This window comes from Mycobacterium attenuatum (genome assembly GCF_900566085.1).
GTDB classification, from domain to species: Bacteria; Actinomycetota; Actinomycetes; order Mycobacteriales; family Mycobacteriaceae; genus Mycobacterium; species Mycobacterium attenuatum.
In genome coordinates this window covers 1-57671 of record NZ_UPHT01000030.1, presented here as the reverse complement: position 1 = coordinate 57671, position 57671 = coordinate 1, and the positions used below count along the sequence as shown (strand labels likewise).

General features: G+C 66.2%; 45 protein-coding genes, 3 tRNA genes and 4 pseudogenes (1 of these 52 running past the window's edge). 20 read left to right on the top strand and 32 right to left on the bottom strand.

The genetic code is table 11. The features are described 5' to 3' along the window. Window positions 1-272 carry part of the coding region annotated (locus tag EET13_RS04790) for a transposase (protein ID WP_136623107.1) on the bottom strand (this coding region is incomplete at its 3' end). Its footprint begins 16 nt before the window's first position, so 272 of the 288 annotated nt are shown. Between the two features lie 158 nt (window positions 273-430). Between EET13_RS04790 and EET13_RS04785 the strand changes: the two genes are divergently transcribed. Together EET13_RS04785 and EET13_RS04780 are read left to right on the top strand one after the other, a co-directional pair. Then, the gene (locus EET13_RS04785; RefSeq protein ID WP_122441217.1) at window positions 431-808 is read left to right on the top strand and encodes a DUF3060 domain-containing protein; all 378 of its coding nucleotides are present in this window, start codon (window positions 431-433) and stop codon (window positions 806-808) included. Window positions 809-823: 15 nt separating this feature from the next. After that, window positions 824-1306: a DUF3060 domain-containing protein gene (locus tag EET13_RS04780; protein WP_122441216.1), complete on the top strand. Its 483-nt coding sequence runs from the start codon at window positions 824-826 to the stop codon at window positions 1304-1306. A 19-nt stretch (window positions 1307-1325) separates the two neighbouring features. Here EET13_RS04780 and EET13_RS04775 read toward each other — a convergent pair whose 3' ends face one another. The 11 genes and pseudogenes from EET13_RS04775 to EET13_RS04725 form a co-directional block, all read right to left on the bottom strand. Next, the gene (locus EET13_RS04775; protein WP_122441215.1) at window positions 1326-2090 is read right to left on the bottom strand and encodes a crotonase/enoyl-CoA hydratase family protein; all 765 of its coding nucleotides are present in this window, start codon (window positions 2088-2090) and stop codon (window positions 1326-1328) included. Beyond that, window positions 2087-2809, bottom strand: a complete 723-nt coding sequence (locus tag EET13_RS04770) for a PaaX family transcriptional regulator C-terminal domain-containing protein (protein ID WP_122441221.1) — start codon at window positions 2807-2809, stop codon at window positions 2087-2089. The genes EET13_RS04775 and EET13_RS04770 overlap by 4 nt, the downstream gene beginning before the upstream one ends. A 16-nt stretch (window positions 2810-2825) precedes the next feature. Further along, window positions 2826-3764: a crotonase/enoyl-CoA hydratase family protein gene (locus tag EET13_RS04765; protein WP_122441214.1), complete on the bottom strand. Its 939-nt coding sequence runs from the start codon at window positions 3762-3764 to the stop codon at window positions 2826-2828. After that, on the bottom strand, window positions 3761-5389 hold the full coding sequence (locus EET13_RS04760) for an acyl-CoA dehydrogenase family protein (RefSeq protein ID WP_122441213.1): 1629 nt from the start codon (window positions 5387-5389) through the stop codon (window positions 3761-3763). The genes EET13_RS04765 and EET13_RS04760 overlap by 4 nt, the downstream gene beginning before the upstream one ends. Window positions 5390-5443: 54 nt before the next feature. Beyond that, the gene (locus EET13_RS04755) at window positions 5444-6289 is read right to left on the bottom strand and encodes an extracellular catalytic domain type 1 short-chain-length polyhydroxyalkanoate depolymerase (protein ID WP_122441212.1); all 846 of its coding nucleotides are present in this window, start codon (window positions 6287-6289) and stop codon (window positions 5444-5446) included. Window positions 6290-6344: 55 nt separating this feature from the next. Continuing rightward, window positions 6345-7100, bottom strand: coding sequence for a deoxyribonuclease IV (locus EET13_RS04750; protein WP_122441211.1), 756 nt, complete (start codon window positions 7098-7100; stop codon window positions 6345-6347). A gap of 280 nt (window positions 7101-7380) precedes the next feature. Continuing rightward, window positions 7381-8058 (bottom strand): annotated as a pseudogene (locus EET13_RS04745) (type IV toxin-antitoxin system AbiEi family antitoxin domain-containing protein); the annotation flags it as partial. A 120-nt stretch (window positions 8059-8178) separates the two neighbouring features. After that, window positions 8179-12129 carry a DNA-directed RNA polymerase subunit beta' gene (locus tag EET13_RS04740; protein WP_122441210.1) on the bottom strand — a complete coding sequence of 1317 codons (3951 nt, stop codon included), beginning with the start codon at window positions 12127-12129 and terminating at the stop codon, window positions 8179-8181. A 44-nt stretch (window positions 12130-12173) separates the two neighbouring features. Continuing rightward, complete coding sequence (gene rpoB, locus EET13_RS04735) at window positions 12174-15698, bottom strand: DNA-directed RNA polymerase subunit beta (RefSeq protein ID WP_122441220.1); 3525 nt, start codon at window positions 15696-15698, stop codon at window positions 12174-12176. A gap of 506 nt (window positions 15699-16204) precedes the next feature. Then, window positions 16205-17215, bottom strand: a complete 1011-nt coding sequence (locus EET13_RS04730; protein WP_122441209.1) for an ABC transporter ATP-binding protein — start codon at window positions 17213-17215, stop codon at window positions 16205-16207. A 150-nt stretch (window positions 17216-17365) separates the two neighbouring features. After that, window positions 17366-18883, bottom strand: coding sequence for a carotenoid oxygenase family protein (locus EET13_RS04725; protein WP_122441208.1), 1518 nt, complete (start codon window positions 18881-18883; stop codon window positions 17366-17368). Between the two features lie 63 nt (window positions 18884-18946). On the opposite strand from EET13_RS04725, the gene EET13_RS04720 reads away from it, so the two are divergent. Then, the gene (locus tag EET13_RS04720) at window positions 18947-19651 is read left to right on the top strand and encodes a TetR/AcrR family transcriptional regulator (RefSeq protein ID WP_122441207.1); all 705 of its coding nucleotides are present in this window, start codon (window positions 18947-18949) and stop codon (window positions 19649-19651) included. A gap of 47 nt (window positions 19652-19698) precedes the next feature. On the opposite strand, the gene rplL is transcribed toward EET13_RS04720, so the two are convergent. The 5 genes from rplL to EET13_RS04690 all read right to left on the bottom strand — a co-directional run bounded on the left by rplL (window position 19699) and on the right by EET13_RS04690 (window position 26782). Continuing rightward, the gene (gene rplL / locus EET13_RS04715; RefSeq protein ID WP_122441206.1) at window positions 19699-20091 is read right to left on the bottom strand and encodes a 50S ribosomal protein L7/L12; all 393 of its coding nucleotides are present in this window, start codon (window positions 20089-20091) and stop codon (window positions 19699-19701) included. Window positions 20092-20118: 27 nt separating this feature from the next. Continuing rightward, window positions 20119-20697, bottom strand: coding sequence for a 50S ribosomal protein L10 (gene rplJ / locus EET13_RS04710; protein WP_122441205.1), 579 nt, complete (start codon window positions 20695-20697; stop codon window positions 20119-20121). A gap of 402 nt (window positions 20698-21099) precedes the next feature. Beyond that, window positions 21100-22008: an ROK family protein gene (locus EET13_RS04700; RefSeq protein ID WP_122441203.1), complete on the bottom strand. Its 909-nt coding sequence runs from the start codon at window positions 22006-22008 to the stop codon at window positions 21100-21102. Further along, a complete protein-coding gene (locus EET13_RS04695) occupies window positions 22008-22625 on the bottom strand; it encodes a DUF7158 domain-containing protein (protein ID WP_122441219.1) in 618 nt (205 codons plus the stop codon). Before EET13_RS04695 ends, EET13_RS04700 begins: the two co-directional genes overlap by 1 nt. Further along, window positions 22622-26782: a glycoside hydrolase family 38 N-terminal domain-containing protein gene (locus EET13_RS04690; RefSeq protein WP_122441202.1), complete on the bottom strand. Its 4161-nt coding sequence runs from the start codon at window positions 26780-26782 to the stop codon at window positions 22622-22624. Before EET13_RS04690 ends, EET13_RS04695 begins: the two co-directional genes overlap by 4 nt. 91 nt (window positions 26783-26873) lie before the next feature. On the opposite strand from EET13_RS04690, the gene EET13_RS04685 reads away from it, so the two are divergent. From EET13_RS04685 to EET13_RS04645, 9 genes and pseudogenes are all read left to right on the top strand, one after another. Beyond that, window positions 26874-27446, top strand: coding sequence for a DinB family protein (locus EET13_RS04685; RefSeq protein ID WP_122441201.1), 573 nt, complete (start codon window positions 26874-26876; stop codon window positions 27444-27446). 138 nt (window positions 27447-27584) lie between these two features. Next, window positions 27585-28937, top strand: a complete 1353-nt coding sequence (locus EET13_RS04680; protein WP_122441200.1) for an ABC1 kinase family protein — start codon at window positions 27585-27587, stop codon at window positions 28935-28937. A 14-nt stretch (window positions 28938-28951) separates the two neighbouring features. Beyond that, window positions 28952-29860 carry an alpha/beta hydrolase gene (locus EET13_RS04675; RefSeq protein ID WP_280177660.1) on the top strand — a complete coding sequence of 303 codons (909 nt, stop codon included), beginning with the start codon at window positions 28952-28954 and terminating at the stop codon, window positions 29858-29860. A gap of 66 nt (window positions 29861-29926) precedes the next feature. Continuing rightward, window positions 29927-30787, top strand: coding sequence for a mycolic acid methyltransferase MmaA1 (gene mmaA1, locus EET13_RS04670; protein WP_122441198.1), 861 nt, complete (start codon window positions 29927-29929; stop codon window positions 30785-30787). Window positions 30788-30941: 154 nt separating this feature from the next. Continuing rightward, entirely contained in the window at window positions 30942-31805 is an 864-nt protein-coding gene (gene mmaA2 / locus EET13_RS04665) for a cyclopropane mycolic acid synthase MmaA2 (RefSeq protein ID WP_122441197.1), read from the top strand. Window positions 31806-31942: 137 nt separating this feature from the next. Then, window positions 31943-32824 (top strand): methoxy mycolic acid synthase MmaA3, encoded by an 882-nt coding sequence (gene mmaA3 / locus EET13_RS04660; RefSeq protein WP_122441196.1) that lies wholly within the window; start codon window positions 31943-31945, stop codon window positions 32822-32824. A gap of 144 nt (window positions 32825-32968) precedes the next feature. After that, window positions 32969-33868, top strand: a complete 900-nt coding sequence (gene mmaA4 / locus EET13_RS04655) for a hydroxymycolate synthase MmaA4 (protein ID WP_122441195.1) — start codon at window positions 32969-32971, stop codon at window positions 33866-33868. Window positions 33869-33955: 87 nt separating this feature from the next. Next, a pseudogene (locus EET13_RS04650) lies at window positions 33956-34652 on the top strand (YciI family protein). Window positions 34653-34662: 10 nt separating this feature from the next. Next, window positions 34663-35925, top strand: a pseudogene (locus tag EET13_RS04645) (RNA polymerase sigma factor). Between the two features lie 29 nt (window positions 35926-35954). Here the strand turns inward: EET13_RS04645 and rplA are convergent. From rplA to EET13_RS04585, 12 genes are all read right to left on the bottom strand, one after another. After that, window positions 35955-36662, bottom strand: a complete 708-nt coding sequence (gene rplA, locus EET13_RS04640; protein ID WP_122441194.1) for a 50S ribosomal protein L1 — start codon at window positions 36660-36662, stop codon at window positions 35955-35957. A gap of 100 nt (window positions 36663-36762) precedes the next feature. Beyond that, entirely contained in the window at window positions 36763-37194 is a 432-nt protein-coding gene (rplK, locus tag EET13_RS04635) for a 50S ribosomal protein L11 (RefSeq protein ID WP_023370812.1), read from the bottom strand. A gap of 71 nt (window positions 37195-37265) precedes the next feature. Continuing rightward, window positions 37266-37982 (bottom strand): transcription termination/antitermination protein NusG, encoded by a 717-nt coding sequence (gene nusG, locus EET13_RS04630; protein ID WP_168990677.1) that lies wholly within the window; start codon window positions 37980-37982, stop codon window positions 37266-37268. Between the two features lie 31 nt (window positions 37983-38013). Continuing rightward, the gene (gene secE / locus EET13_RS04625) at window positions 38014-38520 is read right to left on the bottom strand and encodes a preprotein translocase subunit SecE (protein WP_122441193.1); all 507 of its coding nucleotides are present in this window, start codon (window positions 38518-38520) and stop codon (window positions 38014-38016) included. Between the two features lie 93 nt (window positions 38521-38613). Next, window positions 38614-38686: transfer RNA gene (locus EET13_RS04620), tRNA-Trp, on the bottom strand. 212 nt (window positions 38687-38898) lie between these two features. Further along, the gene (gene hadC, locus EET13_RS04615) at window positions 38899-39399 is read right to left on the bottom strand and encodes a (3R)-hydroxyacyl-ACP dehydratase subunit HadC (protein WP_122441192.1); all 501 of its coding nucleotides are present in this window, start codon (window positions 39397-39399) and stop codon (window positions 38899-38901) included. A gap of 15 nt (window positions 39400-39414) precedes the next feature. Further along, window positions 39415-39843 (bottom strand): (3R)-hydroxyacyl-ACP dehydratase subunit HadB, encoded by a 429-nt coding sequence (hadB, locus tag EET13_RS04610; protein WP_122441191.1) that lies wholly within the window; start codon window positions 39841-39843, stop codon window positions 39415-39417. Further along, on the bottom strand, window positions 39830-40309 hold the full coding sequence (gene hadA, locus EET13_RS04605) for a (3R)-hydroxyacyl-ACP dehydratase subunit HadA (RefSeq protein WP_122441190.1): 480 nt from the start codon (window positions 40307-40309) through the stop codon (window positions 39830-39832). The genes hadB and hadA overlap by 14 nt, the downstream gene beginning before the upstream one ends. A 41-nt stretch (window positions 40310-40350) precedes the next feature. After that, entirely contained in the window at window positions 40351-40518 is a 168-nt protein-coding gene (gene rpmG, locus EET13_RS04600; protein ID WP_085179251.1) for a 50S ribosomal protein L33, read from the bottom strand. Between the two features lie 47 nt (window positions 40519-40565). Continuing rightward, a tRNA-Met gene (locus EET13_RS04595) sits at window positions 40566-40639 on the bottom strand. Between the two features lie 47 nt (window positions 40640-40686). Next, window positions 40687-40759 (bottom strand) — tRNA-Thr (locus EET13_RS04590). 154 nt (window positions 40760-40913) lie between these two features. Beyond that, a complete protein-coding gene (locus tag EET13_RS04585; protein WP_122441189.1) occupies window positions 40914-41123 on the bottom strand; it encodes a type II toxin-antitoxin system VapB family antitoxin in 210 nt (69 codons plus the stop codon). A gap of 184 nt (window positions 41124-41307) precedes the next feature. On the opposite strand from EET13_RS04585, the gene EET13_RS04580 reads away from it, so the two are divergent. The 5 genes from EET13_RS04580 to EET13_RS04560 all read left to right on the top strand — a co-directional run bounded on the left by EET13_RS04580 (window position 41308) and on the right by EET13_RS04560 (window position 46768). Next, window positions 41308-42024 carry an MBL fold metallo-hydrolase gene (locus EET13_RS04580; RefSeq protein WP_122441188.1) on the top strand — a complete coding sequence of 239 codons (717 nt, stop codon included), beginning with the start codon at window positions 41308-41310 and terminating at the stop codon, window positions 42022-42024. Window positions 42025-42139: 115 nt separating this feature from the next. Beyond that, a complete protein-coding gene (locus EET13_RS04575; protein WP_122441187.1) occupies window positions 42140-42985 on the top strand; it encodes a hypothetical protein in 846 nt (281 codons plus the stop codon). A gap of 79 nt (window positions 42986-43064) precedes the next feature. Next, window positions 43065-43760, top strand: coding sequence for a crotonase/enoyl-CoA hydratase family protein (locus EET13_RS04570; RefSeq protein WP_122441186.1), 696 nt, complete (start codon window positions 43065-43067; stop codon window positions 43758-43760). A gap of 81 nt (window positions 43761-43841) precedes the next feature. Further along, the gene (locus tag EET13_RS04565; protein ID WP_122441185.1) at window positions 43842-46292 is read left to right on the top strand and encodes a molybdopterin oxidoreductase family protein; all 2451 of its coding nucleotides are present in this window, start codon (window positions 43842-43844) and stop codon (window positions 46290-46292) included. After that, window positions 46289-46768, top strand: coding sequence for a hypothetical protein (locus EET13_RS04560; RefSeq protein ID WP_122441184.1), 480 nt, complete (start codon window positions 46289-46291; stop codon window positions 46766-46768). The genes EET13_RS04565 and EET13_RS04560 overlap by 4 nt, the downstream gene beginning before the upstream one ends. Here EET13_RS04560 and EET13_RS31180 read toward each other — a convergent pair. Both EET13_RS31180 and cynS read right to left on the bottom strand, forming a co-directional pair. Continuing rightward, window positions 46760-47316 (bottom strand): annotated as a pseudogene (locus EET13_RS31180) (patatin-like phospholipase family protein); the annotation flags it as partial. The gene EET13_RS04560 and the pseudogene EET13_RS31180 sit on opposite strands and share 9 nt — an antisense overlap. Beyond that, complete coding sequence (gene cynS / locus EET13_RS04550) at window positions 47306-47764, bottom strand: cyanase (RefSeq protein ID WP_122441183.1); 459 nt, start codon at window positions 47762-47764, stop codon at window positions 47306-47308. The pseudogene EET13_RS31180 and the gene cynS, both read right to left, overlap by 11 nt. Before the next feature lie 147 nt (window positions 47765-47911). Between cynS and recC the strand changes: the two genes are divergently transcribed. Genes recC through recD form a run of 3 tightly spaced genes read left to right on the top strand, consistent with a single transcriptional unit; the run spans window position 47912 to window position 56192 of the window. Next, on the top strand, window positions 47912-51199 hold the full coding sequence (recC, locus tag EET13_RS04545) for an exodeoxyribonuclease V subunit gamma (RefSeq protein ID WP_122441182.1): 3288 nt from the start codon (window positions 47912-47914) through the stop codon (window positions 51197-51199). Beyond that, a complete protein-coding gene (gene recB, locus EET13_RS04540; protein ID WP_122441181.1) occupies window positions 51199-54477 on the top strand; it encodes an exodeoxyribonuclease V subunit beta in 3279 nt (1092 codons plus the stop codon). Before recC ends, recB begins: the two co-directional genes overlap by 1 nt. Next, a complete protein-coding gene (recD, locus tag EET13_RS04535; RefSeq protein WP_122441180.1) occupies window positions 54474-56192 on the top strand; it encodes an exodeoxyribonuclease V subunit alpha in 1719 nt (572 codons plus the stop codon). Before recB ends, recD begins: the two co-directional genes overlap by 4 nt. A gap of 125 nt (window positions 56193-56317) precedes the next feature. Here the strand turns inward: recD and EET13_RS04530 are convergent, their stop codons facing one another. Beyond that, window positions 56318-57565 (bottom strand): HNH endonuclease signature motif containing protein, encoded by a 1248-nt coding sequence (locus EET13_RS04530; RefSeq protein WP_280177861.1) that lies wholly within the window; start codon window positions 57563-57565, stop codon window positions 56318-56320. Between the last annotated feature and the right edge of the window lie 106 nt (window positions 57566-57671).

Genomic DNA, 57671 nt, shown 5'->3' with positions numbered 1-57671 from the left:
AACCTCCGCCAGGTGATCGAGTCCGACACCTCACGACACAGAGACTCATCGCCCAGCCGATAGCGGAACTTCAAAAACATCAGCCGCAGATAGGTCTTCATCGGTGTCGACGGCCCACCGATCCGCGGGTCGAAGAACGCTACGAACGGCGCGAAGAACGCCGCATCCTCCAACAGCGCGTCCACCCGCGCCATCTCCTCGGGCAACCGCCGCACCTGCTCGGGCAGGATCGACTCCCACAACGACGGCTGATCACCTACAGTACGAAACATGATGGCCTCAATCCCTTCCGCAACAAGGGCATTGGGGCCAACTTTCCTGTTCAGCAGCGCTAACCGCGGATCGACCCGCCGACTTTTTCAGGTCGAAGTAGGCTAGGTGCACACCTCGATCGCGCGCCGATCACGGACCCAACGGAGGGGGGCCTGCAGTGAGATGGGCAACCGTCGCCGCGCCACTTGCCAGCTGTGTCCTCACCATCGCCGTCACGCCGAGCGCACTACCGCCGGCAGCACACGCGAAAAACGGTGACACACACATCACCGGCGAGGGCCTCGAGCAGACCCTCGACTGCAACGATTCCACCCTGTTCGTCAACGGCACCGCCAACATCATCACCGCCAAGGGAACGTGCTGGGCGGTGACGGTGATGGGCTCATCCAATACCGTGGTTGCCGACACGGTGATCAACGACATCACCGTCTACGGTTGGGATCAGACAGTGTTCTTCAAGAACGGTGATCCGTTCATCTGGGATCGCGGCCGTGAACTCGGTATGGTCAACCGGCTCCAGCGAGTGGGCCCCTAAGGAATCGAGGAGCCGATGCGCGCCCATGTCCCTGCCGTCCGGCTGTCCGCGATCGCTCTGACACTGGCACTCGGCGCGACGGCTGTCGGACTGGTCGGCTGCAGTTCAACGGCCAATCCCCCGCCGACCACCAACAGCTCCGGAAAGCCCACAACCGCGACGAGCAGCGGAACGGCGGCGCCGTCCACGTCGAGCGGGCCCCCGACGACCGCGTCGATCGAGATCGGCAACATGCTGAACTACGGATCGATCGGGACGACCGCCACCCTCGACTGCGGCGACGGGAAGTCGCTGAATGTCGCCGGCTCGGAAAACACCCTGACGGTCAACGGCACTTGCTCGACGGTGACCATCGGCGGCACCAACAACAAGATCACCTTCGACAAAATCGATCAGCACCTGAGCGTGCTGGGGCTCAACAACACCATCACCTACAAGCACGGTGACCCGAAGGTCGACAACATCGGTTCGGGTAACACCATCAACAAAGGCGGCTGACTCGCCGGGGGCCGTCACGTCATGCCGGGGCACCGTGGCGACCGGCGCCCGCGGTAAAGCGTGCAGCCCCCGTCGACGCCTCGGCCGCCACCCGGGAGATGCTGGCGAATTCCAGATCGAGCGCCGCTGATTCGGGCAGACCCCATTGGTGCAGCGCCGACAACCGATCCGATCGCAGGCATTGCTGCGGCAAGGCGGCCAACTCGGCCGCCAACGCCTCGGCGGCCTGCCTGGCCTGCCCCTTGGGCACCACGCGATTGGCCAGTCCCATCGCCAGAGCCTCATCTGCCCGCACGGGCCGTCCGGTAAGGATCATGTCCATGGCCCGGCTGTGTCCGATCAGCCGCGGCAACCGCACTGTGCCGCCGTCGATCAACGGTACTCCCCAACGGCGGCAGAACACCCCGAACACGGCATCCTCCTCGGCCACCCGTAGGTCGCACCACAACGCCAATTCCAGACCACCGGCTACGGCATGGCCGCTGACAGCGGCAATCACCGGCTTGGACAACACCATTCGTGACGGACCCATCGGACCCGGGCCCGTGCGGTGCACGGCATTGGCCTCCGAGGTGCCGAATGCCTTCAAATCGGCCCCGGCGCAAAAGGTTCCGCCGTTGCCGCACAGGACCGCCACCGCAGCGGTGTCGTCGCGGTCGAATTGCTCGAATGCCGAATAGAGCGCGGCGGCCGTCGGGCCGTTGACCGCATTGCGCGCCGCCGGCCGGTTGATGATCACCGTGGTCACCGGGCCGGTTCGCTCCACTTGCACCACGTCGCTCATGTCGCCTCCAGAAGTTGAGTCGGGTCAAGCCTTTTCGCCAGCTCGGTGGCAAAATCATGGTATGCCGCGCGCAGCCGGACACCCGGCCACTGCGCAGGCAGCAATTCGGCGGGCAGCATCGGGTCAGTGAGCAGATGACGGACCATCGCGGCGGCCACCACGAAGCGACCGGGAATGTCTGCGGCCTGCGCGATCTCGGCCAGCAACTGCTCGCCGGCGTCCGCCCAGTCGGCGAGGTCCCATAGCCGCGCCGCCAGCTCAGCGGGTGCATCGTCGTGCGCGCTGAGCACCCGGACCTGGCTGGTGATACCAGGGGGAAGTTCGAGGTCGAGGTTGTCGGGCCGCAGCCACACCCCTTCGCGTAGTTCACCGAACCGCTTGTCCTGCAAGGCGGTTCGCAACGCAGCGCGGGTGCGAGCGTCATTGCCGACGCTGGTGATCACCACCAGGCGCCAGGAGCCGTTCCAGTCGCGGACCCGCGGGCGCATAGCCTCGTCCTGGCGCCGCTGGCGGGCCAGCAACCGATCCGAAAGCCGGTAACCGTCGGCGGATCTGATCAGGTCGCCGGTGCTGACCATGCGGGTCAGCGCCACCCGCAAGGTGGCCTCCTTGATACCGAAATCGGCTGTCAGCCTGACAAGTTTGCCGGCACTGGCCCACGCGGGGTGCGCACCGAGCAGCAAGCTGAGCACCACTGAGCGAGCTGTCATGCGCGCCAGCGATTTCGGCATCGAGCTACACTCCGGACGCTTTCCGGCCGTAGTCGCCAAACGGCTCGTCGCGGTGCTTGACCGCATCCCGGAAGCCATGCTCCACCGCGTCGGCAACAAAGGCGTGCCCTTCCGGCGTGTGCCGGGCGATCCCGTCGAACACCGTGCTGACCATCCTGCTGGTGGCCACGCCCTGTTGCAGCAGAGCCGAATTAAGTGCCAGCTTGATCATGACCAGCTGATTGACCGGCAGTGCGGCGATCCGCTGCACCAGTCGCTCCGTCCGTTCGTCGACGTCCTTCGGATCCGGCGCCTCGACCGCGAGACCCCATTCGGCCGCTTGGGCACCGGTGATGCAATCGCCGGTAAACAGCAGGCGCTTGGCGCGCTGGTCGCCGAGCCGATGTGCCCACAAGCCGGCTGCGGGCACACCCCAGACCCGCGTCGGCGGGTACCCGATCTTGGCGTCGGCCGCGGCGATCACCTGGTCGGCATGCAACGCGATGTCGGTGCCGCCGGCCACGCAGTAGCCGTGGATCTTGACCACCGTCGGCTTGTCGGCATGCATCAGGCTGGAGAACCCGCGCACGAACCGGCTCATCATCTGATAGTCGATCATCGGGTCCCACGGCTGATTGGGCAGGTGGTTGACGGCCTGGGTCTTACCGTCGAGCACGGTGCCCTGGTAGGCGCCGGTGCCGCCGGCCGAGCCGGTGCCGTCCGCGTAGGCCGACAGGTCAAAGCCCGCGCAGAAACCCGACCCTCGGCCCGACACCAGAATGACGTGCACATTGGGATCGAGATCGGCGCGCTCCACCAACGCCGCCAGCTCCAGCGGAGTGTCAGCGACGATTGCGTTGCCCTTTTCTGGTCGATTGAAGGTGATCCGGGCAACCCGGTCAGTGACCTCGTAGGTCATGGTTTTCAGGTTGTCGAACTCGACCGGCCTGATCACGTGGATCATCCCTTGACTAAAGCACGCTCCAGTACGGGTGCTAGATCCAGCCCGGTCGGCATGGTGCCGAACGCCCCGCCCCACTGACCGCCGAGGCGGGTGGCCAAGAACGCCTCGGCAACGGCCGGATGCCCGTGGCGCACCAGCAGCGAGCCTTGCAGCGCCAGGCAGATGTCCTCGGCTATCTTGCGGGCGCGGTATTGGATGGTGTCCAGGTCGCCCAGCTGTTCCCGCAGCCACTCGACATGGCCGTCCAAGCGGGCATCCTGGCCCGCGCTGGCAGCCAGGTCGTCGAACAGCACCTCGACACATTCGGGCCGAGTTGCCATGGCCCGCAACGTGTCCAGGGCACTGACATTGCCCGAGCCCTCCCAGATGCCCATCAGCGGCGCCTCCCGGTACAGCCGGGGCATGCCTGAATCCTCGACATAGCCGTTGCCGCCCAAGCATTCCAGCGCTTCGGCGGCGTGCGGAGTGGACCGCTTGCACACCCAGTACTTGCTGGCGGCCAGGCCGATACGGCGCAGCAGCGCTTCTTTCTGGTCGCCGCGGGCCGCGTTGTCGGTGGCACCGGCCATCCGCATCGCGACAATGGTCGCGGCCTCGGCCTCGACGGCCAGATCGGCCAGCACGTTACGCATCAGCGGCTGGTCGATCAGGTAGGCGCCGAATGCCTTTCGGTGCTGAGCGTGGTGGATGGCCCGGGTCAGGCCGGTGCGCATGCTGGTAGCACTGCCCAGGGTGCAGTCCAGGCGGGTCAGGTTGACCATTTCGATGATGGTCGGGACACCCCGGCCCTCCTCGCCGACCAGCCACGCGATGGCACCGTCGTATTCGACTTCGCTGGAGGCGTTGGCGTGGTTTCCGAGCTTGTCCTTGAGTCGCTGCAGGAACATCCGGTTGCGGGTGCCGTCGGGAAGGATCCGCGGCAGCAGGAAACACGACAATCCGCCCGGCGCCTGCGCAAGGACCAGGAAGATGTCGCACATCGGCGCCGAGGTGAACCACTTGTGGCCGGTCAGCCGATAAGTGCCGTCAGCGTTGGGGCTGGCCTGCGTGGTGCCGGCGCGCACATCGGAACCGCCCTGCTTCTCGGTCATCGACATGCCGGCGGTGATACCGGCTTTCGCGGTGGCCAGCTTGAGCTCCGGGTCGTACTCGCGGCTGGTCAGCAGTGGCTCGTAGACGGCGGCCAGCTCGGGGTTGTGGCGCAGCGCCGGTACCACGGCATAGGTCATCGAGATAGGGCAGATATGGCCGGGTTCGACGGTCCACACCGATGTCTTGGCGGCCCGCACGACGTGGGCTCCCGGCCGGTCGTCGGCCCACGGCGCGGCGTGCAGTCCGTGCACGATCGCGGTGCGCATCAGTTCGTGATAGGCCGGGTCGTACTCCACCTCGTCGATACGGTGACCCACCCGGTCATGGGTGTGCAGCAGCGGCCGGTTGCGGTCCGCCAGTTCGCCCCAGCGCTGCGCCTCGCGGCTGCCTGATAGCGCGCCGAGTTCGTTGATTTCGTCCAGGCCCCAATGTCCGCCCTCGCGGATCACCGCCTCGAGGAGCATCGGAGAAGTCGCGGGATTGTGGTTCTCCAGCGGCGGGACCTGATTGGCGACGACGTGGGTGTCTGGCATGCCTCCAATATTACATTTTTCCCACAACCGTACAAGCGATGTAACAAGCCGGCTTCAGCGGGGATGGGCGGCGAAGAACTCCCAGAGTATTTCGGTGGCCTCCGGCGGCCATTGATGGCCGCCGTCGGCAACGCTTACCAGCACTACGCCGCGGTTGTCGACACATCCGGCGGCCGACCTGGTGATCCGACCACTGGTCGTGGTGACGGGGGCCGTGCATTGATCGACGTTGCGCCAGAACGCATTCAATTCCTCGACCGGCGGCCCGTCAATATGGGCAAAGCCCGCGCCGGGCCCGCCGAAATAACGGACCAGCGGATCTCCGGTGCCATGAATATGCATGACCGACACCAGATGCGGGGACGGGCACGGGTCGAGCTGCGTTCCCGAAACGGGGCCGATCGCGGCGAAGATCCCGGTGTTGCAGGCCAGGGTGTAGGACATGATGGCCCCGTTGCTCATCCCGGTGGCAAAGATCCTGGCCGGGTCGACGGACAGGTTTGCGCTGATGTCGGCAACCGCGGCGCTGACGAATGCGACATCGTCGACACCCTCGCGTGCGGACCGGCCGCAGCAGCCGCCGCCGTTGGCGTTCCAGGCCCTGTTGAGACCGTCGGGGTAGGCAACGACGAATCTCTCCGAATCTGCCAATTCGTCCCAGTCGTAAGATCTTTCGGCCTGGCGGGCACTGCCGAACCCGCCGTGGAGCATGACGACCAGCGGGGCGGCTCGCGGCAGGTCTGCGGGCTTGTAGAGCCGGTAGGAGCGCCGGACGCCGCCACCGTCAATGGTGTGGATGCTGGTGCCGTTTCCAAACCCGGTGGGTGGCGGCGCCTGGCCGGGTGCGCAGCCAGCCAGCAGCCCAACGACGCCCAGCAGCGTGACGAATCGGCGAACCATAAGTTCACGGTAGGCCCGCGAGGGTGCGTAAACGAGCCTTAAATGAACCGTGAAATCAGTCGTGGACTTTTTCCCGCAGAAACGCGATGTCGTCCTTGCGGCCCTCGTCGGCGGTTTCGCAGATCACCGGCGCGCCGGCGGCTCGGACCACCGCGACGAGGTAGTCGGGATCGATCTGACCCGTGCCGATGTTGGCGTGCCGGTCAGCGCCCGAGCCGGCGGCGTCCCTCGAGTCGTTGCAGTGCACCAGGTCGATGCGGCCGGTCAGGGCCTTGATGCGGTCGACGGCGTCGATGAGTGCTTCACCCGCGGCCCACGCATGGCAGGTGTCGAGGCAGAAGCCGATTCCCTTGTCGCCGATGTGATCCCATAACCTGCCGATGGTGTCGAAGTGGCGGGCCATCGCATGGTCGCCGCCCGCGGTGTTTTCCAGGTACACCGGCACGTCTGTTTCGAGGTAGTCCAGCGCCTTGACCCAGCGGTCGAAGCCGGCCTGCATGTCGTTGTCGTCGGCATGGCCGCCATGCACGATCACCGCCGTCGCGTTGATGGCCGCGGCCGCGTCGCAGGTGTCCTGCAGGATCTTGCGCGACGGGATGCGGATGCGGTTGTTCGCCGATGCCACATTGATGAGGTACGGCGCATGGACGTAAAGCGGGATGGTCGACGCTTGCAGTGTCGCGGCGTCATCGCGCGGCTTGGGCTTCTTCCAGCTCTGCGGGTTGCCGAGGAAGAACTGCACCACGTCGGCGCCATCCGCCTGCGCGGAGGCCAGGGGATCGTCGTTGCGCACGTGCGAACCGATGAGCACGACGGCCAGTCTAGTGGGTCGCCTTAGCCTGGCGAGCAGACGCAGAAGCTCCCGACACGCCGTGCGTGGGGACACCTTTGCGACTGCTCGCCGGACTGCGCAGGTGGTATTCGATGCGGTCCGCGAGGCCCACCGGGTCGCCGCGAATGTCGTCGACCGTCATGGGGATGCTGGTCCAGCCGCATTCCTGCAGACGGGCGGTTTTCAGCCGGTCGTGGACGAGAGCCTCGCGGCTCACGTGCCACTGGATGCTGTCGTACTCGGCCGTGACCATCGCGTCCGGCCATGCGAAGTCGACGCGCCAAACTCTGCCGTAACGGTCCACAACGGCATACTGCAGCTGCGGCAACGGTAATCGGTTGTCGATGAACACAAGTCGCGCCTCGCTCTCCATCGGTGACTCGGCACGACCGTCGGCGTAGTCGATCAATTCGCGGACGCCGACAATGCCGCGGCGGCCTCGCTGCTCGCGGATCGCCGCATCCAATTCGCCTCTGGCGCATGCACCAACCCGCAACGCAGCATCGAGGGTGGCCAATGCACGCGGCCGAGGCAATGTCCGCGAGACTTTCGATCACTGTCCACGCCGGCGCTGTCGCAAGCCGGCCCGCTACCCGTCGCAGCGGTGCACCGATTCGCTGATGCACCATCAGACCCGCCGACGGCCGCATCCGTACTCCCGGATCAAGGATGTGCAGCCGCGATGTGTTCTCGGTATCGAAGCCATACAGCGCCGCCGCGGTTCCCATGCAGGCGACTATCGGCTTGCCGGCGAAAGGTCCAGGGCGGCCAGCTTTCCCAATGCGTCGGGTTCACTGCTCGCATAGACACCATGGCACACCCGAATCAGCATGCCCGCCTTCACTAATCCGGCCAGGCGTTTGCGGCTGATGACGACCTGCAGCTGTTGCGTGGTAGCCAAACCGCCATTAGCTGCGATGAACTCGTCGACGAGCATGCGCTGATGCTGTCTCGGGTGGGCCGGGAGCGAAAGTCAGCGCTGTGCATCGTCGCCGCGAGCAGCCACAAAGCCCCCGACACGCCGAGCGTGCGGGGGCTTTGGTGGCTGCTCGCGGAATTACCGGTAGTCGCTGTAGCCGTAGTCGTCCAGCGGAACCGCAGCACCGGTGGCCTGGCCGAAGTCCGGGCTGTAGTACTGATCCTCGTAGGACGGAATCGTGTACGCCGCTGCGCGGGCTTCCTCGGTCGGCTGCACCGCGATGTTGCGGTAGCGGTTGATGCCGGTACCGGCCGGGATCAGCTTGCCGATGATCACGTTTTCCTTCAGACCGTTGAGCTTGTCGCTGCGGCAGTTGATCGCCGCATCGGTCAGCACTCGCGTGGTCTCCTGGAACGACGCCGCCGAGAGCCACGAGTCGGTGGCCAGCGACGCCTTCGTGATTCCCATCAGCACCGGACGGCCCGCGGCGGGCTCGCCGCCCTCGGCCACCACCCGGCGGTTCTCCGCCTCGAACTCCGCGCGATCGATCAGCGAGCCGGGCAAGAACTCCGTCGAGCCCGAGTCGATGATGGTGACCCGGCGCAGCATCTGGCGAACGATCACCTCGATGTGCTTGTCATGGATCGACACGCCCTGAGCCCGGTAGACCTCCTGTACCTCACGGACCAAGTGGATCTGCACCTCGCGGGGACCCTGCACCCGCAACACCTCGTGCGGATCGGCCGAGCCTTCCATCAGCTGCTGGCCCACCTCCACGTGGTCGCCGTCGGAGAGCACCCGCTCGGAGCCGTCCTCGTGCTTGAACACCCGCAGCCGTTGCCGCTTGGAGAGCTTGTCGTACACGACCTCCTCGCTGCCGTCGTCGGGCACGATGGTGATCTTGTAGAAGCGTTCACCGTCCTCGAGGCGCACCCGCCCGGTGACGTCGGCAATCGGCGCCTTACCCCGGGGCACCCGGGCCTCGAACAGCTCCTGGACCCGCGGCAGACCGCCGGTGATGTCCTCACCGACACCACCCTGGTGGAAGGTACGCATGGTCAGCTGGGTGCCGGGCTCGCCGATGGACTGGGCGGCCACGATGCCGACCGCTTCACCGATGTCGACCAGCTTGCCGGTGGCCATCGAGCGCCCATAGCACGTCGCGCACACGCCGGTGCCCGTGGTGCAGGTCAGCACCGAGCGCACCTTCACCTGCGTGATCCCCGCGGCCAGCAATGCATCGATCTCCGGGTCACCGAGGTCCTCGCCGCGCGCGACGACGACGTTGCCCGCCTCGTCGACCGCGTCGATACCCAAAGTCCGTGCATACGCCGAGGTTTCGATGTACGGGTCACGGATCAGAGCCCCGTCGGGCTGACGCTCGGCCAGTTCCACGACGATGCCGCGCTCGGTCTGGCAGTCATGCTCACGGACGATGACGTCCTGGCTCACGTCCACCAGACGACGGGTCAGGTAGCCCGAGTCAGCAGTACGTAACGCAGTGTCGGCCAAGCCTTTTCGTGCGCCGTGGGTGTTGATGAAGTACTCCAGCACGGTCAGGCCCTCACGGAACGACGACTTGACTGGACGCGGGATGAACTCACCCTTGGGGTTGGTCACCAGACCCTTCATGCCGGCCAGCGTCCTGGTCTGGGTGAAGTTACCCGTGGCACCCGAGTCGACGATGGTGATGATCGGGTTGTCGCTGGGGTAGTGCTCCCGCAGCGCCTGGCCCACCTCGTCGGTGGCTTCCTTCCAGATCTCCACCAAGGCCTCGTTGCGCTCGTCGTGGTTCAAAGCACCACGCTGGAACTGCTTTTCGACCTTGTCAGCGCGCTCCTCGTAGCGGTCGAGGATCTCCTTCTTACGCGGCGGTACCAGTACGTCGGCCATCGAGACCGTGACGCCGCTTCGGGTCGCCCAGTAGAACCCGGCGTCCTTGAGCTTGTCGACGGTCTGCGCGACGACGATCATCGGATAGCGCTCGGCCAGGTCGTTGATGATCGAAGCCTGGACCTTCTTGTGCATCTGCTTGTTGACGAAGGGATAGCCCGGCGGCAGTAGCTCGTTGAACAGCACGCGGCCCAACGTGGTCTCGGCGATCCAGGGTTGGCCCGGATGCCAGCCGTCGGCGCCGAACAGCTCGGTCTCGATCTCGGCGGGCGGCCGCAACTGCGTCAGCCGCACCTTGATCTTGGCGCGCACCGAAAGCACACCGCGGTCCGACGCCATGATGGCCTCCGCCGGCGACGAGTACACACCGGACTCCGGGCTGTCCCCGGCGGCCGGCTGGTATTCACCCAAGGCGGCGTCGACCTCGGTGGTCAGGTAGTACAACCCGGTCACCATGTCCAGTCGGGGCATGGCCAGCGGGCGGCCAGAAGCGGGCGACAGGATGTTGTTGGACGACAGCATCAGGACGCGGGCCTCGGCCTGCGCCTCGGCGGACAGCGGCAGATGCACAGCCATCTGGTCGCCGTCGAAGTCGGCGTTGAACGCCTCACACACCAGCGGGTGCAGCTGAATTGCCTTGCCTTCGATCAGCATCGGCTCGAAGGCCTGGATGCCGAGCCGGTGCAGGGTGGGCGCACGGTTCAGCAAGACCGGGTGCTCGGCGATGACCTCTTCGAGGACGTCCCACACCTGCGGACGCTGACGTTCCACCATCCGCTTGGCGCTCTTGATGTTCTGCGCGTGGTTCAGGTCGACCAGCCGCTTCATCACAAAAGGCTTGAACAGCTCCAGCGCCATCAGCTTGGGCAGACCGCACTGATGCAGCTTGAGCTGCGGGCCGACCACGATGACGCTGCGGCCCGAGTAGTCGACACGCTTGCCGAGCAGGTTCTGGCGGAATCGGCCCTGCTTGCCCTTGAGCAGATCGGACAGCGACTTCAACGGCCGGTTGCCCGGGCCGGTAACCGGACGACCGCGGCGGCCGTTGTCGAACAGCGCGTCCACCGACTCCTGCAGCATCCGCTTCTCGTTGTTGACGATGATCTCGGGTGCGCCGAGGTCGATCAGCCTCTTGAGCCGGTTGTTGCGGTTGATCACCCGGCGGTACAGGTCGTTCAGGTCCGACGTGGCGAAGCGGCCACCGTCGAGCTGCACCATCGGACGCAGCTCCGGCGGGATGACCGGGACGGCGTCGAGCACCATGCCCATCGGCGAGTTGCCCGACTGCTGGAAGGCCGCGACCACCTTCAGCCGCTTGAGGGCGCGAAGCTTCTTCTGCCCCTTGCCATTACGGATCACCTCACGCAGGTTCTCGGCCTCGGCGTCGATGTCGAAGTTCTCGATGAGCTTCTGGATGGACTCCGCTCCCATGGCGCCGGTGAAGTATTCGCCGTAGCGGTCCTGCAGCTCGCGGTAGAGGTTCTCGTCGACGATCAGCTGCTTGGGCGCCAGCTTGGTGAAGGTGTTCCAAATGTCTTCCAGCCGGTCCAGCTCACGCTGTGCCCGGTCGCGCAGCTGACGCATTTCGCGCTCGCCGCCGTCGCGCACCTTGCGCCGCGCATCGGCCTTGGCGCCCTCGGCCTCCAGCTGGGCCAGGTCAGCCTCCAGCTTTTGGGCACGCGCTTCCAGGTCCGCGTCCCGCTGATCCTCAACGGCCTTGCGCTCCACCATCATTTCGGCCTCGAGTGTGGACAGCTCGTTATGCCGCATCTCCTCGTCGACGGCGGTGATCACGTACGCCGCGAAGTAGATGATCTTCTCGAGGTCCTTGGGCGCCAGGTCCAGCAGGTAACCCAGCCGCGACGGCACACCCTTGAAGTACCAGATGTGGGTGACGGGTGCGGCCAACTCGATGTGGCCCATCCGCTCCCGACGCACCTTGGCGCGCGTCACCTCAACACCGCAGCGCTCGCAGATGATGCCCTTGAAGCGCACCCGCTTGTACTTGCCGCAGTAGCACTCCCAGTCGCGAGTCGGTCCGAAGATCTTCTCGCAGAACAGGCCGTCCTTCTCCGGCTTGAGCGTGCGGTAGTTGATGGTCTCGGGCTTCTTGACTTCGCCGTAGGACCACTGCCGGATGTCCTCAGCGGTGGCCAGGCCAATGCGGAGTTCATCGAAGAAGTTGACGTCTAGCACGTAACTCCCTTTCCCCTTGCGGGTTTAGTTACTTCCAAGAAGGTTCAGGCCAAATCCTCGACAGATGCGGATTCATTGCGGGACAAATTGATTCCCAGATTTGCCGCTGCCCGTTCCAGGTCCTCGTCCTCGCCCTCGCGCAGCTCGATGGCCGCACCGTCGGAGGACAGCACCTCGACGTTGAGGCACAGCGACTGCAGCTCCTTGAGTAGCACCTTGAACGACTCGGGGATGCCCGGCTCCGGGATGTTCTCGCCCTTGACGATCGCCTCGTAGACCTTGACCCGGCCGACGGTGTCGTCGGACTTGATGGTCAACAGCTCCTGCAGCGTGTACGCCGCGCCGTAGGCCTGCATGGCCCAGCACTCCATCTCACCGAACCGCTGCCCACCGAACTGCGCCTTTCCGCCCAGCGGCTGCTGGGTGATCATCGAGTACGGGCCGGTGGAGCGGGCGTGGATCTTGTCGTCCACCAGGTGGTGCAGCTTCATGATGTACATGAAGCCAACGGTTACCGGGTACGGGAACGGCTCGCCGCTGCGGCCGTCGAAAAGGACCGCCTTGCCGTCGCCGTCGACCAGCACGTCGCCGTCGCGGTTGGGCAGTGTCGAGGACAACAGGCCCTGCAGCTCGGCTTCCTGGGCGCCGTCGAACACCGGAGTCGACACGATCTGGTTCGGCTCGGCGCTGCGCAACGCTTCGGGCAGGTTGGCCGCCCACTCGGGTGAACCCTCGATCTGCCACCCGCTGTGCGCGCACCACCCCAGGTGGGTTTCCAGGATCTGGCCGATGTTCATCCGTCGCGGCACACCGTGGGTGTTCAAGATGATGTCCACCGGGGTGCCGTCCGGAAGGAACGGCATGTCCTCGACGGGCAGAATCTTACCGATGACGCCCTTGTTGCCGTGCCGTCCGGCCAGCTTGTCGCCGTCGGAGATTTTGCGCTTCTGGGCCACGTAGACGCGGACCAGCTCGTTGACGCCGGCGGGCAGCTCGTCGTCGTCCTCGCGGGAGAACACCCGGATGCCGATCACCTTGCCGGACTCGCCGTGCGGCACCTTCAGGGAGGTGTCGCGGACCTCGCGCGCCTTCTCGCCGAAGATCGCCCGCAGCAGCCGCTCCTCCGGCGTCAGCTCGGTCTCACCCTTCGGGGTCACCTTGCCGACCAGAATGTCGCCATCGCGGACCTCGGCGCCGATGCGCACGATGCCGCGCTCGTCGAGGTCCGCAAGCACCTCGTCAGAGACGTTGGGGATGTCTCGGGTGATCTCCTCGGCGCCGAGCTTGGTGTCGCGGGCGTCGATCTCGTGCTCCTCGATGTGGATCGAGGTGAGGATGTCCTCCTCGACCAGCCGGTTGGACAGGATGATCGCGTCCTCGTAGTTGTGGCCCTCCCACGGCATGATCGCCACCAGCAGGTTCTTGCCCAGCGCCATCTCGCCGTTCTGGGTACACGGACCGTCGGCAATCACCTGACCGGCCTCAACGCGGTCGCCCGCGTCGACTATCGGGGACTGGTTGGCGCAGGTGCCGTGGTTGGAGCGGGCGAACTTGCGCATGCGGTAGGTGTGCCGGGTGCCGTCGTCGGCCATCACGGTGATGTAGTCGGCAGACACCTCCTCGATCACCCCGGACTTGTCAGCGACGACGACATCGCCGGCGTCGATGGCCGCCCGCAGCTCCATGCCGGTGCCGACCAGCGGTGCCTCACTGCGCACCAGCGGCACCGCCTGACGCTGCATGTTGGCGCCCATCAGTGCCCGGTTGGCGTCGTCGTGCTCGAGGAACGGGATCATCGCGGTGGCCACCGACACCATCTGGCGCGGCGAGACGTCCATGTAGTCCACTTCGGAGGAGGCGACGTATTCGACCTCGCCGGCCTTGCGGCGGACCAGCACGCGCGGCTCGACAAATCGGCCGTCAGTGTCGATCGGCGAGTTGGCCTGCGCCACGACGTGGCGGTCCTCCTCGTCGGCCGTCAGGTAGTGGATCTCATCCGTAACAACTCCGCTGACGACACGTCTATACGGCGTCTCGATAAAGCCGAACGGGTTGACCCGCGCGTACACCGACAGCGATCCGATCAGGCCGATGTTCGGACCTTCCGGGGTTTCGATCGGACACATGCGGCCGTAGTGCGACGGGTGCACGTCGCGGACTTCCAGGCCGGCGCGCTCCCGGGACAGACCGCCGGGGCCCAACGCCGACAGGCGGCGCTTGTGGGTGAGGCCCGACAGCGGGTTGTTCTGGTCCATGAACTGCGACAGCTGGCTGGTGCCGAAGAACTCCTTGATCGCGGCGACCACCGGGCGGATATTGATCAGCGTCTGCGGCGTGATGGCTTCGACGTCCTGAGTGGTCATCCGCTCGCGGACCACCCGCTCCATCCGCGACATGCCGACCCGGATCTGGTTCTGGATCAGTTCGCCCACCGTGCGCAGCCGCCGGTTGCCGAAGTGGTCGATGTCGTCGGTTTCCACCGGGACCTCGATGCCGCCCGGGACAGTCATAACAGCGGGCTGGCCATCCGTACGGGCGTGGTGTAGGCGCACCAGGTACTCGATGGTGGCGACGACGTCTTCTTCGGTCAGCGTGGTGGTGGTGATCGGATGATCGGTGTTGAGGCCGAGCTTCTTGTTGACCTTGTAGCGGCCCACGCGGGCCAGGTCGTAGCGCTTCTCCTTGAAGAACAGGTTCTCCAGCAGGGTCTGCGCGGACTCCTTGGTCGGCGGCTCGCCCGGACGCAGCTTGCGGTAGATGTCCAACAGCGCTTCGTCGGTGCCGGCGGTGTTGTCCTTTTCCAGCGTCGACATCATGATCTCGGAGAACCCGAACCGCTCGGTGATCCGCTCGCTGGTCCAGCCAAGGGCCTTGAGCAGCACGGTGACCGGCTGGCGGCGCTTGCGGTCGATGCGCACGCCGACGGTGTCGCGCTTGTCGACGTCGAACTCCAGCCAGGCGCCCCGGCTGGGGATCACCTTGACGCTGTGCAGCGTCTTGTCGGTGGACTTGTCGATGGTCTCGTCGAAGTAGACACCAGGCGACCGGACGAGCTGGCTGACCACCACGCGTTCGGTCCCGTTGATGATGAACGTGCCCTTCTCGGTCATCATCGGGAAGTCACCCATGAACACCGTCTGGCTCTTGATCTCACCGGTGTTGTTGTTGATGAACTCGGCCGTCACGAACAGCGGGGCCGCGTACGTCATGTCCTTGTCTTTGCACTCGTCGACCGGCGCCTTGACCTCGTCGAAGCGCGGGTCGGAGAAGGACAGCGACATCGACCCGGAGAAGTCCTCGATCGGCGAGAGCTCGTCGAGCACCTCTTCCAGGCCGCCGATCGGGTTCGCATCACCCCGCGCGGCGGCGGAGTCGCGCCAACGCTGGGAGCCGATCAGCCACTCGAATGAGTCGGTCTGCACGTCCAGCAGCCCCGGAACCTCCAGCGGTTCGCGAAGCTTGGCGAAGGAAACCCGATTAGGCGCTCCCGGCACGGAGCTGTTTGAAGAACTTTGCGGGCGACTCTGAGTGGGGCTAGCGTCTGTGTTGCTTTGGCGGAAATCAGCCAAGATGCGTCCTTCCAGCACCTCGTGCGACTACCAGCCGGCGGTTCGCCGGACCTGTTCGCCGCAGATAATTGTGTCGGTTCGGCCGGCGAACGAACTGTCCGGATCTCACGCACGCAACCGAACAACTGAGCCAGGAACGGGGCTCAGGCAAGACCACAATGTCAAGTGGCGGGTGAGGTGGGCAGGAGGTAGCCAGCGCAACGTCCTACACTAGCGCAGGACAGCGCATTCCTCAAATACCCAGCACGACGTGTCCCCGGGAAGCGGCGCTGGCTGGCTTTTCGGCTTGCCCTGGTACAGGTACAACACATGCTGCCCAACAGATTGACCCGTTTACGCCGCGCCGTCAAGGGGGACCGACGGCGAGTTACCGCAAGTTAGCGTGAAATCTTTCCCACCGGCCGGCGGCGACGGCGGTGACCGTTAGCCGAGTCATTGGCATCAGATTGCGTGGTCAGCCGCCATCGCCTGCAAGATGCGGCGGTGGTCCGGCGACGGCGGGGCGCCTAGCCGCCGAACTCGCTCGCGTGGTACTTATGCGTGCCCTCGAGATCATCGAGGATCGCCTGCTGAGCCTTCTTCGGCAAAGTGTGCAGCATCGCGCGCACCCGCGCCTGGCGCCGGGCGACCGCTTTGCGTTCCGGCATCCCCGGGGTCGCGGCGATCTGCGGCGGTACGCCCTCAATCTCCTCGACACCGCCGGCGTGGTGACCCGCGTCCAGTAATGCCTGCTCTTCGGCCATGGTGGCCTCGTCCTTCTCCTCGGACATGCCGATCGGCCCGATACGCCGGCCGTTGAGGAACTGCCGCACCACCGGTTCGTCGCTGGTCAACAGCACTTCGCGAGGGCCGAACATGACCAGATGCTTGCGGAACAACATGCCCATGTTGTCCGGCACCGTGCGAGCGATGTTGATGTTGTGGGTCACGATGAGGATGGTGGCGTCGATCTGGGCATTGATGTCCATGATCAGCTGGCTCAGGTAGGCGGTACGGACCGGGTCCAGACCGGAGTCGGGCTCGTCGCAGAGAATGATCTGCGGATCCAGAACCAGCGCACGGGCCAGGCCGGCGCGCTTGCGCATACCGCCGGAAATCTCGCCGGGGAATTTCTTCTCGTCGCCACTCAAGCCGACCAGCGCCAGCTTCTCCATGACGATGTCACGGACCTCGCTTTCCTTCTTCTTGGTGTGCTCGCGCAGCGGGAAAGCGGTGTTGTCGTAGAGGTTCATCGACCCGAACAGCGCGCCGTCCTGAAACAGGACGCCGAACAACGTCCGGATCTCGTAGAGCTCCTTGGCCGAGCACTCGATGATGTCGGTGCCGTCGATGAGGATGGAACCGCGTTCGGGACGCAACAGTCCGATGAGCGACTTCAGGAACACCGACTTGCCGGTACCCGAGGGGCCCAGCAACACGCTGACCTCCCCGGCGGGGATCGTGAGCGTGACGTCCTCCCAGATCCTCGAGGAACCGAAGGACTTCGTGAGTCCGTTGACCTCGATAGCGACGCCCATGGGAAATCCTTCCAACGCTCGACATTTTCAAGATGCCCGCCACCTGCAATTTTATGTGGCTTGAGTCACTGTAGCGCACGGCTGGGCCACGACATCAGGGTTGGATACATAACAATCCCCGCCGAGGCCGGCGGCCGGCGCCGGGGTGCCTCAAGGCGTCGCCGGCGCCCAGTTGCCGTGGAAGCCCATCGGTACCCGCTGCGGCAGATGAACGGTGGCCATCAACTCGCACGTCTGGGCGTCCAGCAACAATAGCTGGCCCTCGTCGCGGTCGCGGTGATAGCCGTAGCCCATCAGGATGCCGTCGTCTTCGGCGCTGTCCCCGGAAGCAGCCGGCGGGTTCGGAACGAAACACATCTCGCCGATCAACAGGGCGGAATCCAGCGGCGCGACACGGCGGGATCCGGTTTGATAGTCGTGCTTGTACAGCGAGGTTGACATCTCCGTCGTTCCACCGGTGACGTAACCGCCGTCCACGCCGAGGGTGTAGCCGAAGCGATGCCGAGCACCCAGCAAGGTCTCGTTGATCCGCGGAAACTCCTGCGGCCGGTCGTCTCGGCATTCGGTGGCGACGGCGCCGGTGGCCAGGTTGACCGTCCAGCGGTCCAGCGCTGGACGGGTGTCGCCCGGGCCGCGCCGGTCGCGATCGAACATCCGTGAGTACCGCACCACATCGAGCACCAGCACCTCAGATCCGTTTCGGGTTTCGGTGTAGGCGTTGAGCGGGTGATAGACGTAGCAGGGTTCGATGTCGAACCACCGCACGTCCCGATTGGCTCCGTTACGCGGCATGACGCCGAGACGGGCCGGATAGTCCGGGTTCCAGGCGTACGGCATGCGGTCCGACGGTTTGGGGTTGCGGTTCATCATCACAGCCATCGGTCCGGGCACCCGGACATGACCGATCAGGGCCTGCATCACCAGCTGAACCGGCAAGCTCAGCCAGCGCGGCATTTTGGCGGGCAGCACCTGCGACGAGTCGAAGGTCACCGGCAGGTCGTAAATCACCACGTAGTCGTCGGTCAGCGAGAAGTCGTGCATCATCGGCGACCCGGTCACGTCGATGTCAACGGTGCGACGCGCCCGCCCTCGGGTATCGATCACCGAGTACTGCACCGTCCCACCGCGGGCAAACGAATAGGACACGGCGTGCAGTTCGCCGGTTCGGGGGTCGCGGTGGGGATGGGCCGTGTAGCCGCCGTGCAGGGTGCCGTCGAAGTCACATGTTCCGACGGTGTCGAGGTCCTCCGTGAGCTCGTAGTTGGCGACACCGCCTTCGACCAGCGCCAACGTGCGCCCGGCGTGGGTCAGCACGCTGGTGTTGGCACCCAGCGACAGCATGCCCGCCCGCGGGTCAAGCCGCGTTGGCGCCGGCTCGCCGAGGGCCGCGCAGACCGGCAGGCTGCGTACCCAGCGGTTGCGATACCAGCGGGCTTGCCCGTCGCACAGCGCGACGCCGTGGACCATTCCGTCCCCACTGAACCAGTGGTAAACCGCGGGATCCACCTCGGCGACGGGATTGGGGCCGTTACGCAGATAGCGTCCGGCCAGATGCTCCGGAATATGCCCGGTGACCTTCAGGTCGGCAGCGGTCACCTCGGTATGCACTGGCGCCATGAAGCCCTCGAGGTACGGGTTTCGCGATTCGGCGGTTCGCATCGTAGTCATTGACCGAGCTCCTATAACATTGTTATTTCAGCGTTATTCGGACGGTACGCCGCGGATGAGAAGATGGCAAGGATGGTTGAGCAGGTCCCGGGCAGCATGCGCAGTGTTCGTGACGAAATGGTGCGTGCCGCCGTTGACCTGCTCGACGAGCACGGACCCGATGCCCTGCAAACCCGCCGGGTGGCCGGAGCCGCCGGAACCTCCACCATGTCGGTCTACACCCACTTCGGCGGAATGCGGGAACTTATCGCCGCGGTCGCCGAAGAGGGATTACGGCAGTTCGACGCCGCGCTCACGGTGGCCCCGACGGCCGACCCCGTTGCCGATCTGTTGGTTGTCGGAGCGGCGTATCGGCGCTATGCCATCGAGCGGCCGCACATGTATCGGCTGATGTTCGGCAGCACCAGCGCACACGGCATCAAGGCACCGGCTCGCGACGTCCTGATGCTGACGGTCGTCGAAATCGAGCGGCACCACCCGAGCTTCGCGCACGTGGTGCGCGCGGTGCACCGCTCGATGCTGGCGGGCCGAATCACCGTCGGCTCGGCGGCCGGCGGGGGCGACGTATCGGACCAGGCGGTGGTTTGCACTGCCGCACAATTCTGGGCGTCGATCCATGGGTTCGTGATGCTGGAACTGGCGGGATTTTTCGGCGAAGAGGGCACGGCGATGGAGCCGGTACTGAGCGCGATGACCACGAATTTGCTTGTTGCCCTTGGTGATTCACCCGAACGGGTGCGGCAGTCACAGCGGTCGGCGCGCGGCTGAGCACGCAAAAGCCCCCGGGTGCTTCCCGGGGGCTATCGCGCGTGAACTTACTTGACGGTGACGGTGGCGCCGGCCGCCTCCAGCTTGGCCTTCGCGTCGTCGGCGGCCTCCTTGGCAACCTTTTCGAGCAGCGGCTTGGGCGCGCTGTCGACCAGGTCTTTGGCCTCCTTGAGGCCCAGGCCGGAGACGATCTCGCGGACAACCTTGATGACGCCGATCTTCTTCTCGCCGGCGGCCTCGAGGATCACGTCGAACTCGGACTGCTCCTCGGCGGCCTCGGCCGGTGCGCCACCGGCGGCGGGACCGGCCGCGGCGATGGCGACCGGTGCGGCCGCGGTGACCTCGAAGGTCTCCTCGAACTTCTTGACGAAGTCGGAGAGCTCCAACAGGGTCATTTCCTTGAATGCGTCAAGCAGTTCGTCTGTCGAGAGCTTGGCCATGGTGTGGGTCCTTCCTGGTTTTCGGGTTTATTCGGCTGATGTCGGTTCTGGAGCCGGGGTTTCAGGGGCGGCTGCAGCTGCGGCAGGTTCTGCCGCGGCCCGCTTTTCCTGCAAGGCTGCCGCCAGTCGGGCTACCTGCGAGGCGGGGGCGTTGAACAGCCCGGCAGCCTTGGCGAGATTGCCCTTCATCGCGCCGGCCAGCTTGGCCAGCAGCACCTCACGCGACTCCAGGTCGGCAATCCGCTCCACCTCGGCAACGGTCAACGGATGGCCGTCCATGTAGCCGCCCTTGATGACCAGCGCCTTGTGCTCCTTGGCGAAGGTCTTGAGGGCCTTGGCCGCGTCGACCGGCTCTCCGGTGACGAAAGCGATCGCCGTCGGGCCCACGAACAGCTCGTCGAGGCCTTCGATACCGGCCTCGGTGGCCGCCCGCTTGATGAGGGTGTTCTTGGCCACGGAGTAGGTCGCCGACCCGCCCAGCGATCGGCGCAGTTGGGCCAGGTTAGCCACCGTCAAGCCGCGGTATTCGGTGATAACGGTCGCGCTCGAGGTCTTGAAGCGCTCTGCGATGTCTGCAACGGCGGTGGCCTTGTCAGCCCTGGCCATGCATTACCTCCTACAAGTGTGCGACGTGACGTCTGCGGCCACCTCGAAATGCGGGCACCAGCCAGGAATGACGAACGCCCCGGCGCAGGAAGCGGCACGGGGCGTAACCGATGCACCAACGCTGCCGCCGGTGCTGATGATGCCTCGTCCTCCTGCGTGGGCCGCCGGGATGTTCCCGGACCTTAAACCGATTGCTCGGTGGCCGACGGTCTTCGGTGGATCGGCAACCACAATAGCGTCACCTGCTGGATGGGCCAAACCGCGTGCGCCGTGGGTACCCGGCGGCATCGAGTGGGCTTCCACGGCTTCGGATGTGCGTGCAGGCGCCGACACGGCCCGTGGATTCAGGACGTCGCCGCCCACGTCGCATGGGGCAGAAGGGCCGGACCGTCGCGGCGCCGGCTAGCCGAGCCCCACCAGCCGCGCCGCGCCGACCAGCCCGGCCGTGCCGCCGAGCTGCGCCGGCGCTACCCGCAACCCGGCCAGAAAATCCAGCCGCGCATAATCGCTCAGCGCCGCCCGCAACGGGTCGAACAGCAGGCGCCCGGATTTGGCCACTCCCCCACCGATGACCACGAGGTCCAGATCGCACACCGCCCCGACGGAAGCGATCATCGCGGCCAGCGCGGTGGCGCCCCGGCGAAACGCGGCCAGCGCCACCGTATCGCCGGCCGCTGCTGCCCCGGCAAGCTCCTTTGCTCCGGCGCCCCGCGGCGCGCACCAGCCGTTGTCACGCGCCCAGCGCACCATCGACGGGCCGGAGGCGATGCTCTCCACGCAACCGCGGCCACCGCAGGCGCACTGCGCACCATCCTCGTCGACCACGACGTGACCGACGTGACCGGCGTTTCCGGTGCGGCCGGGATAGGGAGCGCCGTCGAGCACCAACCCCCCGCCGACACCGGTAGACACCACCATTCCGAGCAGGAAGCGGGCGCCCCGTCCCGCGCCAAGCCAGTGCTCGCCGAGCGCCATACACACGCCGTCGCCGCCGAGCTCCACCGGCACGCCGGGCACCACCGCCGAAACCCGGTCGCGCACCGGAAACCCCCGCCACGACGCGATGTTGATCGGGCTGACGGTTCCACGATGCCGATCTATCGGACCGGCCGACGCGATGCCCACGCCACCAACAGCGCCACCCGCCGCGTGCAGTGCGTCGGCGATCATCGCGGCAACCACGTCCCACACCGCCTCAGCTCCTTCGGCGGCCGGAGTACGACGTTTGGCCGTGTGCACCAAGTCGCCGCTGGGGTCGGCCAGGCCGGCGGCGATCTTGGTGCCACCGATGTCAAGGCAGAGGGTATGCATCAGTGCCGGTGGGTGTTGTCGGGTTGTCGGGGGTCGCCGGGATGCTCATAGCCGGGAGCCAACCGCACCAGCGCGGCCCGGCGCGCGTCCAGCCACATGCGGAAAGCTCGCCGTCGCGCGGCGCCCAGCAGATGCCGCGCGATCACCGGCCGCACCTGCTCGAGCGGCGGGCCGGCTACCGCGGGAGCACACCAGCCGTTGACCTCGGGGCGCGGCTGGGCGAACCGCAGCGGATTGCGGGCGTGGTAGTCGGCCACCTGGTCGTCGGTGATGACGACCGCGGCGGTGACGTCAGCGAACAGTGCCCGCGCTCGCGGATCGGCCAGCACCGCCGCGGCGACGCTGCCGATCTCCAGCTGGGCCGCCACATCCGGCAGAAGTTCGGCCTCGGGCGGGGCAGCTGCCGCAGTGAGTCCGCGTGCGGCCGCCTCGGCGGCGATCACCCGCTCGGTGACGATCAGCTGAGTCAGCCAGCGCCGCAGCTGGCGTCCCTCGCTGGTGCCGGTGAGCGGCAGCGCGCCCGCACCTGGACCGTTGCGTAGCCATGCTTCCCGCGCGTCGACATCGCCGGCGTGGACGGGGACTCCGGCGACGCTCGCGACCGGGTCGGCGCTCACGTCACCGCCACCTTCACCGCCGGGGAGTAGAGCAGCCCGCCGGCGCAGCCGACCCGCACCAGCGCCCACCACCGGCCGGGCTCCAGCCACGGCGGGGGGGCCACGTCGAACACCAGCTCGGCCGCCCCGCCGGCGGGCAAGACGGCGCCCTGTACGGCCGGCCCGAGCCACTCCCACGTGCCCCACGGGCTGATCAGGTGGGCCTCGACGGCCAGTTCGGCCCCGGCACGGCTACCGACCGTGACGGCCAGGCGAGCCGAGTCGCCGGCGGCCACTTCGATGTCGGCGGGTCCGTCAAAGAAGTAAACAAGTTCGTCGAGCTGTGTCCCGACCGCCAGCACGCACACATCCTCAACCACCTGTCGCCAGGCGGCCGGCAGTTCACCGCCGGTGATGGCCAGCTGCGCCCGCACCGGATACAGCCCGGACGGGGCGCCGGCCGGGATTTCCACAACGACATCGGTTTCCAGATGCTCACCGGCTCCCAGGGTGAACGGCAGCCGGGCCGGTGTCACCGGCCAACCGCCCGGTGACACCACGTCCACCACGCCACCCACCACGGAGTCGGTGCAGTCGCTGGCGGCGGTGAGGCGCAACACCACCCGGTCACCGGGTTCGGCCGTCACGTGCCGGGGATGTAGGTAGGCGGCGGCCGGCAGTCCGCCCAGGGGGGCCGGGCCACGGTTGTGCAGCCAGTAGCGTGCGAACAGTGGCTGAGCCGTCTCGGCGTGCGGCGCTAACTCGGTATCGCGCGCCGGCCCGCTCATATCGAGTCGGGCCACTACGGTCGCGACCTGGTAGCCATGCAGCTCGATTGATCGCTTGCGCTGTCGTGGGGATTCCAGCAGGTCGGCGAACTCGAGTCCGCCTACCTTGCCGAGCTGTGAGCCGATCCTTACGCGGGTCGCGGCCCCGAAGGTCTCCACCAGCCGCATCACCACCACCGCGGGATCGACGGGCCGGGCGCTGCCCTCCGCCAGCGGGTTGCCCGCCGCTTTGAGCGCCCCGAGGTGCACCGAGTCGGCGGGCTCCACGTGCAGCAGCGAGCCCAGTCCCGGCAGCCCGGCCGCAGATATGTGCTGGGCGACCGCGATCAGCGGATGCGCGAACTGCGCGCTGTGTGTAGGGATTTTGGCAGCCCGCCAGTCTCCGTCGGCGCCGACCAGCGCGTAGTCGAAATCGTGCGTCCAGTGCTGAAGCTGGAAGTTGGAGCCGTCGGGCGCGGTGCGCCGCGGTTCGTCGATCCAGACGCCGGAGGGCCAGCCGGTACAGGAGCGCAGCAGCGCGGTGTGCAAGGTGCCCTCGGAGTCCACGGCGAAGCTGGGCATACCGCGGTTGAGCAGCGCGACCGTGCGCGCCTCGAAGGGACCGATGTTCGGCGGAGCCTGCTGGCTGACCGCGATCTCGGCGTCGGCGAGGTCGGCGACCACCGACGCGATCGCGCCGGCCAGGCTGTCGTCGTCGCGGCCGTCGATCACCAACACTGGCAGCGCGCGCGGCGCCCGCAGGTCGGCGCCGGGCACCCAAACCTCCGCCAGTGGCGTCATGGCCGGCACCCACACCCTGGCCTGACCCTTATCCGTCAGCTGGCGTTCGAGTTCGGCGGTGTACACCGGGTCGGCCTCGGCCAGCACCGCCTTGGTGAACACGTTGCGATCGGGCCCGCCCAGCGCGATGCGGGTGTCCGGCAGGTTGGAGTCCACGTCGAGGTTGCCGTAACGCGGTTTGTCCGCGCCGCTGCACGTGGCCGTGACGCCGGCCCGAACCAACGCGACCATGAGCTCGCGCGCCATCGGGCCGGACATCGTTTCGCAGGGCGACACCACCTCGGCGACCGAAACCGCCCGGACGGCGTCACTGCCGACGCGTACCCGCGCCGCCGACGACAAGCCGAACCAGCCGTAGGCCGGGTTGTCCAGCGTCCACAGGTGCTCGGCGGTATCAACCGACCGGGCGCCGTCATGCAGCAGCGCGAAACCGCGCCCGACGACGGCATCCCCTACCTCGCTGACGGGCATGGCGCCCGGGACCGGACACGGCCAGCGCAGCCGCAGCAGGCGGTCTTCGCCGGTGAATCCGTCGACCCGGGTGCGGCAGTCCACGCGGGCCACGCCGTTCCACAGAGTCACGGTTTGGGTGTAGCGCAAGACCGTGCCGATCCGGCCGCGCACCACCAGCCGCTGGCCCAGCGGGCAGCGGTAGGCCTGCACCCGAGCCCGCGATTCCGACGAACAGACCACCGGGCCCTTGGGTAGCAGATGCCACGGGCCCTCGCCCTGGGTGGGATGCGAGGGGTATTCCTCGTAGACGGCGAGCTCGTTGCCTACCCGACCGTCGGCGATCAGCTGACGACCGTCCTGTACCAGCGACACCACCCCACCGCCGCGTGCGGGGTCGACGCTCAAGCGGTAATGCTCGTTGGCGATCGCTGCACCGGGCGCGGGTTGCCAGCCTGTGGCTGGGTCAGCCGGGATCAGCCGGTAGGACCGCCAGCCCAGCGACGCGACGTCTCGCGCCAGCCAGGTCACCGACTGCCCGTCGTGCTCGACAAGCGCGGGGACCCGCGAGCCGTCGCGGTCACAGACCTGCACCCCCGCGCCCAGCGGCGCCACGAGCCGGACCGTGACGACATCGGTGCGCCGCTGGGTCAGCGGGTTCCATACGATCACCGAACCCTCCGGGGCATCGACGGCCTCCGACAGCAATGCCAGGGAGTTGTCGCGGGCGGTGCGGCCGATTTCCCAGGCGTCACGCCAGCCGGTCAGCAGATCGAGGTAAACCTGGTCGGATTCGGACCCGGTGATCGCGTCGTGGTGTGCGCCGTAGGCCAGCTGCACCCACGCCTTGGCCAGCGCCGCCTGCGGATACCGGGCGCCGGCCAGCAACCCGGCGAACACCGCAAACCGCTCGGCGTCCAGCACCGTGTTTTCGGCGGCCCGGTTAGCTTGTTTGGTGTCGATGTACGACACGTCCTTGCCGGTGTAGATCGGATTCATGTCGCGCGTCTGCGGCGAGGGAACCGCGCCGCGCTCGGCCAATTCGGCGCGCACCGCCGCGAAGAATTCCCGCGGCAGTCCGCACACGAAACGCGGCCACGTGTAGCGCGCAGCCCAGTCACGGTGGATTTCGGTCACCCACTTGTTCGGCGGGGTGTAGTCGGTGCCGACCGGCAGCAGCACGTTGCGGGTCAGCGCAACCCTCTTGAGCTCGTCGAAAAGGGCATAAGTGGCCTCTTCGGCCTCGGCCAGAAAGACCGCGGAGTCCATCCACCAGCCCGCCGAATAATGCGCCGGCATGTAATGGGTGAGCAATCCGCGGCCCGACGGCGAGATCCACTCGAACTCACTGGAAAACTGCATACGGTCGACCCCGCCCTGGGCCGGGCCCCACTGATGGTGTGGCCCGCGAGCCCACGAACTCGACGTCAGGCCGGCGTCGGCGGCCATCCCGGGGAATTGCGGGTCGTGGCCGAACACGTCGAGCTGCCACGCGGTGGCCGGATCGGCGCCTAGTACATGCCGCTGAAAGCCCATGCCGTGCACCAGGTTTCGGATCGTCGTCTCCGGGCTGGTGAGGTTGGTGTTGGGCTCGTTGTAGGTTCCACCCATCACCTCGACGCGGCCCTCGGCAAGAAACCGGCGCAGGTCGGCGCGGTCCTCGGGGTGGGTGTCCCAGTACGGCTTGAGGTAGTCGACTTCGGCGAGCACGAACTTGTAGTCGGGGTCGCGGCGCGCCAGCTCCAGATGGGCGCGCACCAGTTCGAAGCCGTTGGCCTGCCTGGCCCGCCCCGGCGGATCCTCACGCCACTGGCTGGTGTAGCCGGCCTGGGTGTTCCACCACACCGGGTCGTAATGAAAGTGGCTGACCATATACATCGTCCAGCCGGGCTCGGCCACCGTGAACTCGAAGGCCAGATTCGATGCCTCGGCATGCACTCGTGCGCGCCGCTGCTGACCCGCGACGGGTTGGTCGACGGCAACCGGGACCTCGACCATGATGTCGCCGCTGACGGCGACCGCCTCCCCGCGCAAACCGTCGCCGTCGATGCGGATCGGCGTGGTTTCGGTGCATTCGGCGACGACGACGCGGGCCAGCTGCACCGGCGCGGTCGGCGCGCCGACGAACAGCTCGGTCGACTCCGCCGAGACCACCCGCATGACCGCACCTTACGACGCAGCCGAGACCCCCGTGACGCCTCTGTGCGGATTCGGCTTTTAGGATTCGGCCGTGCCCGCCCTTGCCTCACCAGTGGCCGACGAGCGCAGCGCGCTGCGCGAGTTCCTGGCCTTTCACCAGAGCGCATACCTCGCGGTGTCCTACGGCCTCACCGATGACCAGGCCCGCTCGACGCCGTCGGTCAGCACCTTGTCGATCGGCGGACTGATCAAACACGTCACTGGTATGCAGCGCAGCTGGATGGCGCGGGTGGCCGCCGCGCCCGAAACTCCGCCCAAAGATCCTCGTCCGTTCGAGGAGATCGCCAAGGAGATCGCCGACGGCCACGTGATGCGCCCCGACGAGACGCTGGAGGGGTTGCTGCGCGCCTTGGCAGCGCAGAACGCGGAGTCGCTGCGGCTGGTGGAGACCTCGGACCTCGGCGCACCGGTGCCGGTCCCCCACGACGTCCCCTGGTTTCCCAAGGACCAGCGGGCCTGGTCGGTGCGCTGGGTGATCCTGCATGTGATCAACGAACTGGCCCGGCATGCCGGGCACGCCGACATCATTCGGGAAAGCATCGACGGGGCCACCATGTACGAACTGATCGCTGCCGCGGAGAACTGGGAGCCCCGCCTGTGGGTCAGGCCGTGGCAACCCGCGTAGTGGCCCGTCAGCCCGCACTTTGGACACCCGGCGTGAGGCCGCTGCGAAACTGCGGCCTCAGGCTCGAGCGGTGGCCACAGCAACGGTGAAAACCTGCGCGATTCGGTACCGACCTGCGCGATTTGGCACACTGCACAAATGAGTTCTTCCACCAAACACCGCGACGTGGCCAAGCTTGACCGGGTGCCGTTGCCGGTCGAAGCGGCCCGGGTCGCCGCCACTGGTTGGCAGGTCACCCGCGCCGCTGCGCGGGTGCTCAGCAGGCTGCCGGCGCAAGGGCCGTGGCAGCAGAAGATCATCAAGGAAATCCCTCAGACCTTTGCCGATCTGGGACCTACGTACGTGAAATTCGGGCAAATCATCGCCTCCAGCCCCGGGGCGTTCGGCGAATCATTGTCGCGGGAATTCCGCAGCCTGCTGGACCAGGTGCCGCCGGCCGACACCGACGAGGTACACCGGCTTTTCATCGAGGAACTCGGCGACGAGCCGGCCAAGCTGTTCGCCACCTTCGAAGAAGAGCCGTTCGCCTCCGCGTCGATCGCCCAGGTGCACTACGCGACCCTGAAGAGCGGCGAGGACGTCGTGGTCAAGATCCAACGTCCGGGCATCCGCCGCCGGGTGGCCGCCGACCTGCAGATCCTGAAGCGCTTCGCACAGGCGGTGGAGCTGGCCAAGCTGGGCCGGCGGCTCTCGGCACAAGACGTGGTTGCCGACTTCTCCGACAACCTGGCCGAAGAGCTGGATTTCCGGCTCGAGGCACAGTCGATGGAGGCGTGGGTGTCGCACCTGCACGCCTCCCCGCTGGGCCGCAACATCCGGGTGCCGCAGGTGCACTGGGACTTCACCAGCGAGCGGGTGTTGACGATGGAGAAGGTGCAGGGCATCCGCATCGACAACGTCGCCGCCATCCGCAAGGCCGGGTTTGACGGCACGGAGCTGGTCAAGGCGCTGCTGTTCAGCGTGTTTGAAGGTGGGCTGCGTCACGGGCTGTTCCACGGGGACCTGCACGCGGGCAACCTGTACGTCGACCACCAGGGCCGCATCGTGTTCTTTGACTTCGGGATCATGGGCCGCATCGATCCGCGTACTCGCTGGCTGCTGCGGGAGCTGGTGTACGCCCTGCTGGTCAAGAAGGACCATGCCGCGGCCGGCAAGATCGTCGTGTTGATGGGCGCCGTCGGGACCGTGAAGCCGGAGGCTCAGGCCGCCAAAGACCTGGAAAAGTTCGCCACCCCGCTTACCATGCAATCGCTGGGCGAAATGTCGTATGCCGACATCGGCCGGCAGCTGTCGGCTCTGGCCGACGCCTACGACGTCAAGCTGCCGCGCGAGTTGGTGCTGATCGGCAAGCAGTTCCTGTACGTCGAGCGGTACATGAAGCTGCTGGCGCCGAAGTGGCAGATGATGTCCGACCCGCAGCTCACCGGGTACTTCGCCAACTTCATGGTGGAAGTCAGCCGCGAGCATCAGCCGGATGTAGAGGTCCAGTGAGGTCTAGCGGAGGTCTGGTGGAGGTCCGCAGCGGCACCGCGGTCGCGGGGCAGATGAAGCTGTACTACGAGGACATGGGTGACCCCGACGACCCACCCGTGCTGCTGATCATGGGTCTGGGTGCCCAACTGCTGCTGTGGCGGACCGCCTTCTGCGAAAAGCTGGTCGCCCAGGGGTTGCGCGTCATCCGTTACGACAACCGCGACGTCGGCCTGTCCAGCAGGACCGAGCACGCCGACCCCGCCCAGTCGATGCCCGCGCGGCTGCTGCGCTTCTGGTTCGGCCTGCCCAGCCAGGCCGCATACACCCTGGAGGACATGGCCGACGATGCGGCCGCTCTGCTGGATCACCTGGGCATCGAAACCGCTCACATCGTCGGCGCGTCGATGGGTGGCATGATCGCTCAGATCTTCGCGGCTCGGTTCCCGCAGCGGACCAAGGCCCTGGCGATCATCTTCTCCAGCAACAACCGAGCGTGCCTGCGGCCGCCGGCAATACGGGCCTTGCGGGCCATGCTCAGCGGCCCGCCGCCGGGTTCGCCGCGCGACATGGTGGTCGACAATGTCGTGCGGGTCACCGGGATCACCGGCAGTCGCCGTTACCGCCTGCCCGAGGAACGGATCCGCGCCGACGCGGCCGAGAACTACGACCGCAGCTTCGACCCGTTGGGCGTGAGCCGGCAGTTCAACGCGGTCCTGGGCAGTGGCAGCCTGCGCCACTACAACCGTCGCATCGCGGCGCCGACCGTGGTGATCCACGGCCGGAAGGACATAATGGTGCGGCCTTCTAATGGCCGCGCGGTCGCCCGCGCGATCGATGACGCTCGACTGGTGTTGTTCGACGGAATGGGCCATGATCTGCCCGAGCCGCTCTGGGATGGGCTGATCAGTGTGCTGATCAGCAACTTTGCCAGGGCCGGCTAAGGCTTGAACGAAGGTTGTAACGAGTTGTAGCGGGGGTTGTAGGGTTGCACAAGGAGGTTGTCTCAATTGGCCGAGTTGACACCGTATTACGAAGACTCGCAAGCGGCGTACGACATTTCGGACGACTTTTTCGGGCTTTTCCTTGACCCGACGTGGGTCTACACGTGTGCGTACTTCGAGCGCGACGACATGACGCTCGAAGAGGCGCAGCTGGCCAAGCTCGACCTGGCATTGGACAAGCTCAACCTCGAGCCCGGCATGACACTGCTCGACGTCGGGTGCGGCTGGGGCGGCGCGCTGGTGCGGGCCGTCGAGAAGTATGACGTCAACGTCATCGGCCTGACCCTGAGCAAGAACCACTGTCAACGCAGCCGGGACCGGCTGGCCGCCATTTCCACCCAGCGCCGCGCCGAAGCACGCCTGCAGGGCTGGGAAGAGTTCGACGAGAAGGTGGACCGGATCGTCTCCTTCGAGGCGTTCGACGCCTTTCACAAGGAGCGCTACGGCGCCTTCTTCCAACGCGCATACGAGCTCCTGCCCCGCGACGGACGGATGTTGCTGCACAGTCTGTTCACCTATGACCGCAGGTGGCTGCACGAGCAGGGCATCGCGCTCACGATGAGCGACATCCGATTTCTGAAGTTCCTGCGCGAGTCGATCTTCCCGGGCGGCGAACTGCCCTCCGAACCCGACATTGTCGACAACGCGAAGGCCACGGGTTTCTCCGTCGAAGAGATCCAGTTGATGCAACAGCATTACGCCCGGACCTTGGACATGTGGGCCGCCAACTTGGCGGGCGCGCGCGAGCGTGCCATCGAGATCCAGTCCGAAGCGGTCTACGACAACTTCATGCACTACCTGACGGGCTGCGCCGAGCGGTTTCGCCGCGGGCTGATCAACGTGGCCCAATTCACCTTGGTGAAATAGTTCGCACCAGCCCTGAACTGGGCAGATTCGGTCGTGATTTAGTGCTGCGGTGCTGCATCGGATAACATTCCCCGAGCACTTGGGGGAGCGTTTCGGTGCGTCTTGGGGCGAGCACCGTAGGGCCGATCCTGGCCCGGAAAGGCATTCATAGGTCATGGCTGAACAACTGACGCCGCATTTCGACGACGTGCAGGCGCACTACGATTTGTCCGACGACTTCTTCCGGCTTTTCCTGGACCCGACCCAGACCTACAGCTGCGCATACTTCGAGCGCGACGACATGACGCTGGAAGAGGCCCAGCTCGCCAAGATCGACCTGGCGCTGGGCAAGCTGGGCCTGCAGCCGGGCATGACGCTGCTCGACATCGGCTGCGGTTGGGGCGCCACCATGCGCCGCGCCATCGAAAAGTATGACGTGAACGTCATCGGCCTGACCTTGTCGAAAAACCAGGCCACCCACGTCCAGAAGACCTTCGACGAGCTCGACACCCCGCGCAGCCGGACGGTGTTGCTCAAGGGCTGGGAGCAGTTCGACCAGCCCGTCGACCGCATCGTGTCCATCGGCGCCTTCGAGCACTTCGGCCACGACCGCTACGACGACTTCTTCGCTATGGCACACCGGGTCCTGCCCGCCGACGGAGTGATGCTGCTGCACACCATCACCGGCTTGACCGGACCGCAGATCGTCGAGCGCGGCATGCCGATGACCTTTGAGATGGCCCGTTTCATCAAATTCATCGTCACCGAGATCTTCCCGGGCGGCAGGTTGCCGTCAATCGAGAAAGTCGAGGAGCACGCCGGCAAGGGCGGATTCACGCTGACTCGACGGCAGTCACTGCAGCCGCACTACGCGCGGACCCTGGACCTTTGGGCGGAGGCGCTGGAGGCGCACCAGGACGAGGCCATCGCCGTCCAGTCCGAAGAGGTCTACGAGCGCTACATGAAGTACCTGACCGGCTGCGCCAACGCGTTCCGCATCGGCTACATCGACGTCAACCAGTTCACCCTGGAGAAGTAGTGACTGCGACCATCGCAGGTCCCGGTCTGGAAAAACCGGCCTCTCAGCGACTTTCAATGCGATGGTTGCGCCCTACCCGGTGTAGGGTGCCGTGGATGATCACCCTGTGAAGGTGCTCATCTGTTCTTGGAGGACATATGGCTGGTAAGACAGCAGGTGACGCGAGCACCCGATCTAACCTGGACGACGTCCAGGCGCATTACGACATATCCAACGAGTTTTTCGCCCTGTTCGTCGATCCCACCCGCACTTACAGCTGCGCGTACTTCGAACGCGACGACATGACCCTGCACGAAGCGCAGCTCGCCAAGATCGACCTGACGCTGGACAAGCTGGGACTGCAGCCGGGGATGACGCTGCTCGACATCGGTTGCGGCTGGGGCTCGGTGCTCAAGCGCGCGGTCGAGAAGTACGACGTCAACGTCGTAGGGCTGACCCTGTCGAAGAACCAGCACGCCTACTGCCAACAGGTGCTCGACGAGGTCGACAGCAGCCGCTCGCGTCGAGTGCTGCTGCAGGACTGGGCCGAGTTCACCGAACCAGTGGACCGCATCGTCGTCATCGAAGCGCTGGAGCACTTCGGCTTCCACCGCTATGACGACTTCTTCAAATTCGCCTACCACGCCATGCCCGGCGACGGCGTGATGCTGTTGCACTCGATCACCGGGCTGCACGTCAAGCAGGTCATGGAACGCGGCATACCGTTGACCATGGAGATGGCCAAGTTCATCAGGTTCATCGTGACCGACATCTTCCCGGGCGGCCGGCTGCCGCTGATCGAGACCGTCGAGGAACACGCGGCCAAAGTCGGTTTCACGGTGACCCGTCGTCAGTCACTGCAGCTGGACTTTGCCCGGACGTTGGATTTTTGGGCGGAGGCGTTGGAGGCGCGAAAAGACGAGGCGATCGCGATCCAGTCCGAGGAGGTCTACGACCGATACATGAAGTACCTGACCGGCTGCGCCAAGGCGTTCCGGATGGGTTACATCGACTGCAATCAGTTCACACTGGCCAAGTAGACTCTTGTGCCACAGACGGGCTATGGATGCACAAGGCTCGCGTCTCTTTAGGTAACGCCTCGAGGATTCGTAGGGCGGCGGCACAGGTCACACCGAGGCTTCACGTGCGTTCGGACGAACACTATTCAGGAGAACAGGACGACAATGGCTGAAAAGGCGCCGACACAGACGAAGACCCGGACGCGCTCGGAAGACATCCAGGCGCACTACGACGTCTCCGACGACTTCTTCGCCCTGTTCCAAGACCCGACCCGGACCTATAGTTGCGCCTACTTCGAGCGCGACGACATGACGCTCGAAGAAGCCCAGTACGCCAAGATCGATCTCAATCTGGACAAGCTGGACCTCAGGCCGGGTATGACGCTGCTCGACATCGGCTGCGGCTGGGGTACCACGATGCGGCGCGCCGTGGAGCGCTTCGACGTCAACGTCATCGGCCTGACCCTGTCCAAGAACCAGCACGCCCGCTGTGAGCAGGTACTGGCCGCCCTGGACACCAACCGCTCACGTCAGGTGCGGCTACAAGGCTGGGAAGACTTCACCGAGCCCGTCGACCGCATCGTCTCCATCGAGGCCTTCGAGCACTTCGGACACGAGAATTACGATGACTTTTTCAAACGGTGTTTCGATATCATGCCCGACGACGGGCGGATGACCGTGCAGAGCAGCGTCGGCTATCACCCGTTCGACATGGCCGCCCGCGGCAAGAAGCTGAGCTTCGAGACAGCGCGCTTCATCAAGTTCATCATCACCGAGATCTTTCCCGGCGGTCGGCTGCCGTCGACCGGGATGATGGTCGAACACGGCGAGAAGGCGGGTTTCACCGTCCCCGAACCCCTTTCGCTGCGCCCGCACTACATCAAGACGTTGCGGATCTGGGGAGACACGCTGGAGTCGAATCGGGAGAAGGCCATCGAGGTCACCTCCGAAGAGGTGTACAACCGGTACATGAAGTACCTGCGCGGTTGCGAGCACTACTTCACCGACGAGATGCTCGACTGCAGCCTGGTCACCTACCTCAAGCCGGGCGCCGTCGCCGCCTAGTTGGTGTCGGATTGGGGCTGCACGGTTCGTCTAACAGGTAGAGAGTGGAGCACAGGGCTTCGCTCACTGCCGGATGAGGTGACCACGATGCAGTACTTCGCCCTCTTGATCAACCAAGAGCGCGACCGCACGCCCGACGAGCGAGCCGCCGAAATGACGGCCTATGAGGCCTTTCACGCCGAGGTGGCTTCGGCGATCCGCGGCGGCGACGCGCTGCTCCCGGCGGCGACCGCCGTGCGCATCGCCGGCGGGCCCGACGCGCCGGTTGCCACCGACGGCCCATTCGCCGAGAACCCGGAAGTGGCTGGGCGGCTACTATGTGTTCGAAGCCGAAAACCTTGATGAAGCACTGGGTTTCGCGCGCGGCATTCCCGCCGCCAAGCACGGCGCGGTGGAGGTCTGGCCGATGTTTGGGACCTTCGAACCGACCCGGCGGGCAGGCTGCCAGTGGCTGGCACTGCTGCTAGAACCGCCTTCGGACGCGGTCGCGCCAGCCACCCCCGAGTGACAGGCGTTGGCCGCACCGCATCAGGAGTTCATGGCCGCGGCCGGCGATCACATCACCGGCGGCGCCGCCCTGCATGAACCGTCGACCGCGACGACGGTTCGAATGCGTGACGGCGAGGTCGTCATCACCGACGGACCCTATGCCGAGGCTAGCGAAGTGGCCAACGGCTTCTACGTGCTCAGCGCAGCCGACCACGACGAGGCCGTCAAGCTCGCGTCGATGATCCCCGCTTCCGCCGTGCAGCTACGTCAGCAGGCCCGCGTATCCGGGCTCTAGCGATCTACCGATGGTCAACCTGGACGGCGTCTTACGTCGTGAATGGGGTCCGGCCGTCGCCGCGATCGCCTGGTGGTCGGGCGACCTCAGCATTGCCGAAGACGCCGCCCAGGAGGCCTGCGCGGAAGCGCTGCGCGCCTGGCCGCATGATGGGCTACCCGATCGTCCCGGGGCGTGGCTGATAACAGTCGCCCGTAACCGGGCGACTGTTATCAGCTGCGGCGCGAATCTGCGCGTCTTGGAAAGGAATTGGCGGCCGTGATCGACGAGATTCGGGCGCGTACCGAACACAGCGAACCACATCCGGTCCGCGACGACGAGTTGCGGATGATGTTCACCTGCGCCCACCCGGCATCGGACCGGCAGTCGCAGCTGGCGCTCACACTGCGGTTGGTGTCCGGGCTGACCGTCGCCGAGATCGCCCGCGCGCTACTGCAGACCGAAACCGCGGTCGGTCAGCGAATCACCCGCGCCAAGAACAAGATTCGCCGGGCCAATATTCCGCTGCGGGTGCCGCCCGCAAAGCTGCTGCCCGAGCGGACTCCGCATGTGCTCGCCTGCATCTACTCGTGTTCACCGAGGGCTATTGGTCCACGGCAGGTCCGTCGGCGATCCGTGACGAATTGTGCGACGAGGGAATCCGGTTGACCGAGGAGCTGTGCGCGCTGATGCCCAACGAACTGGACGCACCTGCGCTGGCAGCCCTTGTGCTGCTGCATGATTCACGACGAGCGACCCGGATGGACGAATCCGGGGCGCTGGTGCCGCTGGAGGAGCAGGACCGTCAGCGCTGGGACCGCGGTCGCATCGCCCGCGGACTTGACCGGCTTCGACAGGCCCGTGGATCGACCGGACCGTACCTGCCGCAGGCGGTCATCGCCGCATTGCACGCAACGGCACCGTCGTGGGAGCAGACGGACTGGACGACCATCTGCGCGGCCTATGACCGGCTGGTGCAGCTGACCAACTCACCGGTGATACTGGCAACCCCGCGCTGGCGGTTGGTTTCCGCGACGGGCCCGGTGCCGGTTTGGCGGCGCTGGAGCAGGTGGCCCACGATCCGCGTCTGGCCCGTTCGAACCTGGTCGCCTCGGTGCGTGCCGATCTGCTGCGCCGCGCCGGACGCCGAACCGAAGCCGTCGACTGGTACCGAAAGGCGTTGGACGCCAACGGTTCCGAGCCGGGCCGGGCATTTCTGCGGCGCCGCATCGCCGAATGCGGCGGCCGTTCCTGCCGAGCAGACGCAAAAGCACCCGACACGCCGGAGAAATAGGGCCTTTTGCGTCTGCTCGTGCAGGAAAATCAGGCCTCCGCGAAGTTGCGGGTGATGGACGGGTCGACCGGAATGCCGGGGCCCGTCGTCGTCGACACAGTGATCTTCTTCAGGTAGCGGCCCTTCGATGCCGACGGCTTGAGTCGCAGCACCTCGTCGAGGGCGGCGCCGTAGTTCTCGGCCAGCAGCTTCTCGTCGAACGACGCCTTGCCGATGACGAAGTGCAGGTTGGCCTGCTTGTCCACCCGGAAATTGATCTTGCCGCCCTTGATGTCGGCGACGGCCTTGGCGACATCGGGAGTGACGGTGCCGGTCTTGGGGTTGGGCATCAGCCCGCGCGGACCGAGCACCCGAGCGATGCGGCCGACCTTGGCCATCTGGTCAGGCGTCGCAATCGCGGCATCGAAGTCCAAAAAGCCGCCCTGGATCTTCTCGATCAAGTCGTCACTGCCGACGATATCGGCTCCCGCGGCGACGGCAGCATCGGCCTTGTCCCCTACCGCGAACACGGCGACCCGGGCGGTCTTGCCGGTGCCGTGCGGCAGGTTGACGGTGCCGCGGACCATCTGGTCGGCCTTGCGCGGGTCGACCCCGAGGCGGATCGCCACCTCGACGGTCGCATCCTGTTTAGTCGACGACGTCTCTTTGGCCAGCTTGGCCGCCTCCAGCGGCGTGTAAAGCTTGCTGCGATCCAGCTTCTCGGCGGCGGCGCGGTATGCCTTGCTGGTCTTGCTCATATTCGATATCCAATCTGGTGTTGGGTCGTGGTTTCCAAAACGGGCCGAAGCGAGCCCTCCCACGCGGGTTTGATCCCGGCTTATGCAGATCTATGCCGAACTACTCAACGGTGATGCCCATCGACCGGGCGGTGCCGGCGATGATCTTGGCCGCAGCGTCGATGTCGTTGGCGTTGAGATCGGTCTTCTTGGTCTCGGCGATCTCGCGGACCTGGTCCCAGCTGACCTTGGCAACCTTGGTCTTGTGCGGCTCGGCTGAACCCTTGGCCACGCCTGCGGCCTTGAGCAGCAGCTTGGCGGCGGGTGGGGTCTTCAGCGCAAAGGTGAAGCTGCGGTCCTCGTAGACCGTGATCTCCACGGGGATGACCTGACCGCGCTGGCTCTCCGTTGCCGCGTTGTACGCCTTGCAGAACTCCATGATGTTGACGCCGTGCTGACCGAGCGCGGGACCAACCGGCGGCGCAGGGTTGGCCTGTCCCGCCACGATTTGCAGCTTGATCAGCCCGGCGACCTTCTTCTTCTTCGGGGGCATGACGACTCGATTGTTCCTTCCTGGTTAATGCGCTGAGCTTGACTGCCCGGCTCTCGGCCGGGGTGGGCCGGCTAGATCTTGGAAACCTGGCTGAACGTCAGTTCCACCGGTGTCTCCCGGCCGAAGATCGAGACCAGCACCTTGAGCTTCTGCTGTTCGGCATTGACCTCGCTGATCGTGGCCGGCAACGTGGCGAACGGCCCGTCCATGACGGTGACCGACTCGCCCACCTCGTAGTCCACCTCGACAATCGGGCGTTCCAGCCCGCCGGCTTCGGCGACGGCGGCGGCGCTGGCCGCACCCTTGGCGGCCTTCTTCGCCGCTCCCCGCGGCAGCAGAAACTTCACCACATCGTCGAGCGACAGCGCCGATGGGCGCGAGGTGGCCCCGACGAACCCGGTGACGCCGGGCGTGTTGCGCACCGCTGCCCAGGAGTCGTCGGTCAGGTCCATACGCACCAGGATGTAGCCGGGCAGCACCTTGCGGTTGACCTGCTTGCGCTGGCCGTTTTTGATCTCGGTGACCTCTTCGGTAGGCACCTCCACTTGGAAGATGTAGTCGCCGACATCCAGGTTCTGCACCCGGGTTTCCAGGTTGGCTTTGACCTTGTTCTCATAACCCGCGTAGGAGTGGATGACGTACCAGTCGCCAGGTTTGCTGCGCAGTTCCGCCTTGAGCGCAGCAGCCGGGTCGACCTCTTCAGCGGGGGCTGCTTCCTCCTGGGCGATGGTGGCCTCTTGCAGGTCCACCGCCTCACCCGCGGACGTGTCACCGTCGAAGGTAGTCACGGTTTTCGGTCCTCTCTATCACTGTCACGCCTCAGCCGAACACCAGCATCACGAGTTTGCCCAGGCCGAAATCAGCGCCGAAAACGAGCGCCACCATGAAGGCAAGAAATACCAGCACCACTGACGTGTAGGTGATCATCTGCTTCCGGTTCGGCCAGATCACCTTCCGAATCTCGGCCACAACCTGCTTCAAGTAGTTGTAGACGAAGATGACCGGGTTGGTCGTGCGTATGCCCGGCTTGCCGGCCTTCGCGGGCTTCTTGGCCTTACCAGACTTCTCGGCCGACTTCTTGGCCGACTTGGACGTGTCTTTCTTGACTGAGCCCTTCTTCGAGACTTCCGTCTCGGTCGAGGACGCATGGTCGGCGGCGTCTTCGTCGGCCTCTACCGCACGCTGCCGAGACCGCTTGCCGGTGGGTCGCTGCGGCCGCGCCGCGGATTTCGTCACCACGGCCGTGCGACTACCGCTAGCGCGGCTGTCCTCGGTTGCGCCGCCGTCGCTTGCGGCGCCGTCGGCGGCGTCGCGCTCGTCGCTCACCGCGTGCTCCTTTGTTCGCTAACTATCCCGCCAGCCGTACCGCTCTGTCTGGGAATCCTCCCAGTGTCCAGCATGGCATGTCTTCGTCTTCAGCAGGGGCGACAGGACTTGAACCTGCAACCTGCGGTTTTGGAGACCGCTGCTCTGCCAGTTGAGCTACGCCCCTTCGCGGTTGGCAGGCCAACCTCCTCATGCCGGGGCTTTACATGACACGCGCGCACCCCGGTCGGTGGTCACGAACCGAAGTGAGACAATTCGTCCGTCTCGCTCCCGTCGCCGGCTTCGCTCGACCGACTCACGGAAAAATGCGCTAATGTTGGGAAAACCCCGGGGTCCGAGTGTACTAGAGTCTAACCGGGCGCCGGTGCCAGATACTAATTACCCGGTCCTGACGACCTGCCCTGACTCCTTATCCCATTTGAGTTTGGCGGAGCCGTCGCCCTGCTGGCCCATCAACGTGGTGTAGGCCTCCAGCACCAGCTCGCCGTTGTCGTTGTGGCAGGTGTTCTTCGTGACGACGATGTCGGCGCCGAAACGCTCGTCCACGGAGTGGATGTCCATGCGGGCCCACAGCTTATCCCCGGCGAGCACGGGTTTGTAGAACACGAACCGCTGGTCGACCTGGACGATCTGCATGGTCTCCATGCCGATGTCGACGCTTCGGAAAAAGTCCAGCTGGACCAGCTTGGCCAGGATTGACACGAACGTGATTGGAGCCACGATCGCGTCGTAGCCCAGTTCGGCTGCCGCGTCCTCTTCGAAATAGGCCGGGTGGTCGCACTTGATGGCTTGGGCAAACTGGCGGAGTTGCTCGCGGCCCACGATGAAGTAGTCGGGATACCGCCAGATCATCCCGCGAATGTCGGTCTTGAGCGCCATGGGCTATGCGGGTTCCTAAGCCAGCTTCGCCGACGCGACGGCCCGACCGAAGATCTTCTTGCCGCCGGTGGTGGCAGTCAGCGCGATCGTGACCGACTTGCTGTCCGGATCTACCGACTTCACCCGGCCGCTGAACACGAGCTCAGCACCCTTGCCGTCGTTGGGCACCGGTACCACCGCAGTGAACCGCACGTTGTACTCGGTGATCGCACCCGGATCCCCGACCCACGACGTGACGTAACCACCGCCAATGCCCATGGTCAGCATGCCGTGGGCGATCGCGGTGTCCAGCCCGACGACCTTGGCGATCTCGTCGTCCCAGTGAATAGGGTTCAAGTCACCCGACACGCCGGCGTAGTTCACCAGATCCTGGCGGGTCAGCGGATAGGTCCGCTCGGGAAGCTGGTCTCCGACCTTGACCGAACTGAACTCACGCAGCGCCATCTGAAAATCCCACTTCCCCGTCCTCGCCGGCACGACCCGCAAGGGTCGTGTAGGTCTCCTGCACAATGTCACCGTCTTCGTTGGTGATGATGTTCTTGGTCACGATGATCTGGGTGCCGTGCGCCTCACGCATCGAATCCACATACACGTCGCAGTAGAGCTTGTCACCGGCAACGATCGGCTTGGCGAACTTCAGCACCTGGTCGACCTGGACAACCTGCGCGTCCTGGACGGCGATGTTCGCGTGTTTGAAAAACGCCGACTGCGCCTTGTAGCCGAACACACAGATGAACGTCAACGGGGCCAACAACCCGTCATAGCCGAGTTCCGCGGAGGCCTTCTCGTCGAAAAAGAAGGCGTCGTCGTTTTGCACGGCCTGCGCGTGTTCGCGGATTTTCTCGCGCTCCACCTCGTAATGGTCGGGGTAGCGATAATGCATCCCGACAATGTCGGTTGTCAGTGGCACGGCTATCGAATCTACCGAATCAGTTTGCGTCCCGTATGTGGTCACCGCGTCTCGCGGTGCGCTTGGTGCTTGCCGCAGTTCGGGCAGAACTTCTTGAGCTCCAGGCGGTCGGGGTCGTTGCGGCGATTCTTCTTGGTGATGTAGTTGCGGTGCTTGCACACCTCGCATGCCAAAGTGACCTTCGGCCGCACGTCGGTACTGGAAGCCATGGCGGTTCTCTCTCGAATCTGATGTCAAACGTCTCGATGTTGTGTTGTAGCGATGGCCGGACTCGAACCGGCGACCTAACGATTATGAGTCGTTCGCTCTAACCGACTGAGCTACATCGCCTCTGGGCGGCCCTTGGTCGGGGCTGCCCGCCTGCTCGGCGTCCGCCGAGCCCCCTAACGGAATCGAACCGTTGACCTTTTCCTTACCATGGAAACGCTCTACCGACTGAGCTAAGGGGGCCGCTCACCCGTAACGGCCAGTCGTGCCCCGGGCAAAAAGAGGGTACAGCCTGGCGCACGGCGTCACCAAACCACGGGTCCGACGTGCCGCGCAACTAGCGGGCTGAAGCGGTGCGGTGAAGTGGTGAAGACGGGAGCCATGACGGCAGTGCGGATCAGCCGCCGCGGTTGCCCCGATGTGGGTCCAGCACACTGAGATCGCTGAACTCGTCGTATTCCTCCTCGCCAGCCTCCCCACTACCGGCCTCGGCGAGAAGGGTCCGCAGGGCGAGATGGACCGCTTCGCGCGCATCGGCCAGACCGTACCGACGGATCGCTTCCTGGACTAGATCGTCGTCGATCTCGATCTCGACCTTCTTCCGCATGCGCCAACAATACCCACCGGTTTGGCCGCCGTAATCACCTCAGGTCCGCATTTCGTATCCAGGTCATGGGGCGGCCGGCGTTGGGCTGATCGCGGCCTGATCAGCACCTGATCGGGTGGCACGCACCGACTGAGCGTCCGAGGATCCGATTGGACCGAGCTTGGATCAGTCATAGTCTGGTGGCGTGTCAGATTCGGATCGGCTGTACTTCCGGCAACTGCTCTCCGGTCGCGATTTCGCCGCCGGCGACATGATCGCCGCGCAAATGCGCAACTTCGCCTACCTGATCGGCGACCGCCAGACCGGCGACTGCGTGGTGGTGGACCCCGCGTACGCCGCCGGCGACCTCGTCGAGACGCTGGAAGCCGACGACATGCACCTGTCGGGGGTGTTGGTGACGCACCACCACCCGGACCATGTCGGCGGCTCGATGATGGGCTTCGAGCTCAAGGGGTTGGCCGAATTGCTGGAGCGGGCCAGCGTGCCGGTGCACGTGAACACCCATGAGGCATTGTGGGTTTCCCGGGTGACCGGAATTCCGATGAGTGACCTGACCACCCACGAACACCGCGACAAGGTCGCCGTCGGAGACATCGAGATCGAGTTGCTGCACACTCCGGGCCATACCCCGGGCAGTCAATGTTTCCTGCTCGATGGCCGGCTGGTGGCCGGTGACACGCTGTTCCTGGAGGGCTGCGGGCGCACCGACTTTCCCGGTGGGGATTCCGATGAGATCTACCGCAGCCTGCAACAGCTCGCCGCGCTTCCCGGCGATCCGACGGTATTTCCGGGGCACTGGTATTCGGCCGCACGCAGTGCCTCGCTCTCGGAGGTCAAGCGGTCGAACTATGTCTATCGCGCCGCCGACCTCGGTCAGTGGCGCATGTTGATGGGCGGCTGAGCAGCGGCGGACCCGGGTTGATCCCCGCCGGGTGCCCGCCGCCGCGATGCCAGGACCAAACCGAGGATCATGCTTACGCAATTTCGCTGCCGGATCGATGTGATGGTATAAGCGGATGGTGGATTCCATGGGGTGGGTCCAGAGCAGCTGGCATGGGGTCACCGACGTCGAGTCCGGCACCTGGTTCGCGGTGGCCGCGTGGGCCGCGCTGGCGCTCGGCGTTATCGCGCTGATCGTGATGAACTATCAGATTCGGCGAAATCGTGAACTGACGTTCGAGCAAACACGACCATATGTGTCGATGCTGATGGAGCCCCACGTTGCGGACTGGCACGTGATTGAACTCGTGGTCCGGAACTTCGGTCGCACCGCGGCCTACAACGTTCGGTTTTCGTTTCCCAATCCGCCGACCGTGGCCGAATATGAAAACGCCTCGGACGGTTACGCCGATGTCGTCGAATTGCAGCTGCCCCGGGAATTGCCGACGCTGGCGCCCGGTCAGGAATGGCGGATGGTGTGGGATTCGGCGCTCGACCGCGCCGAAATCGGCCATGGCGTCGAATCCCGTTTCGAGGGCATCGTGACCTACTACGACCGCCCCGAGCAGCCGCACGGGTGGCGGTTCTGGCGGCGCGGGCGGCGTCCTCTGGAGACGCAGGTGGTGCTGGACTGGGACGCTCTGCCGCCAGTTCAGCGGATCGAGCTGATGACGACCCACGATTTGGCGAAACGGGAAAAGCAGAAGCTGGAACTGTTACGCAGCCTGCTGACGTATTTCCACTATGCCAGCAAGGAAACGCGCCCCGACGTGTTTCGCAGCGAGATCGACCGGATCAACCGCGCCGTCCAGGAAACCCAGGACCGATGGCGAACCCGCCAACTCGACGAGCCCACCGACGTCAGCCTGCGCTGGGGTGACGCGGAAAGCGAGTTGGGCAAGCATCGCAGTCAGCGGGTCTGAGGGCGCGCTTGCGGACCGGGCAAGCGGCGCACGGCCATGGCGATCTGATTCAATCGACTTCCCTACCAAAGGAGTAACCATGAGCGGCCCGGTCACCTATACCCATGACGAAACCATCGCGGTGATCCGGATGGACGACGGCAAGGTCAACGTGATCGGCCCGGACATGCAGCGGGCACTCAACGAAGCAATAGACCAAGCCGACCGGGACAACGCCGGGGCGCTGGTCATCGCCGGCAATCACCGGGTGTTCAGCGGCGGCTTCGACCTCAAGGTCCTGACTTCCGGCGAGGTGCAGCCAGCAATCGACATGCTGCGCGGCGGGTTCGAGTTGGCCTACCGGCTGCTGTCCTATCCCAAGCCGGTGGTGATGGCCTGCACCGGTCATGCGATCGCGATGGGCGCGTTCCTGTTGTCCTCCGGCGACCACCGAATTGCCGCGCACGCGTACAACATTCAGGCCAATGAAGTCGCGATCGGCATGACCATTCCGTACGCCGCCCTGGAAATCCTGAAGCTGCGGCTGACTCCGTCGGCATACCAGCAAGCCGCCGGGCTGGCCAAGACATTCTTCGGCGAAACCGCGCTGGCGGCCGGCTTTATCGACGAGATCGCGTTGCCCGAAGTGGTGCTCAGCCGCGCCGAGGAAGCCGCGCATGAATTCGCCGGTCTCAATCAGCAAGCCCACGCCGCAACCAAATTGCGCGCCCGCGCCGACGCCCTGAAAGCCATGCGCGCCGCGATTGACGGAATAGAAGCCGAATTCGGCGTGTAACGGCGGTAAAGGCCGTCAACGGCCGTCAACGGCCGAAAAAGCCCGGCGTTTCGAATTTTCACCGCCGGGTAACTATTCGGAATGGTTACGCCGGACCGGATCGCCCAGCCATGGGGAACCAGGACCCCCTACGCAGCAGGCCAGGACTGGCCGCAGCGCATCGACCAGTTTCTCGCCGATGGGTTGAGCCCGGAGGCGGTGGACCGCTGGGTGCAGTCAGCGGCGGTGCTGCACTCCAACGGCGACGGTCTGGACATCGCCGTCAAGGACGGGCGCATCGTCGGCGTCCGGGGGCGTGCCGTCGACCGGGTGAACCACGGCCGGCTCGATCCCAAAGACCTGTTCGGCTGGCAGGCCAACGCATCGCCAGATCGCCTCACCACACCGCTGATCCGCCGTGACGGGCAGTTGCGGCCGTGTGACTGGGACACCGCCATGAACGCGATCGTGCGGCGTAGCCGCGAGCTGCTGGACAGCCACGGTCCCAGCGCCGTCGGTTTCTATACCTCCGGGCAACTGTTCCTCGAGGAGTACTACACCCAGGCCGTCATCGCGCATGGTGCGATCGGCACCAACCACGTCGACGGCAACACCCGGCTGTGCACCGCGACGGCCGCCGAGGCGTTGAAGGAGTCGTTCGGCTGCGACGGCCAGCCCGGTTCCTACACCGATGTCGACCACGCGGATGTCATTGCGCTGTACGGGCACAACGTGGCCGAGACGCAGACTGTGCTGTGGGCGCGGATGCTCGACCGGCTGGCCGGCGACACGCCGCCCGCCATCGTGTGCGTCGACCCCCGGCGCACCCCCGTGGCCCGGGAGGCCACGGTTCACCTGGCGCCGCTGCCAGGGACGAATGTGGCGCTGATGAACGGGCTGTTGCACGAAATCATCGAGCACGGCTGGCTCGACCGCGACTATATTGACGCACACACGGTCGGTTTCGAGGAGTTGCGCAGTCGGGTGGCGGAGTTCCCGCCGCAGCACACCGCCGAGATCTGCGGAGTCGAAGCCGACGACATCCGCCGCGCGGCAAGGCTTCTCGGCACGGCAGAGCGGCTGCTGTCCACGGTGTTGCAGGGCTTCTACCAGTCCCATCAAGCCACCGCGGCAGCGGTGCAGGTCAACAACATTCACTTGGTGCGCGGCATGCTGGGCAAGCCGGGTTGCGGAATCTTACAGATGAACGGGCAACCGACGGCCGAGAACACCCGCGAGTGCGGCGCCGACGGGGACTTGCCCGGCTTCCGCAACTGGTCCAACGACGACCACATTGCCGACTTGGCGCGGGTATGGAACCTTGAGCCACAACAGATCCCGCACTATGCACCGCCCACGCACGCGATGCAGATGTTTCGCTTCGCCGAAGAAGGCACGCTTCGGATGCTGTGGGTGACCGCCACCAATCCGGCGGTGTCGCTGCCGGAGCTCTCCCGGATCCGCGATATCTTGGCCCAGAAGCGCCTGTTCCTGGTCGTCGAAGACATCTTCATGACGGAGACGGCCGAGCTGGCCGACGTGGTGTTGCCCGCCGCGGCATGGGGCGAGAAGACGGGAACATTCACCAATACCGACCGCACCGTGCACTTGTCCGAAAAGGCGGTCGAGCCACCAGGTTCCGCGCGCAGCGACCTGGACATCTTTCTCGACTATGCGCGGCGCATGGACTTTCGCGACAAGGACGGCCAACCGCTGTTGTGGTGGAACGATCCCGAATCGGCGTTCGAGGCATGGAAGAAATGCAGCGCCGGGCGGCCCTGCGACTACACCGGCCTGAGCTACGACAAGCTGCGCGGCGGCAGTGGCATCCAATGGCCCTGTAACACAGAGCATCCCGATGGCACCGAACGGCTGTATACGGACGGCGAATTCTGGGCCATGCCCGACTACTGCGAGGCCTACGGCAAAGACCTGATCACCGGCGCTCCGCTCGAGCCCACCGAATACCGCGCAATGAACGCCTACGGCAAAGCGATTATCAAAGCGGCCGAATATGTTTCGCCGCACGAGCCGACCACTGCCGACTTCCCATTCGCATTGATCACCGGACGCACCCTGTACCATTTCCACACTCGAACCAAAACGGCTCGGGCACAACAACTTCAAAATGCTGCACCCGAAGTGTGGGTGGAAGTCTCACAGCGCGACGCAGCCCGCTCGGGCATCGCCGAGGGCGATATCGTCGAGGTGAGCACCCCGCGCGGCGGCATCCGCTGCGCCGCGCGGATCAGTGGCATCCGCGACGGCGTGTTGTTCGTGCCGTTCCATTACGGCTACTGGGACGCCGGGAGCGACCATGACCATCAGCGGGCCGCCAACGAGCTCACCCTGACCGATTGGGATCCGGTATCCAAACAACCGATCTACAAGACGGCGGCCTCAAGACTGCGGCGACTGCGCGCCGGAACCGGTGGTGCCGCATATGCGCCGACCACGGCGGCGTCGGCACCGGTCGACGGCACGGTGCCCGATACGGTGGGCGGAGCAGCGGCCCGCGCAGCCGAGGCCCTGGTCAGTGGAGGTGCGTCGTGAAGCTCAAGCTCGCCATTCGCGAATTGCACCGCTCGGAACGCAAACTCGCCCACCGACTCAACGTGATGGCCGCCCGCCACCGCAGCGACCAGGACATCTATCACCTGGCGCACGACCAGGCCGGCTGGTCGCGGCATCACCTCGAAGAGCTGGCCAGCCACGGCCGCCACTACGGGTTGCGCCTGTCCGCCGATCCACGCACCCGCGCGCTGACCGGCTTCGTGCAGACGCGGATGAGCGCCATGCTGCGCCACCGCCCGCAACCGGCCCTGTTGCTACTGGCCGATCTGCGCCGAATACACCGGATCGCCGCCGGGGCATCCCTGGACTGGGAGCTGCTGGGTCAGGCCGCGCAGGCCGCCAAGGATCTGGAGTTACTGGACCTGACGGCGCGCTGCCATCCGGAGACCCTGCGCCAGATGCGCTGGGCCAATGCGATGCTCAAGGAGCTTTCACCACAGGTGCTCACCAGCTGAGCTGGTCAGGGTGACCGGTCGGTAGAAGAACGGAATCGACATCGACGCCCGTACCGCGTCAGCTAGTCCCACGGCAATCGGACCTGCTGCACGGTCGTCACGTCGGTCGCGTTGACCACCACCTTAGCGCCGCTCTTTGAGCAGGTGGTCGCCGTCGAGCGCGAGATCACCAAACGTGATCGCCCCCAGGTTCTTCAGCTCACTGCGAATCCAGTCGTATGCGAAATCGCCACGGCACAAACCGGTATCCCGCATCAGACCCCACGCCCGACCGAGGATGGGAAACGCGCGGCGTCACGCCATTTGCGCAGTAGTACCGAAAGCGCGAGCTCTTTGACCTCGGCACTGGTCAGCGGGTCGCCGTTGAGCGCGGCCGTAAGGATCGCCCCGACCACCGAGCCACCAGAGACGCCCGCCACCCTGGGGAACGAATATCCGGCGTCCATGAGCGCGACAATAGCGCCCACCAAGCCGATGAATTTGACGGCTCCGCCCGAGAGTATGAGGTCGGCCCGCAGCGACCGGGCTACCGCCGCGTCATTGGTCATCAGCCGAAATCCATTGATAGGGGAGGAATTTTCCGTCGAACGTCACCACCACGCGGTCGCCCGAGGAATGTGGCTTCTTGTGCACGTCGACGCTGAAGTTGATCGCGCTCATGATGCCGTCGCCGAACTTCTCGTGGATCAGTTCCTTGATCGCGCCACCGTAGACCTGCAGCGCTTCGTAGAAGCGGTAGATGGTGGGGTCGGTGGGCACCGCGGTCGGCAGACCGCCGCGCATCGGCGGGGCAGCCAGGATCGGCACCGCGGAGTCGTCCAGGCCCAGCATCTCGATCAAGACCTTGCCGAGTTCGGCGGGAATGGGGTGCTGTCCAAGCAGCGCCGCCGTCGTCCACGCCACCGGCCTGGCGACGGCGTCGGCCAGCTGCTGCCAGCTGAGCCCCTTCGCCATGCGAGCTACGACGATCTGTTCGGTGATCTGGTTTCTGTTCATCACCCCAGGATGCACGGCCGCCGTCGGTCACAGTGTCCTTGGTGGTCGACACCGGCGAAAGGGCCGCCGATCGCGGTTGCGCGCCGGCACCCGCATTTTGGCGTCCGGCGCCCACCAGCGCGCCGTCGGCGGCTATGGTGGCCCGCAATGGCACTTCATCTCCACCGTGCCGAGCGCACCGACCACCTTGCCGACGGACTCGGCGCCCTGCTGGCCGATCCGCTGCCCGACCCGTTCGCATCGGAGCTGGTGCTGGTCGCGGCCCGCGGCATGGAACGCTGGTTGAGCCAGCGTCTGGCCCATCTACTGGGCAGCCGCGGCGGCCCGAACGGCGACGGGGTGTGTGCCGGCATCGCATTCCGAAGTCCGCAGTCGTTGATCGCCGAGATCACCGGGGCCGCCGACGCCGATCCGTGGTCCCCCGAGGCCATGACGTGGCCGCTGCTGGAGGTGATCGACGCCGGCCTGGACGAGCCGTGGTGCCGCCCACTGGCAACTCACCTGGGCCACTTCGACACCGACGCCGTGGAGGCCGAGCTGCGTTGTGCCCGCCGCTATTCGGTGGCGCGCCGCCTGGCCGGGCTGTTCGCCTCCTACGCCCGGCAGCGTCCCGGGCTGCTGGCCGGCTGGCTCGACGGGCAGCTCGGCGACGTGGACGCCGACCTGGCATGGCAGGCCGAATTGTGGCGAGCGCTGGTAGCCGCGGTCCCGGCCGATCCGCCGCACCTGCGGCATCGCGACACCGTCGCCCGGCTGAGCGAGGGCCCGGCCGATCTGCCCGCGCGGCTGTCGCTTTTCGGGCACACCCGCTTGGCGTGCACCGACGTGGAACTGCTCGGCGCACTGGGCGCGCATCACGATCTGCACCTGTGGCTGCCGCACCCCAGCGACGATCTTTGGCAAACGCTCGCCGGTGTCCACGGCGCGGTGCCGCGACGCCAGGACACCAGTGAGGGCGCCGCCAGGCATCCGCTGCTGCAAACCCTGGGGCGCGATCTGCGCGAGCTGCAGCGCGCGCTGCCGACAGCTCCGGCGAGCGACGAATTCCTCTGCGGTGCAACAAGACCCGATACGCTGCTGGGCTGGCTGCAAGCCGACATCGCCGCCAACGCAACCCGGCCGGACGGGCGGCGACTTGTCGTCGGCGACCGGTCGGTACAGGTCCATGCGTGTCACGGGCCGGCCAGACAGGTCGACGTGCTGCGGGAAGTGCTGTTGGGCCTGCTCGACGACGACCCGGCCCTGGAGCCGCGCGACATCGTGGTGATGTGTCCCGATATCGAGACCTACGCGCCGCTGATCGTGGCCGGCTTCGGGCTGGGTGAGGTAGCCGCCGCCGCGCATCCCGCGCACCGGCTGCGGGTCCGGCTCGCCGACCGCGCGCTCACCCAGACCAACCCGCTGCTCGGGGTCGCCGCCGAACTGCTCGGCATTGCGGCTAGCCGCGCCACCGCCACCCAGGTGCTCAACCTCGCGCAGGACGCGGCGGTGCGCGCCCGCTTCGGTTTCACCGACGACGATCTCGACGTGATCACCGACTGGGTGCGCCAGTCCAACATCCGCTGGGGATTCGACCCGCGACATCGCCGGCCGTACGGGCTGGACCATTTCCTGCACAACACCTGGCGGTTCGGCATCGACCGCATCCTCACCGGTGTGGCCATGTCGGACGACTCGCGGGCGTGGCTGGACACCGCGCTGCCCCTCGACGACGTCGGCAGCAACCGAGTCGAGCTGGCCGGCCGGCTGGCCGAGTACGTCGCGCGGCTGCATCACGCCGTTCAGCGACTCAGTGGCGCAATGCCGTTGACCGACTGGCTGGATGCGTTGACGGACGGGGTCACCCTGCTCACCCGCTGCGGCGACGATTGGCAGCAGGCGCAGCTGCAGCGCGAATTCGCCGGCGTCCGTGCGCAAGCCGGCCCGCGTGCGGCCACCCTGCTGCGGCTGCCCGACGTGCATGCGCTGCTGGGCGAACACCTGGCCGGACGTCCCACGCGAGCCAACTTCCGCACCGGCACCCTGACCGTGTGCACCATGGTGCCGATGCGGTCCGTGCCGCATCGGGTGGTGTGCCTGCTCGGCCTCGACGACGGAATCTTCCCGCGGCACAGCGCGCCCGACGGCGACGACGTGCTGGCACGTGCACCGATGACCGGTGAGCGTGACATCCGCTCCGAGGATCGCCAGTTGCTGCTCGACGCGATCGGTTCGGCCACCGAGACATTGGTAATCACCTTCACCGGCGCCGACGAACACACCGGCCAGCTGCGTCCGCCGGCCGTGCCGCTCGCCGAGCTGCTGGACACGCTGGATCGCACGACGTCGGCGCCGGTTCGCCCGCAGATTCTCACCAGACATCCGCTGCAACCCTTCGACCGTAGGAACGTCACGCCCGGCGCACTGGTCCCCGCCACACCGTTCACCTTTGATCCCGCTGCGCTGGCGGCCGCCGAGGCGGCCGCCGGAACACGCTGCACACCATGGGATTTTGTCAGCGATCGGCTGCCCGAGCCGCCCATCACCGACGTGGCGCTGGCCGATCTGCTCGACTTCTTCAAGAACCCCGTCAAAGGATTCTTCCGCACGCTCGACGTCACCCTGCCCTGGGACGTCGACACCGTCGAGGACGAAATGCCCGTCGAGATCGACGCACTGACGGCCTGGACGGTCGGTGACCGGATGCTGCGCGACATCCTGCGCGGCATGCATCCGGAGGCGGCAGCCAACGCCGAATGGCGACGCGGGACATTGCCGCCCGGGCGGCTGGGCGTTCGCAAGGCGAAGGAAATCCTCACGTGTGCAAGCGACCTCGCCAAAGCCGCGCTGCCGTACCTGGCCGTCGACGGCGACGCCTACGACGTCGATATCGATCTGGGCGCCGGACGCCGGCTCACCGGAACCGTCGCACCCGTGTATGGCCAGCGCCTGGTGTCGGTGACGTACTCGAAGCTGGCCGCCAAGCAGGTGCTGACATCCTGGATCGGGTTGGTCGCTCTCGCGGCCGACCGGCCGGGCCGCGATTGGACAGCCGTGTGCATGGGCCGCGGAACCAGCAGGAACCGCACCGCCACGCGGCTATTGGCGCCGCCGTCGGCCCCGGTCGCCGTCCTGCGCGACCTGGTGTCGCTGTACGACGCGGGCCGGCGCGAGCCGTTACCGCTGCCGCTGAAAACGTCCTACGCGTGGGCGCAGGCACGCCGTGACGGCGACGACCCGATCGCTGCTGCGCGAGAAAGGTGGGAATCCAACAGGTTTCGCGACGGCGACGACGGAGAGCCCGCGCATGTGCGGGTGTGGGGCGACAACGCGTCGTTCGGGGTGCTGCTAGGCCCGCCCCGTCCGGGCGAAGAGATGCCCGGCGAGCACACCCGACTGGGGGCGTTGGCGGCCCGGTTGTGGCTGCCGCTGTTAGGCGCCGAGGGGGCCGGCTGATGGAGCACTTCGACCTGCTGGGTCCACTGCCGCAGCGTGGCGCCACCGTCGTGCTGGAGGCCAGCGCGGGCACCGGCAAGACATTCGCGCTGGCCGGCCTGGTCAGCCGCTACCTCGCCGAGACCGACGTCCCCCTCGACGAGATGCTGCTGATCACGTTCAACCGAGCGGCCAGCCGCGAGCTTCGCGAACGCGTCCGCGACCAGATCGTGCAGGCGGTGGCGGCCCTCGACGGCCGGGTACCGCCCGGTACTGAATTGGTCAGGCACCTGTGGTGCGACGAGACCGCCCGCGCCGGGCGGCTAGCCCGGCTGCGTGCGGCGCTGGCCAACTTCGACGCGGCCACCATCGCCACCACGCACGAGTTCTGCGGCTCGGTGCTGCGATCGCTTGGTGTGGCCGGTGATACCGACTCCGGCTTCACCTTGCGGGAGAGCCTTGACGAGCTGGTGGCCGAGATCGTCGACGATCTTTACCTGGCGCACTTCGCCAACAGCGGCACCGATCCGGTGCTGACGTACGAACAGGCACTCGATTTGGCCCGCAGCGTCGTCGCCGATCCGTATGCGCAGCGGCGCCCGCTAGATCCCGACCCGGACAGCGCCGCCGCTGTCCGGTTGAACTTCGCCGAACGGGTGCTCGACGAGTTGGACCGGCGCAAGCGCCGGCTGCGCATTCTGGGTTACGACGACTTGCTGCTGCGGCTGTCGGAAGCCCTAACAGCAGTGGACTCACCGGCTCGCGACCGGATGCGGCGCCGGTGGCGAATCGTGTTGGTGGACGAGTTCCAGGACACCGACCCGGTCCAGTGGCAGGTCCTCGAGCGTGCCTTTCGCGGCGAGTCGGCGCTGATCTTGATCGGTGACCCGAAGCAGGCCATCTACGGCTTCCGCGGCGGCGACATCTACACCTACCTCAAGGCGGCGCGCGCGGCCGACGCCCGATACACGCTGGGAGTCAACTGGCGCAGTGACGGGGTGCTTGTCGAGAGCCTGCAGAAGGTGCTGCGGGGTGCCGCACTGGGCCATCCCGAGATCGTGGTGCACGACATCCAGGCGCACCACGACGGACACCGGCTGGCGGGGGCGCCGCACGGTGCGCCGTTTCGGCTGCGCGTCGTCAAGCGGTCCGCCGTCGGCTACGGCGGTACCGCTAATGTTCCAATCAAATTGTTACGCAACCACATTCCTGCAGACCTGGCCGGCGACATCGCATCCTTGCTGTCCAGCGGCGCCAGCTTTGCCGGCCGGCCGGTCGCGGCCGGGGACATCGCGGTGATCGTCGAGCAGCACCGCGACGCGCGGGCCTGCCGGGATGCCTTGGCGAAGGCCGGTATTCCGGCGGTCTACACCGGCGATACGGATGTGTTCGCATCCCGGGCGGCCAAAGACTGGCTGTGCCTGCTGGAGGCGTTCGACGCGCCGCAGCGCACTGGGCTGGTCCGCGCCGCCGCCTGCACCATGTTCTTCGGCGAGACCGCGGAAACGCTCGCCGCTGAGGGTGACACGCTGACCGACCGGGTTGCCGCGACGCTGCGCGAGTGGACGGACCAGGCCCGGCACCGGGGTGCGGCAGCGGTGTTCGAGGCCGCGCAGCTGGGCGGCATGGCGCGCCGGGTGCTGGGGCAGCGCGGCGGCGAGCGCCACATGACCGACCTCGCGCATATCGGGCAGCTGTTGCACGAAGCGGCCCATCGGCAACGATACGGCCTTGGGGCCCTGCGTGATTGGTTGCGCGGGCGATGCGACGAAACCGCCCGTGCCAACGAGCAGAACCGGCGTCTGGACAGCGACGCCGCAGCGGTCCAGATCATGACGGTGTTCGTGGCCAAAGGTCTGCAGTTTCCGATCGTCTACCTACCGTTCCTGTTCAACCGCAACGTGCGGCGTGACGACGTCCTGCTGTATCACGACGACACCGATACCCGCTGCCTCTACCTCGGCGGCGAGAAGAACCGATCTGTGGAGGAGCTGAATCGCAAGGAGGCCGCGCGCGACAACGTCCGGCTGACCTATGTTGCTCTTACCCGGGCGCAGTCTCAGGTGGTGGCCTGGTGGGCTCCCACCGTCGACGAGGTCAACGGCGGCCTGTCGCGGATACTGCGCGGTCGTGGCAGCGTTGATCCAGCGGTGCCGGACAAGTGCACACCCCGTATCTCCGACGACGACGCGTGGGCGGTGTTCACGCGCTGGCAGGAAGCCGGCGGACCCTCGGTCGAGGAATCGACGATTGTCTCCCCCGCCGCCGTCGAAACAGCCTCGCCGGCTGACGGTTTCGCGGTCCGGCATTTCCACCGCCGGATCGACACCAGCTGGCGGCGCACGTCGTATTCGGCGCTGGTGCGCGCCGCTGAAGAGGTCGCGCCGGCCGGCGTGACCAGCGAGCCGGAGGTCGCCGTGCGCGACGACGAGGTGGCCGCGGTGGTCGTGGCCGAGCCCGGTTCGGGTGCCGACCTCTACTCCCCGCTGGCGGCCATGCCGTCCGGCGCGGCATTCGGATCGCTGGTACATGCGGTGCTGGAAACGGCCGATCCGCAGGCGACCGACTTGACCGCCGAACTCGAGGCGCAGGTGCGACGGCATGCGCCGTGGTGGCCGGTCGATGCCGATGCCGCCGAACTGGCTACGGCGCTGGTGCCGATGCACGATTCGCCGCTGGGTCCGCTGGCCGACGGCTTGACGTTGCGCGGTGTCGGTGTGCGGGATCGGCTGCGGGAGCTAGACTTCGAGATACCGCTGGCGGGCGGAGATCTGCGGGACCGCGCGCCGCGGGTGTCTCGGGTGTCTTTGTCGGACGTGGGCGAGCTGCTGCGGTTGCACCTGCCGCGCAGTGATCCGTTTTCGTCCTATGCCGACCGGTTGACGTCGCCGGGCTTGGGCGGTCAGTCGTTGCGGGGGTATCTGTCCGGGTCGATAGACGTGGTGCTGCGGTTGCCGCAGCAGCGCTACCTGGTAGTGGACTACAAGACCAACCACTTGGGTCCCACCGCCGCCGACTACGGTGTGGCCCGCCTGACCGAGGCCATGCTGCATTCTGACTATCCGTTGCAGGCGCTGCTGTATGTGGTTGTGCTGCATAGGTTTCTGCGATGGCGCTTGTCCGGGTACGATCCGGCGCGGCATCTGGGCGGGGTGCTGTATCTGTTCGTGCGGGGCATGTGTGGTGTCACCACGCCGATCTGGGACGGGCACCCGGCCGGTGTGTTCGGCTGGGGCGCACCTGCCGACTTGGTGGTGGCACTGTCGGACCTACTGGAAGACGGGGTACCTCCCGAATGAGCGTTGCCGACGTCGAGACCGCCATCACCGCAGCGGGACTGCTGCGCAGCTTCAACGACGCCGGAGTACTCGATGTTGCGGACGTCCACGTCGCACAGCGGCTTTGCGCGCTGGGTAAGGAGACAGACGACCGGGTGGCGTTGGCCGTGGCGCTGGCGGTGCGGGCACTGCGGGCCGGCTCGGTGTGCGTCGACTTGTCGACCATCGCGGGGATTTCCGACGACGCACCGTGGCCGAAACTGCGGCAGTGGCTGGCCGCCGTGAGTGCCAGCACGTTGCTGACCGATCCGGCGGTGCTGCATCTCTACGACGGCCGGCTGCTCTACCTCGACCGGTACTGGCGCGAGGAGCAGCAGGTGTGTGATGACCTGCTGGCCCTGCTGGCTCGCCGGTCGACAGTCCACATGCCGGCCCTCGAGCGACTTTTCCCGTCCGACTACCGCGAGCAGCGCGCCGCAGCGGAAATCGCGCTCGCGCAAGGGGTCACGGTGCTCACCGGTGGGCCGGGGACCGGCAAGACCACCACGGTCGCGCGATTGCTGGCCCTGCTGGCCGAACAGGCGGAGCTGGCCGGCCGGTCGCGGCCCCGCATCGCGCTGGCCGCACCGACCGGCAAGGCGGCGGCGCGGCTGGCCGAGGCGGTACACCACGAGGTGGCTCGTCTCGATGCCGCAGATCGCCTGAGAGTCGGCCAGTTGCAAGCGGTTACGCTGCATCGCCTGCTCGGCAGCAGGCCCGACACATCGTCGCGGTTTCGGCACGACCGCGGTAATCGATTGCCCCACGATGTGATCGTGGTCGACGAGACGTCAATGGTGTCGCTGACCCTGATGGCGCGGCTACTGGAAGCGGTGCGTCCCGGCGCACGACTGATCCTGGTCGGTGATGCCGACCAGCTAGCGTCGGTGGAAGCCGGCGCGGTGCTGGCGGACCTGGTGGACGGGCTCGCGGCGCGCGACGACGTGCGGGTGGCGGCGCTGCGAACGCCGCACCGGTTCGGCAAAGTGATTGGGACACTCGCCGATGCGATTCGCAACGGCGACACCGACCAGGTGCTCACCGCGCTGCGATCGGGTGACGAGCACATCGAGTTCGTCGACGACGATGACCCGACGCCCCGGTTGCGGGCGGTCTTGGTGCCGCACGCGTTGCGGCTGCGGCAGGCGGCGCTGCTGGGAGCCGTGGGCCAGGCGCTGGCCACGCTGGAGGAGCACCGGATGCTGTGCGCGCACCGGCGCGGACCCTTTGGTGTCGCGCATTGGAACCGGCAGGTGGAGACGTGGCTGGCCGAAGAGACGGGCCAGCCGCCCTGGTCGCAGTGGTACGCCGGGCGGCCGCTGCTGGTGACGGCGAACGACTACGGGCTGCGGGTGTACAACGGCGACACCGGTGTGGCCGTCGCGGGCGCGGACGGCCTGCGCGCCGTCCTGGCCGGTACCGCCGGGCCACTCGACTTCGCGACGGGCCGGCTGTCCGACGTCGAGACCATGCACGCCATGACCATCCACAAGAGTCAGGGCAGCCAAGCCGATGAGGTGACGGTGCTACTGCCGGGCCAAGATTCACGATTACTGACGCGAGAGCTCTTCTACACCGCGGTCACCCGGGCCAAGCAGAAGGTGCGCGTCGTGGGCTCCGAGGATTCGGTGCGGGCCGCGGTCGAGCGACGTGCGGTGCGGGCGACGGGACTGCGAATGCGCCTGCAAAGTTGGTGATTTCGAGGGCGGATGGCTGTGCACGCCGTCCCACCCGCGCAATGCCCGCCAGGCAGTGATAGCTGCCCCGGAAATACGGCTGAATGCAGCCCCGTCGGTTGTCAATGGTGCACCAGCGCTCTTGGTCAAAATGGTGGTGGCTTGTTGCGTTCGGCGACGTGGGTATCGTTGAGTGCCCGTTCGCATTTGATGCGGCGGGCGACCTCGGCGGCTCGGGTGCGTTGCCGCTGCGGCATCATCACGCCGCGGTCACCGATAGTAGTTGCGGGTGTTGGTGTTGGGGGCAATTCGGCGGTGGTGGTGTTCCAGGCGGGAAAGAAGATCCGGCTGCCCGGGCGGGTGGTGTAGGTCCGCCCGTTGGGCGCAGTCCAGATCACCGTGCCGTCGGGCAGCTGCACATCACGCCAGGCCGTCCAGAACGTTTTCAACAGGTGGTGTTTTCGACACGCACACTTGAGGTTTGACGGATGTGTGGGCCCCAACGGCCAGGGCACCGTATGGTCGATGTCACAGAATTCGGCGGGCACGTCACATCCGGGGAATCGGCACGTCAAATCGCGGATGCGGATGAACTCCGCCAGCTTGGCCGACGGTCGGTGGTGCGGCTCTAACCCAAGGCCGCCGGGTTGGCGCACGGGGCTGATGGTGGCCCCGCCGCGGATCAACTCGGCCAGCAGCGGCGCAGGCACCACACCCCCGCTGGCAATCAACGCGGCCGGCGGCGTGACCGATGACGCGGCGGGCTGATCGGGTTCGGGGTCCGGCGCCAACGCCTCGGCCAGCGTCATCTCCGGAGTGATGGGCCGCGATGGGGGCGCCTCACCCGACAGGTGCGGGTCAGTTCCAGCATCCAGCGCGCAGGACTCGGCGACGACGTGGATGACCACGCCGCTGGCCCGCTCGTTAGTGGCGCCGGCACCGCGGGGGCAGGCGGCGTGACCGCACCCGCACACCAGGTGTTCGGCGCCCGCGGCCAATGCGCCCAGCGCATCGGCGCGGCGCTGAGCCAGGGTGCGCGGGTCGTCGTCGCACACCCCGTGGGCCATCTGTTTCAGCCGCCGATCCAGCATCGCGGCGTCGGTGGCATATAGCCGGCCCCACAACGCGGCGGTGCCCACGTCGTCATCGGGCTCACCGAAGCACACGTCGCGGCTGCGGGCCGCCGCGCGGGTGCGCCGCAGCGCACCGGGGTCGTAGCGATCAACCCACCCGTCGATGGCCTGCTCCAATTTAGACGCCGACAACGGCCCCCACGAGCCGACGTGTTCGGCCACCGCGGCATCGACGAGTCGCTGCGCCTCGGGGTCGCGGACCAGGTAGGTGCGCCACGCGATGACCGACATCAACCGCGCACTAAGCCTCGATCCACGGATGGACGTTGTGGCGTGAATTGTTGATTTTTGATCTTGATTTGTGGCGTGGTAGGGATGCGACGACCGCTGGTCTGCCCAGCTTTTCCTGTTGGCTTCCGGTCGTCGG

Excerpts from the sequence above, each read along its gene's own strand:
- EET13_RS04720 (WP_122441207.1), top strand. The coding sequence starts at position 18,947 with ATGGCAAGGATGGTTGAGCAGGTCCCGGGCAGCATGCGCAGTGTTCGT.
- EET13_RS04755 (WP_122441212.1), bottom strand. The coding sequence starts at position 6,289 with ATGGTTCGCCGATTCGTCACGCTGCTGGGCGTCGTTGGGCTGCTGGCT.
- EET13_RS04585 (WP_122441189.1), bottom strand. The coding sequence starts at position 41,123 with ATGCGGAAGAAGGTCGAGATCGAGATCGACGACGATCTAGTCCAGGAA.
- EET13_RS04690 (WP_122441202.1), bottom strand. The coding sequence starts at position 26,782 with ATGCGGGTGGTCTCGGCGGAGTCGACCGAGCTGTTCGTCGGCGCGCCG.
- EET13_RS04725 (WP_122441208.1), bottom strand. The coding sequence starts at position 18,883 with ATGACTACGATGCGAACCGCCGAATCGCGAAACCCGTACCTCGAGGGC.
- EET13_RS04570 (WP_122441186.1), top strand. The coding sequence starts at position 43,065 with ATGAGCGGCCCGGTCACCTATACCCATGACGAAACCATCGCGGTGATC.
- recD (WP_122441180.1), top strand. The coding sequence starts at position 54,474 with ATGAGCGTTGCCGACGTCGAGACCGCCATCACCGCAGCGGGACTGCTG.
- EET13_RS04565 (WP_122441185.1), top strand. The coding sequence starts at position 43,842 with ATGGTTACGCCGGACCGGATCGCCCAGCCATGGGGAACCAGGACCCCC.
- mmaA2 (WP_122441197.1), top strand. The coding sequence starts at position 30,942 with ATGGCTGAACAACTGACGCCGCATTTCGACGACGTGCAGGCGCACTAC.
- cynS (WP_122441183.1), bottom strand. The coding sequence starts at position 47,764 with ATGAACAGAAACCAGATCACCGAACAGATCGTCGTAGCTCGCATGGCG.
- rpmG (WP_085179251.1), bottom strand. The coding sequence starts at position 40,518 with ATGGCTTCCAGTACCGACGTGCGGCCGAAGGTCACTTTGGCATGCGAG.
- EET13_RS04760 (WP_122441213.1), bottom strand. The coding sequence starts at position 5,389 with ATGCCAGACACCCACGTCGTCGCCAATCAGGTCCCGCCGCTGGAGAAC.
- EET13_RS04575 (WP_122441187.1), top strand. The coding sequence starts at position 42,140 with ATGGTGGATTCCATGGGGTGGGTCCAGAGCAGCTGGCATGGGGTCACC.
- EET13_RS04775 (WP_122441215.1), bottom strand. The coding sequence starts at position 2,090 with ATGAGCGACGTGGTGCAAGTGGAGCGAACCGGCCCGGTGACCACGGTG.
- recC (WP_122441182.1), top strand. The coding sequence starts at position 47,912 with ATGGCACTTCATCTCCACCGTGCCGAGCGCACCGACCACCTTGCCGAC.
- EET13_RS04780 (WP_122441216.1), top strand. The coding sequence starts at position 824 with ATGCGCGCCCATGTCCCTGCCGTCCGGCTGTCCGCGATCGCTCTGACA.
- EET13_RS04765 (WP_122441214.1), bottom strand. The coding sequence starts at position 3,764 with ATGATCCACGTGATCAGGCCGGTCGAGTTCGACAACCTGAAAACCATG.
- rplA (WP_122441194.1), bottom strand. The coding sequence starts at position 36,662 with ATGAGCAAGACCAGCAAGGCATACCGCGCCGCCGCCGAGAAGCTGGAT.
- recB (WP_122441181.1), top strand. The coding sequence starts at position 51,199 with ATGGAGCACTTCGACCTGCTGGGTCCACTGCCGCAGCGTGGCGCCACC.
- rplL (WP_122441206.1), bottom strand. The coding sequence starts at position 20,091 with ATGGCCAAGCTCTCGACAGACGAACTGCTTGACGCATTCAAGGAAATG.
- mmaA3 (WP_122441196.1), top strand. The coding sequence starts at position 31,943 with ATGGCTGGTAAGACAGCAGGTGACGCGAGCACCCGATCTAACCTGGAC.
- mmaA4 (WP_122441195.1), top strand. The coding sequence starts at position 32,969 with ATGGCTGAAAAGGCGCCGACACAGACGAAGACCCGGACGCGCTCGGAA.
- hadC (WP_122441192.1), bottom strand. The coding sequence starts at position 39,399 with ATGGCGCTCAAGACCGACATTCGCGGGATGATCTGGCGGTATCCCGAC.
- rplK (WP_023370812.1), bottom strand. The coding sequence starts at position 37,194 with ATGCCCCCGAAGAAGAAGAAGGTCGCCGGGCTGATCAAGCTGCAAATC.
- rplJ (WP_122441205.1), bottom strand. The coding sequence starts at position 20,697 with ATGGCCAGGGCTGACAAGGCCACCGCCGTTGCAGACATCGCAGAGCGC.
- EET13_RS04700 (WP_122441203.1), bottom strand. The coding sequence starts at position 22,008 with ATGCATACCCTCTGCCTTGACATCGGTGGCACCAAGATCGCCGCCGGC.
- EET13_RS04680 (WP_122441200.1), top strand. The coding sequence starts at position 27,585 with ATGAGTTCTTCCACCAAACACCGCGACGTGGCCAAGCTTGACCGGGTG.
- EET13_RS04730 (WP_122441209.1), bottom strand. The coding sequence starts at position 17,215 with ATGGGCGTCGCTATCGAGGTCAACGGACTCACGAAGTCCTTCGGTTCC.
- hadB (WP_122441191.1), bottom strand. The coding sequence starts at position 39,843 with ATGGCGCTGCGTGAGTTCAGTTCGGTCAAGGTCGGAGACCAGCTTCCC.